The 57,671-nt window shown below is 37.7% G+C and carries 50 protein-coding genes and 1 riboswitch (2 of these 51 only partly in view); of the genes, 30 read left to right on the plus strand and 20 right to left on the minus strand.

Translation table 11 applies throughout. The annotated features are described in order from the left end of the window. Window positions 1-259: the final stretch of a glutathione S-transferase family protein gene (locus F1325_RS11000; RefSeq protein ID WP_109373652.1), read on the plus strand. The gene continues 353 nt to the left of window position 1, outside the view; the window shows 259 of its 612 coding nt (coding positions 354-612); its start codon lies beyond the left edge, outside the window; it ends in the stop codon at window positions 257-259. A 165-nt stretch (window positions 260-424) separates the two neighbouring features. Here the strand turns inward: F1325_RS11000 and purC are convergent, their stop codons facing one another. From purC to dapA, 4 genes are all read right to left on the minus strand, one after another. Further along, window positions 425-1,138: a phosphoribosylaminoimidazolesuccinocarboxamide synthase gene (purC, locus tag F1325_RS11005; protein ID WP_088495303.1), complete on the minus strand. Its 714-nt coding sequence runs from the start codon at window positions 1,136-1,138 to the stop codon at window positions 425-427. 524 nt (window positions 1,139-1,662) lie between these two features. Then, a complete protein-coding gene (locus F1325_RS11010; RefSeq protein ID WP_023581905.1) occupies window positions 1,663-2,253 on the minus strand; it encodes a phosphatase PAP2 family protein in 591 nt (196 codons plus the stop codon). Window positions 2,254-2,501: 248 nt separating this feature from the next. Further along, window positions 2,502-3,548 carry an outer membrane protein assembly factor BamC gene (bamC, locus tag F1325_RS11015; RefSeq protein ID WP_109373653.1) on the minus strand — a complete coding sequence of 349 codons (1,047 nt, stop codon included), beginning with the start codon at window positions 3,546-3,548 and terminating at the stop codon, window positions 2,502-2,504. A gap of 16 nt (window positions 3,549-3,564) precedes the next feature. Continuing rightward, on the minus strand, window positions 3,565-4,464 hold the full coding sequence (gene dapA / locus F1325_RS11020; protein ID WP_109373654.1) for a 4-hydroxy-tetrahydrodipicolinate synthase: 900 nt from the start codon (window positions 4,462-4,464) through the stop codon (window positions 3,565-3,567). A gap of 215 nt (window positions 4,465-4,679) precedes the next feature. On the opposite strand from dapA, the gene F1325_RS11025 reads away from it, so the two are divergent. Then, complete coding sequence (locus F1325_RS11025) at window positions 4,680-5,237, plus strand: glycine cleavage system transcriptional repressor (RefSeq protein WP_088495300.1); 558 nt, start codon at window positions 4,680-4,682, stop codon at window positions 5,235-5,237. Window positions 5,238-5,255: 18 nt separating this feature from the next. Then, window positions 5,256-5,726, plus strand: coding sequence for a thioredoxin-dependent thiol peroxidase (gene bcp, locus F1325_RS11030; RefSeq protein ID WP_088495299.1), 471 nt, complete (start codon window positions 5,256-5,258; stop codon window positions 5,724-5,726). A gap of 85 nt (window positions 5,727-5,811) precedes the next feature. Here bcp and F1325_RS11035 read toward each other — a convergent pair whose 3' ends face one another. Continuing rightward, complete coding sequence (locus F1325_RS11035; RefSeq protein WP_109373655.1) at window positions 5,812-6,888, minus strand: AI-2E family transporter; 1,077 nt, start codon at window positions 6,886-6,888, stop codon at window positions 5,812-5,814. A 154-nt stretch (window positions 6,889-7,042) separates the two neighbouring features. Between F1325_RS11035 and F1325_RS11040 the strand changes: the two genes are divergently transcribed. From F1325_RS11040 to F1325_RS11050, 3 genes are all read left to right on the plus strand, one after another. Next, complete coding sequence (locus F1325_RS11040) at window positions 7,043-8,515, plus strand: tetratricopeptide repeat protein (protein WP_109373656.1); 1,473 nt, start codon at window positions 7,043-7,045, stop codon at window positions 8,513-8,515. 9 nt (window positions 8,516-8,524) lie between these two features. After that, window positions 8,525-8,881: an arsenate reductase (glutaredoxin) gene (gene arsC, locus F1325_RS11045; RefSeq protein WP_109373657.1), complete on the plus strand. Its 357-nt coding sequence runs from the start codon at window positions 8,525-8,527 to the stop codon at window positions 8,879-8,881. A 694-nt stretch (window positions 8,882-9,575) separates the two neighbouring features. Continuing rightward, a complete protein-coding gene (locus tag F1325_RS11050) occupies window positions 9,576-10,826 on the plus strand; it encodes an MFS transporter (protein WP_109373658.1) in 1,251 nt (416 codons plus the stop codon). A 218-nt stretch (window positions 10,827-11,044) separates the two neighbouring features. Here the strand turns inward: F1325_RS11050 and hda are convergent, their stop codons facing one another. From hda to upp, 4 genes are all read right to left on the minus strand, one after another. Beyond that, complete coding sequence (gene hda / locus F1325_RS11055) at window positions 11,045-11,752, minus strand: DnaA inactivator Hda (RefSeq protein ID WP_006533048.1); 708 nt, start codon at window positions 11,750-11,752, stop codon at window positions 11,045-11,047. A 222-nt stretch (window positions 11,753-11,974) separates the two neighbouring features. Further along, complete coding sequence (locus F1325_RS11060; protein ID WP_109373659.1) at window positions 11,975-13,180, minus strand: mechanosensitive ion channel family protein; 1,206 nt, start codon at window positions 13,178-13,180, stop codon at window positions 11,975-11,977. A 285-nt stretch (window positions 13,181-13,465) separates the two neighbouring features. Then, on the minus strand, window positions 13,466-14,767 hold the full coding sequence (uraA, locus tag F1325_RS11065; protein ID WP_109373660.1) for a uracil permease: 1,302 nt from the start codon (window positions 14,765-14,767) through the stop codon (window positions 13,466-13,468). 109 nt (window positions 14,768-14,876) lie between these two features. Next, complete coding sequence (gene upp, locus F1325_RS11070; protein WP_023581896.1) at window positions 14,877-15,503, minus strand: uracil phosphoribosyltransferase; 627 nt, start codon at window positions 15,501-15,503, stop codon at window positions 14,877-14,879. A gap of 231 nt (window positions 15,504-15,734) precedes the next feature. Between upp and purM the strand changes: the two genes are divergently transcribed. From purM to mgtE, 6 genes are all read left to right on the plus strand, one after another. Further along, a complete protein-coding gene (gene purM / locus F1325_RS11075; RefSeq protein WP_160230439.1) occupies window positions 15,735-16,775 on the plus strand; it encodes a phosphoribosylformylglycinamidine cyclo-ligase in 1,041 nt (346 codons plus the stop codon). Between the two features lie 13 nt (window positions 16,776-16,788). After that, a complete protein-coding gene (purN, locus tag F1325_RS11080; protein WP_160230440.1) occupies window positions 16,789-17,418 on the plus strand; it encodes a phosphoribosylglycinamide formyltransferase in 630 nt (209 codons plus the stop codon). Window positions 17,419-17,524: 106 nt separating this feature from the next. Beyond that, window positions 17,525-18,115 (plus strand): spermidine N1-acetyltransferase, encoded by a 591-nt coding sequence (speG, locus tag F1325_RS11085; protein ID WP_088495291.1) that lies wholly within the window; start codon window positions 17,525-17,527, stop codon window positions 18,113-18,115. A gap of 46 nt (window positions 18,116-18,161) precedes the next feature. Continuing rightward, complete coding sequence (gene ppk1 / locus F1325_RS11090; RefSeq protein WP_109373663.1) at window positions 18,162-20,243, plus strand: polyphosphate kinase 1; 2,082 nt, start codon at window positions 18,162-18,164, stop codon at window positions 20,241-20,243. Window positions 20,244-20,247: 4 nt separating this feature from the next. After that, window positions 20,248-21,780, plus strand: coding sequence for an exopolyphosphatase (ppx, locus tag F1325_RS11095; RefSeq protein WP_160230441.1), 1,533 nt, complete (start codon window positions 20,248-20,250; stop codon window positions 21,778-21,780). 232 nt (window positions 21,781-22,012) lie between these two features. Next, complete coding sequence (gene mgtE, locus F1325_RS11100) at window positions 22,013-23,476, plus strand: magnesium transporter (protein WP_109373665.1); 1,464 nt, start codon at window positions 22,013-22,015, stop codon at window positions 23,474-23,476. A 73-nt stretch (window positions 23,477-23,549) separates the two neighbouring features. On the opposite strand, the gene F1325_RS11105 is transcribed toward mgtE, so the two are convergent. Next, entirely contained in the window at window positions 23,550-23,771 is a 222-nt protein-coding gene (locus F1325_RS11105; RefSeq protein ID WP_109373666.1) for a hypothetical protein, read from the minus strand. A gap of 773 nt (window positions 23,772-24,544) precedes the next feature. Here F1325_RS11105 and F1325_RS11110 point away from each other — a divergent pair. After that, a complete protein-coding gene (locus F1325_RS11110; protein WP_109373667.1) occupies window positions 24,545-25,918 on the plus strand; it encodes an MFS transporter in 1,374 nt (457 codons plus the stop codon). 145 nt (window positions 25,919-26,063) lie between these two features. After that, on the plus strand, window positions 26,064-26,354 hold the full coding sequence (locus F1325_RS19380) for a hypothetical protein (protein WP_244185070.1): 291 nt from the start codon (window positions 26,064-26,066) through the stop codon (window positions 26,352-26,354). A gap of 22 nt (window positions 26,355-26,376) precedes the next feature. Here F1325_RS19380 and F1325_RS19385 read toward each other — a convergent pair whose 3' ends face one another. From F1325_RS19385 to dtpA, 3 genes are all read right to left on the minus strand, one after another. Further along, window positions 26,377-26,697, minus strand: coding sequence for a hypothetical protein (locus tag F1325_RS19385; protein WP_244313516.1), 321 nt, complete (start codon window positions 26,695-26,697; stop codon window positions 26,377-26,379). 21 nt (window positions 26,698-26,718) lie between these two features. Further along, window positions 26,719-27,009, minus strand: coding sequence for a hypothetical protein (locus F1325_RS19390; protein ID WP_244313517.1), 291 nt, complete (start codon window positions 27,007-27,009; stop codon window positions 26,719-26,721). Window positions 27,010-27,181: 172 nt separating this feature from the next. Continuing rightward, window positions 27,182-28,648, minus strand: a complete 1,467-nt coding sequence (gene dtpA / locus F1325_RS11125; RefSeq protein ID WP_109374225.1) for a dipeptide/tripeptide permease DtpA — start codon at window positions 28,646-28,648, stop codon at window positions 27,182-27,184. Window positions 28,649-29,210: 562 nt separating this feature from the next. Between dtpA and F1325_RS11130 the strand changes: the two genes are divergently transcribed. The 8 genes from F1325_RS11130 (at window position 29,211) to fbaB (ending at window position 42,566) form a co-directional block, all read left to right on the plus strand. Then, complete coding sequence (locus tag F1325_RS11130) at window positions 29,211-30,446, plus strand: MdtA/MuxA family multidrug efflux RND transporter periplasmic adaptor subunit (RefSeq protein WP_160230442.1); 1,236 nt, start codon at window positions 29,211-29,213, stop codon at window positions 30,444-30,446. Next, window positions 30,446-33,577: an MdtB/MuxB family multidrug efflux RND transporter permease subunit gene (locus tag F1325_RS11135; protein WP_109374223.1), complete on the plus strand. Its 3,132-nt coding sequence runs from the start codon at window positions 30,446-30,448 to the stop codon at window positions 33,575-33,577. The genes F1325_RS11130 and F1325_RS11135 overlap by 1 nt, the downstream gene beginning before the upstream one ends. After that, the gene (gene mdtC, locus F1325_RS11140; protein WP_160230443.1) at window positions 33,574-36,657 is read left to right on the plus strand and encodes a multidrug efflux RND transporter permease subunit MdtC; all 3,084 of its coding nucleotides are present in this window, start codon (window positions 33,574-33,576) and stop codon (window positions 36,655-36,657) included. Before F1325_RS11135 ends, mdtC begins: the two co-directional genes overlap by 4 nt. Beyond that, window positions 36,654-38,030, plus strand: coding sequence for a two-component system sensor histidine kinase BaeS (gene baeS / locus F1325_RS11145; protein WP_160230444.1), 1,377 nt, complete (start codon window positions 36,654-36,656; stop codon window positions 38,028-38,030). Before mdtC ends, baeS begins: the two co-directional genes overlap by 4 nt. A 38-nt stretch (window positions 38,031-38,068) precedes the next feature. Continuing rightward, window positions 38,069-38,776: a two-component system response regulator BaeR gene (baeR, locus tag F1325_RS11150; protein WP_109374220.1), complete on the plus strand. Its 708-nt coding sequence runs from the start codon at window positions 38,069-38,071 to the stop codon at window positions 38,774-38,776. Window positions 38,777-38,895: 119 nt separating this feature from the next. Then, complete coding sequence (gene yegQ, locus F1325_RS11155; protein ID WP_109374219.1) at window positions 38,896-40,275, plus strand: tRNA 5-hydroxyuridine modification protein YegQ; 1,380 nt, start codon at window positions 38,896-38,898, stop codon at window positions 40,273-40,275. 298 nt (window positions 40,276-40,573) lie between these two features. After that, window positions 40,574-41,467 (plus strand): lipid kinase YegS, encoded by an 894-nt coding sequence (yegS, locus tag F1325_RS11160; RefSeq protein ID WP_109374218.1) that lies wholly within the window; start codon window positions 40,574-40,576, stop codon window positions 41,465-41,467. A 49-nt stretch (window positions 41,468-41,516) separates the two neighbouring features. Further along, window positions 41,517-42,566, plus strand: coding sequence for a class I fructose-bisphosphate aldolase (fbaB, locus tag F1325_RS11165; protein WP_160230445.1), 1,050 nt, complete (start codon window positions 41,517-41,519; stop codon window positions 42,564-42,566). Window positions 42,567-42,617: 51 nt separating this feature from the next. Here fbaB and thiD read toward each other — a convergent pair whose 3' ends face one another. Then, entirely contained in the window at window positions 42,618-43,415 is a 798-nt protein-coding gene (gene thiD / locus F1325_RS11170; RefSeq protein ID WP_109374217.1) for a bifunctional hydroxymethylpyrimidine kinase/phosphomethylpyrimidine kinase, read from the minus strand. A gap of 51 nt (window positions 43,416-43,466) precedes the next feature. Then, window positions 43,467-43,555, minus strand: a riboswitch (TPP riboswitch). 316 nt (window positions 43,556-43,871) lie between these two features. On the opposite strand from thiD, the gene F1325_RS11175 reads away from it, so the two are divergent. Continuing rightward, on the plus strand, window positions 43,872-44,516 hold the full coding sequence (locus tag F1325_RS11175; protein WP_109374216.1) for a hypothetical protein: 645 nt from the start codon (window positions 43,872-43,874) through the stop codon (window positions 44,514-44,516). A gap of 613 nt (window positions 44,517-45,129) precedes the next feature. Further along, window positions 45,130-45,765 (plus strand): lipid IV(A) palmitoyltransferase PagP, encoded by a 636-nt coding sequence (gene pagP, locus F1325_RS11180; RefSeq protein WP_160230446.1) that lies wholly within the window; start codon window positions 45,130-45,132, stop codon window positions 45,763-45,765. A 104-nt stretch (window positions 45,766-45,869) separates the two neighbouring features. Here the strand turns inward: pagP and F1325_RS11185 are convergent, their stop codons facing one another. Next, a complete protein-coding gene (locus tag F1325_RS11185; protein ID WP_109374214.1) occupies window positions 45,870-47,252 on the minus strand; it encodes an amino acid permease in 1,383 nt (460 codons plus the stop codon). Window positions 47,253-47,401: 149 nt separating this feature from the next. After that, window positions 47,402-47,578, minus strand: a complete 177-nt coding sequence (mgrB, locus tag F1325_RS19395; RefSeq protein ID WP_229096604.1) for a PhoP/PhoQ regulator MgrB — start codon at window positions 47,576-47,578, stop codon at window positions 47,402-47,404. 338 nt (window positions 47,579-47,916) lie between these two features. On the opposite strand from mgrB, the gene F1325_RS11195 reads away from it, so the two are divergent. From F1325_RS11195 to brnQ, 3 genes are all read left to right on the plus strand, one after another. Further along, window positions 47,917-48,303 carry a helix-turn-helix domain-containing protein gene (locus F1325_RS11195; RefSeq protein ID WP_006533085.1) on the plus strand — a complete coding sequence of 129 codons (387 nt, stop codon included), beginning with the start codon at window positions 47,917-47,919 and terminating at the stop codon, window positions 48,301-48,303. Between the two features lie 127 nt (window positions 48,304-48,430). After that, on the plus strand, window positions 48,431-49,237 hold the full coding sequence (gene yidA / locus F1325_RS11200) for a sugar-phosphatase (RefSeq protein ID WP_160230447.1): 807 nt from the start codon (window positions 48,431-48,433) through the stop codon (window positions 49,235-49,237). 302 nt (window positions 49,238-49,539) lie between these two features. Then, window positions 49,540-50,886: a branched-chain amino acid transport system II carrier protein gene (brnQ, locus tag F1325_RS11205; protein ID WP_109374212.1), complete on the plus strand. Its 1,347-nt coding sequence runs from the start codon at window positions 49,540-49,542 to the stop codon at window positions 50,884-50,886. A gap of 140 nt (window positions 50,887-51,026) precedes the next feature. Here brnQ and F1325_RS11210 read toward each other — a convergent pair whose 3' ends face one another. Then, on the minus strand, window positions 51,027-51,866 hold the full coding sequence (locus tag F1325_RS11210; RefSeq protein WP_109374211.1) for an N-acetylmuramoyl-L-alanine amidase: 840 nt from the start codon (window positions 51,864-51,866) through the stop codon (window positions 51,027-51,029). 99 nt (window positions 51,867-51,965) lie between these two features. Next, window positions 51,966-53,438 (minus strand): alanine/glycine:cation symporter family protein, encoded by a 1,473-nt coding sequence (locus F1325_RS11215; protein WP_160230448.1) that lies wholly within the window; start codon window positions 53,436-53,438, stop codon window positions 51,966-51,968. Window positions 53,439-54,771: 1,333 nt separating this feature from the next. Between F1325_RS11215 and F1325_RS11220 the strand changes: the two genes are divergently transcribed. Continuing rightward, window positions 54,772-55,005 carry a DNA polymerase III subunit theta gene (locus tag F1325_RS11220; protein WP_100160381.1) on the plus strand — a complete coding sequence of 78 codons (234 nt, stop codon included), beginning with the start codon at window positions 54,772-54,774 and terminating at the stop codon, window positions 55,003-55,005. Between the two features lie 106 nt (window positions 55,006-55,111). Here the strand turns inward: F1325_RS11220 and yebF are convergent, their stop codons facing one another. Beyond that, window positions 55,112-55,501, minus strand: coding sequence for a protein YebF (gene yebF / locus F1325_RS11225; RefSeq protein WP_109374209.1), 390 nt, complete (start codon window positions 55,499-55,501; stop codon window positions 55,112-55,114). A 96-nt stretch (window positions 55,502-55,597) separates the two neighbouring features. Further along, complete coding sequence (locus F1325_RS11230) at window positions 55,598-55,780, minus strand: YoaH family protein (protein WP_109374208.1); 183 nt, start codon at window positions 55,778-55,780, stop codon at window positions 55,598-55,600. 112 nt (window positions 55,781-55,892) lie between these two features. Here F1325_RS11230 and pabB point away from each other — a divergent pair, with 112 nt between their 5' ends. Together pabB and F1325_RS11240 are read left to right on the plus strand one after the other, a co-directional pair. Next, window positions 55,893-57,278 (plus strand): aminodeoxychorismate synthase component 1, encoded by a 1,386-nt coding sequence (gene pabB, locus F1325_RS11235; RefSeq protein ID WP_160230449.1) that lies wholly within the window; start codon window positions 55,893-55,895, stop codon window positions 57,276-57,278. Beyond that, window positions 57,265-57,671: the 5' portion of a CoA pyrophosphatase gene (locus F1325_RS11240; protein WP_160230450.1), read on the plus strand. 157 nt of this gene lie beyond the right edge of the window; 407 of the gene's 564 nt are visible here — the first part of the coding sequence; it begins with the start codon at window positions 57,265-57,267; its stop codon lies beyond the right edge, outside the window. Before pabB ends, F1325_RS11240 begins: the two co-directional genes overlap by 14 nt.

Here is a 57,671-nt window from a genome sequence, read left to right on the forward strand (position 1 = left end):
TAATGAAGAACAGCAAAAATCATCTGGTTTTGGTTCTTTTGAACGCGCTTTTCATTGCTTAGAAACGGGCTTAGCCAGCGCCAAACCTTATCTTTGTGGTAAAAATCTGACTGCCGCTGATATTTATGTGGGTTATTTCCTTATATTTTTGTGCAAATATGCACTTATCCAGCCTACACCTCTGATTAATCAATATATTGATAGCCTTGCGCTTAATAATGAGATTAAACAATTATTAGAAAGCTTAGGATTACGATAAATTTTCTTATTATTAAACATAATTCAATCAAGCTATCTGCATAGTTGCTTAATTATGTTCTTTAATACATTCCATTTAAAACGTGATATTTAAAACAAAAGGTCAGCTTTTAAGCTGACCTTTTCTAATTACATCTTGTTTAACTTGACGTAATCGTTTGCGTATTTAGTCTAAAGAAACACCGATTCGACGTGCAACTTCTTCGTATGCTTCAATTAATCCGCCTAAGCTTTGACGGAAACGGTCTTTATCCATTTTATCTAAGGTGTTTTTATCCCATAGACGGCTTCCATCAGGAGAGAATTCATCTCCTAATACAACCTTGCCATGAAATAGACCAAACTCAAGTTTAAAATCGACTAAAATAAGTCCTGCTTTATCAAAGAGTTCGCTAAGGACATCGTTTGCTTTATAACTCAAACGTTTCATTTCTGCGAGGTTTTCTTTAGATACCCAACCAAAGGTTTCACAGTAAGATTCATTGACCATAGGATCATGACGAGCATCATCTTTCAAGAATAAATCAAAGATTGGTGGATTTAAAAGTGTACCTTCTTCGATACCTAAACGTTTGACTAATGATCCCGCTGCACGATTACGGATAACGCATTCAACAGGTACCATATCGAGTTTTTTTACTAGCACTTCATTATCAGAAAGCAAACGTTCCATCTGCGTTGGGATACCCGCTTCTTCCAGTTTATTCATAATGAAATGGTTAAATTTGTTATTTACCATTCCTTTACGATCAAACTGTTCAATACGTTGGCCATCTAACGCTGATGTATCATTTCTGAATTCAAGGATAAGAAAATCAGAAGATTCAGTGGCGTAGACCGTTTTGGCTTTTCCACGATACAACTCAGCTTTTTTCTGCATCTGACACACTCCAAAGATGTGATAGGTTTAACAAGAAATTTGCTTCCCATACTCTACTCTAGATTAGATAAAAAAGCTTTTAAAACGTGAGTACTATCACTAAAAAATCTCAGCGACAACGCATTGCTCACAACGTTTTTTTGTTGAAAACCACACCATAATTAGAAATCATATTTCAATTAATTCTATTGAATAACTGCGCTAATAACTAAAGTTATCATAATCAATATAAAGAGTGGTTTAGTAAAATTAGGATATATAAAATATAAAAAGTCAGAATAAGAATAATTATAGATTATATCACCTTATTATTTCTATTTTCAGATGATATTCTTAATAAATCTTAGATCTGTTTCAGATTACATCTATTTTGAGTAATCAATAATAAAAAAACCAGATTAATTTCTTTTTATTGAAAATTAATCTGGTTATCAATATTAGCATCAACAAGTTTTAATGATTTATCTCTTATCTATTTTTATATTAAAAAAATTCATGTTATCTCGTAATAACATAATGCTTAATTAAATAATAAAACAGTAGATCTCATAAGCAAACCAACCTAATAAAGCGCCGGCAGGTAAATCAATTAAGTAATGTTGTTTTGTAAACATGCAAGATAATGCAATAAATAATGGGAATAAGAAAACCCATGGTCCTAAAGTTGCATAAGCAAGACACGCTGTGAGTGTTGCAACGGAAACGTGCATACTTGGGAAGCAGTTTGAGGAATCATCAAAATACTGAACAAACTTAAGAAATTTCTCTGACGCTGTTTTTCCTGGGTTTAAGGTACGCCAATGTGCTGGGGTTGCAACAGGGAACACAACAAAGAAAAACATTTGCATAACTAACAAAACAATATAACTAAAAACAATCATAATAAATTGTCTTGAGTCTTGAATGATCCAATTAAGATATAAAATTGCAGGATAATATAAAAAGCTATAGATCCATGACCACCATGGCCAGAAAGGGATCTTTTCATCAATCGGTGAATTAATAATTTTCACTTCTCTCAATGTATATCGTTGAGTAAAAAAATAAAATTGATAAACACCTACAATAAGTATCCCACTTAATATCAAGTGAATAATCATATCACCTGCACTCATAAATACTCCTTCATATAGTCAGAGAATGCTTTGTTATTTTTATTTAAGAATAAGAATTGACGCAATATTGCATAAAATTAAGCGTATTGCATTAAGATTAATATTATTAATAAATTTAAATTAAACCCTATCATTAAAAGAGCATTCAATTAATGATGTTTAATTTAGATTAATACAATTAAGTTAAGATCATAAAAAAGCCGCACAACATATATTGTGCGGCTTCTCATATTTTTAAAGAAGAATACTTATTTTACAGGCTTACTGAAAGCAGCTTTCAGTGCAGCAACCATTTGATCATTTTGTGATTGTGTTAATGGTTTACCCTTATCACTGATAAATTGTAAACTACTGCGGTTATTTAAATCGCCGACTTGTAATTTATAATCCGCTTCTTCAACAGTTGGTCTATCAACACCTAACGCACTCCAGTTTGCACTACTCATTCCTTTATAGGTTACTTCAATTGAACCTTTAGAACGTGTGCGATCGCCCATCTTCATACCAACACTTTCTAATGCAATAGGTAATCTATCCCAAACCACATCAAATGGTGCACGAACGATGATCACTGGAAGGCCAGCATTATCACTGCCGCTTTGGACATCGATAATACCTTGTATGTTGCTGCTTGCCGTATTTTCGCTTAAATTACGCATACGGTTTAAGCCATCAACCAATTCGTTAAGCATTAAAATATTATAACGCTTCACTTCAGCCGGATCAGTCATTTCAGTTTCGCCTTGGCGTAAACCTTCGTTAGTCACTGTTAACGAAATAACATTACCTGACTGAGCAATTACTAAACGCTGACGTGTTTGGAAAGGTACGTTTTCATCAGCACGTAACCATGTGATCCAATCAGTATGGAGCTCTTTTTGTCCAGCATCACTTTTAACAATCGCAATACCTTTCTCTTTTAAGATAGAACTAACTTGTTCATATAGTGTTGTGTTTTCAGGTGAGTTTGGTAATAGCAAACGGCTGTTGTCTGCATTATTTTCACTACGAGAACCACTTAATAGATTCAATGCTTGAGTTGGTGGACGAATATCAAGCGCTAAACCAACAGGTTCAGTTCTTTTAGGGGTTGGAATGTCATATTCCCCATTTTGCAAAGGCAACACCATACCCGCCGGAATCGCTAAATTCTTTAGCCCTGCTGTCTCTAAATAAGACTCATCACCACTGACCTGACGTTTATAGCGCTGATCACTTGAACAGGCTGCCAGTAAGACCACCAGCGACAGACCCGCGACTTTCATAATCTTTGATTTATGCAATAGTGTTGCCATTAAAATTCCCTAAGTTTTACAGTATTCCCGCTGTTAACAGCGCTTTCTCAACAATTTGCTGACCTGATGATGTCAACGGAGTCATAGGTAAGCGCAATGTGGCGTCTTCAATCAATCCAATACGTTGACACGCCCATTTAGCTGGGATTGGATTAGGTTCAACAAATAACTGATGATGTAAGTCCATCAGACGTCGGTTAAGTTCACGCGCTTTCGCAAACTCACCCGCATTTGCTAATCGACATAATTCTACCATCTCTGACGCAGCAACGTTAGCAGTAACCGAAATAACACCCTGACCGCCAAGTTGCATAAAGTCTAATGATGATGCGTCATCACCACTTAATAAGATAAAACTATCATCATTAACCAACTCTTGGATTTGACTAACACGACTTAAGTTCCCTGTCGCCTCTTTAATTGCCACAATATTATCCAACTTGGCTAAACGTGCAACAGTTACAGGCAATAAATCGCATCCAGTACGACCCGGTACATTATACAAGATTTGTGGTAACTCGGTGCTTTCAGAAATCGCTTTAAAGTGCTGATATAACCCTTCTTGTGAAGGTTTATTATAATATGGTGTTACACTTAAACAACCTGCAATACCTTTATTTTCAAACTGTTGTGTAAACCAGACTGCTTCAGATGTTGCATTAGCGCCCGTACCCGCAATTACAGGAATACGCCCATCAGCCATATCTAATGTCATTAAAACGACATCAACATGCTCGTCATGACCTAATGTTGCAGATTCTCCTGTTGTACCGACAGAAACAATTGCAGCACTGCCTGCATTAACATGATAGTCAACTAATTTACGTAAACTAACCCGGTCAACGTTGCCTTTTGCGTCCATTGGTGTCACCAATGCCACCATACTGCCTGTAAAATTAAATTCGTTATTCACCATAATCATTGCTCCGAGATAGACGTATACTCAATGGTACTCATTCATTGCTCTATTGAAAACTACTTAACTCTAGGTTTCTAATGAAATTTGCTAATATTCTTTGATATGAATTAAAGAGATATAATAATTGAAGATAGTGAGCAAGGGATCTTGGCAGAAATCGAAATTTGTGTTTACCTGTTAAGAATAAACTGAAAGTCAAAAGGAACCTTATTTTGCCCATACCTGATAAACATTTTCTCGTCATTACTGCATTAGGTGCTGACCGTCCTGGTATTGTTGATACCATTACACAATTAGTCAGCCAATGCGGATGTAATATCGAGGACAGCCGACTTGCGATGTTTGGTCAAGAGTTTACGTTTATCATGCTACTTTCAGGTGGCTGGAACGCTATTGCACAGTTAGAAGCGTTGTTGCCCATTAAAAGTGCGGAACTGGATTTATTGACCGTAATGAAAAGAACTACCAATGGTGCACCGATTACCTATCCTTCAACAATTGCAGCGAAAGTTGATATTGAAGATGCGCCCGGTATTGTAGAACGCTTTACTAATCTATTTAGCCAACATAATTTTAATCTTGCTGAATTAATATCTAAAACACATCCATCAGAAGATGGCTCACCTGCCCGTTTAGAAATACAGATTACGGCGCATAATCCATTAGATGATCATGGTATTGTTATTAATGAGAAATTTAATCAATTATGTACAGAGCTGAACGCTCAAGGCACAATAAGTATCGTAAATAGTCTGATGATGAAACAGTAAAAAATGGAGAATGACCTAATGAACCCATTAAAAGCCGGTGAAAAGGCGCCTCAATTCAGTCTGCCCGACCAAGATGGAGAAACGATTAATTTATCTGATTTCGCTGGCCAACGTGTGCTCGTTTATTTTTACCCTAAAGCAATGACACCTGGTTGCACAACCCAAGCTTGTGGCTTACGTGATGAAATGGATGCACTAAAAAAAGCCAAAGTTGAAGTATTAGGTATCAGTACAGATAAATCAGAAAAACTTTCCCGTTTCGCTGAAAAAGAGATGTTAAATTTCACGTTGCTTTCAGATGAAGATCATAAGATCGCAGAAGAATTTGGTATCTGGGGAGAAAAGCAATTTATGGGAAAAACTTACGATGGTATTCATCGTACAACATTCTTAATTGATAAAAATGGTGTTATCGAACACGTATTTGATAACTTTAAAACCAGTAACCACCATCAAGTCGTTCTCGAATATCTCGCTCAACATCCATAATTAATACTTCGAATTGATAAGATAACAGACAGCTTACACTGTCTGTTTTTTTATCTGTTTTTTATTAATATATTCAATGAGGTACTTAGCTTTTCTTTATATTTTGCTCATTCGCAATTTCATCAGGTAATGCATGCAATACTGCTTTTATCAGCGTTGCTAATGGAATAGCAAAGAAAACGCCCCAAAATCCCCACATTCCACCGAATATAATCACTGATAATATAATGACTAAAGGGTGCATATTTACGGCTTCAGAATACAGAATTGGTACTAATAAATTGCTATCTAATCCTTGAACAACAAGATAAGCGATAAATAACGCCCAGAAATCAGAGCCTAATCCCCACTGAGATAATGCAATCACAATAACTGGGATCGTTGCTAAAACAGCACCAACGTAAGGAACTAAAACAGAAACACCGACGATAACAGCAAGTAATACAGAGTAGCGTAAGTCAAAGAAAGCAAATACAAAATAAGTAAAAATACCCACAATTATCATTTCAGTGACTTTACCGCGAATATAATTGGTAATTTGCTGGTTAACTTCAATCCAAACTTGTGCTGCCAATATTCTGTTTTTCGGCAAAACACGACGAACCGCATTAAGCATCTGTTGCTTATCTTTAAGTAAGAAGAACGTCATCAAAGGAACAAGAATAAGATAAATCGACAGTGTAATAATTCCGATTAACGAAGCTAAAGATACTTTTAATACAGATTCAGCCACCGTTGAGAACTTGCTGCGTAAATTTTCTGCCATCATATCAACGATGCCGGCATCCATTAATGCAGGGAAGCGATCGGGTAATTCATGTGCAAATGCATTGAACTTATTGATCATATTTGGGATATCTGAAATCAGTGTCATCCCTTGTTGCCACACCGTTGGCGCTAAAATCAAAATAACAATGGCACTAATACCGATAAAGAGTGTCAGAATTATCGATACTGCCCATATACGGGCACATCCTAATTTCTCAAGTAAATGAGTTGGCCACTCTAAAAGATAAGCAAGCACAATTGCCACCAATAAAGGAGCAAGTATGCCACTGAAAAAATACAGAATTGAAAAGCCGGCAATCAAAATGACCACAAGGGCGATAACTTGTGGATCAGCAAATCGGCGTTTGTACCATTGAACAAGCAAGTCCAGCATGAAAATAAAGATCCTTTATAATAATCAGAACAATAGAGCTATATGTATTCATTTACATAAGCAATAATCTTTTGACAGATTTTACGTTAGGTTTTGCTATCATACATCATTAATTATTAATTATTCGTTAAGATAGCCATCAGGATACAGTTGTATGAAACTCAGACTTAAAAAACCCTTAGTCGCGCTTCTTGTTTCTGCGTTGCTATCAACATCAGTAGTGCCAGCGCATGCTGCGATTGATATTGAAGACTCTTTACCTGATATGGGAACGACCGCAGGTTCAACATTAAGCATCAATCAAGAAATTGCTATGGGTGATTACTATACTCGCCAACTTCGAAATAGTGCACCATTAGTTTTTGACCCATTACTCTCTAACTATATTAATAATTTGGGACAAAAACTGGTTTCTAACGCCAGCTCAGTCAAAACCCCTTTTCACTTCTACTTAGTTAACAACCCCAATATTAACGCCTTTGCTTATTTTGGGGGAAACATTGTTTTGCATTCTGCCCTCTTTCGATATAGCCAAACAGAAAGCGAATTAGCTTCTGTTATGGCTCACGAAATCACACACGTTACTCAACGACATCTAGCGAGAATGCTTGAAGATCAGGCAAAAACAACACCTCTTGCTCTTGCAGGTGTATTAGGTTCTATTTTGATATTTATGGCAAACCCAAATGCAGGTCTTGCAACCTTTACGGGAAGTATGGCGGGTATGCAGCAAAATATGATCACATTTACACAAATGAACGAGCAAGAAGCAGACCGTATCGGAATACAGACACTCTATCGAGCAGGATTTGATCCCAAAGGAATGCCTGACTTTATGCAAATTCTTGCTGACCAAGTACGATATAGCTCTAAACCGCCTGAAATGTTATTAACGCACCCCTTACCTGATAGCCGTTTATCCGATGCAAGAAGCCGAGCCAGTCAATTTCCTGCTCGGCAGGTTCCACAGTCAGCTGATTTTCTGTTTGCTAAAATGCGTGTATTAACCATGCTGACGAAAAACCCAACATCAGAGAATGCATTACAAACGATACTTGATCAGTTTAAGCAAGGTACTGCTCTTGAAAAGTCAGCCGCAAATTATGCGCTAATACTGATCTATTCTCGTGATCGCAAATTTGATGACGCAAGAAAATTGCTCACTCCGATGTTAGAAAAAGAACCTAACAATATTTGGCTTATTGATGCCATGACAGATATCGATTTAGAACAAAACCGTGCAGGTGATGCGGTTGCAAGATTACAACTCGCATTAAAGCAAAGGCCCAATAACAATGTCCTTATTGCCAACTTAGCGAACTCATATATGCATAATAAGCAATATAACGAAGCTAATCGCCTACTTTATCGTTATACCTTTGATAACCCAAGCGATCCTATTGGCTGGCAATTAATGGCAGAAAATTCAGCCAAACAAGGTGATAGAGCCCATGAATTAGCTGCTTATGCGGAAGATTTAGCACTCAGAGGTGACTTTGAAACAGCGATCCGTTACTTAGGTGATGCAAGCAGACAAGTTAAGCTGGGTAGCAATGATCAGGCTCGCTTTGATGCTCGCATAGACCAATTAAGAAAAATTCAGCAAAGAGACAGCCAATTTAAATAAGGGACAACAATGACTAAAAAAGTGACGATTTATCATAATCCACGCTGTTCAAAAAGCCGTGAAACATTACATTTACTCGAAGAAATGCAAATAACGCCTAATGTTATTCACTATCTAGATACAGCACCTTCAGTAACGGAGCTTAAAACACTGCTCAAAGCATTAGGTTTTAATGATGCAAGAGAGTTAATGCGCACAAAAGAAGAAATTTATAAAACGCTAAAACTGGCTGATGAAACATCACAAGATGCATTAATTCAAGCAATGCATGAAAACCCTAAACTTATTGAACGCCCTATTGTGGTTGTAGGTAATAAAGCCCGTTTAGGCCGTCCACCAGAGCAAGTAAAAGAACTGTTTATTTAATCTTCAAAATTTAAAGCCCATATTTATGTTCTTACATATATGGGCTTCTCTCTATTTACTTCACTATTAATCCCGCAACCGTTTACTCTCTTTTCTCAATTAATAAATAAATTATTAAATGTTATTAAATTGTAAACATTACAATTAGCAAAGTGTTTCTTATTTCCACAATAGAAAAAAACCAATCGCTTTATGCTTTCAAAATTTTTCATCTCAACCTCATATTTTTTATGAGTAAGAAATCGCCATTTTTGAAAACTTCTATCTAGATCACACAGCACCGTATAAACTCACAATTATAAGAAAAAAATAATCATGCGTTTCATTTATATTGTGACTCAAGTCTCTTTACACAAATGCATTCCTACATATCATGGATATCAGAAAATATGATAGCAGAATTGATAAACAATAAATTCTCGCCAAAATATTTTTTCATTATCATCCAAGAAAGAAATTAACAAAAAATACGTATTTAAAACAATACTGCAACACAGCAATAAACTTTCAATTTGTTATTTACTCTATCTCTTCTTTTATTGTTGTTTTTTTAACTTGATAACAATTAATCAGTGTGAAACGAAGTTGTAGATGTATATGAAATAAACAACGTTATAGCCAACATTATGGGCAATTAAAACTAACCAATCGCCATTATTGGTGTCGGGTGATTGCTAGGCTAATAGGAAAACAGATGAATATCGTACTTAGATTAAAACTTGTCTCATTCCTCCAGTTCTTTATATGGGGATCTTGGCTTGTAACATTTGCCTCGTATCTCTTTGGAGAACTGCATTTTAAAGGTAGTGATGTTGGGCTTATTTTCAGTGCTCTTGGACTTGCCTCACTTATCGCACCCGTCATCATGGGATTTATTGCAGATAAAATAAACAACCGCAAATTAGTGTTTATTACCCTGCATATTTTTTCTGCATTAGCATTAGTGTTAATGTCGCAAATGACGACAGTAACCACGCTATTTTTTGCAACTCTATTACATTTATTGTTCTTTATGCCAAGTATCTCAATGGCAAACAGCATCATTTTCGAACTGTTAGAACAAAAACATTTAGAGCCTAATAACTATTTCCCTAAAATTCGTGTTTACGGCACTGTTGGTTTTATTGCAGCCATGTGGGTTATTAGCTTCTTAGGTTTAGGTAATAGCTATCATCAGCTCTTTGTTGCAGCGATCGCTTCTATTGTTTTAGCTGTATTTGCAATGTTCTTACCTGCAACTAAAGCAGCTGACAAAAATGAAACTAAAGCCGAAGAAGTGGCATTTAGTATCACTAATATCTTGCAAGTATTTAAAAAGAAAAATGTCGTTGTTTTCTTATTCTTCGCAACACTGTTAGGATCTGTACTGCAAATTACCAATACCTTTGGTGTGCCATTCCTACAAGATATTGCACAATCTCCAAATGCAGATGATTCATTCTTTGCACGTTATCCTTCTGTGTTCTTATCTATTTCACAGATTTCAGAAGTCGTATTTATTCTGTTTCTGCCTCTGTTATTAAAACGCGTAAGAATTGAAACTATCGTTTTATTCAGTATGGTTGCTTGGATCTTACGTTTTGGCTTCTTTGCTTACGGTGACTACACATCATTAGGTCAAATCGTCTTATTGTTATCAATGATTGTGTATGGTTGTGCATTCGACTTCTTTAATATCTCTGGTTCACTGTTCTTAGAAAAAGAGATCCCTTTACAATATCGTTCAACAGCACAAGGTATGTTTATGACCTTAGTGAACGGTTTTGGTACTTATTTAGGTGCAATGTTAAGTGGCTGGGTCATTGATTTATATACTACCAATGGTGCGGTTGATTGGAAATCATTCTGGTTAATCTTCACTGGCTACACGGTTGCAATCACTGCACTTTATCTGATTTTCTTACTGGTTCCTCAGAAGAAAGCCAAAGTAGTAGAAGCAAACTAATTATTTAACCCTCCTCCTTTATTGTTTGTGTCTCTCGCCGCTTGCCTTGTATAAAGACAAGCGGTTTTTTTATCTTGTGTTTTTATTAGAAAAGACAAAAATAGAAAATTCCCCCTTAATAAATAACAAAAATTTGTTACCTTCAATGGGTATTGAATTTGAAAAAGAGAGGTAGGATTGAGATTATTCGCCTCACCTAACGAGATGAGTGAGGCTATTTAAAGTTTGAGTATATCTTTCACAAATGGGATGGTCAGTTTACGTTGAGCAACAATAGAAGCGTGATCAAGTTCATCGAGCATTTCAAATAAGGTGCGCATTTTTCTATCTAAACGTTTTAATACAAAACGACCCACATCTTCAGGTAATTCAAACCCACGAAGTTTTGCTCTTAATTGCAGCGCTTGAATTTTTTCTTCGTCACTTAAAGGTTGCAAACGGTAGATTTGCCCCCAATCAAGGCGAGATGCTAAATCAGGAAGTTGTAACTCTATTTGGCGAGGTGGTCTATCCCCTGTAATTAATAAACAGGTTCGCCCATGCTCTAAAACACGGTTATAAAGATTAAATAAGGCGAGTTCCCACTCTTCATCACCGGCAATACACTGAACATTATCAATACAAACTAAGGATAAATGTTCCATACCTTCAAGAACATCGGGAACAAAGTAGGCGCGTTTATCAAGGGGAACATACCCAACAGCATCACCTTTTAAGGAAAGTTCAGCACAAGCGGCATGTAATAGATGGCTCTTTCCACCTCCGTCACGGGACCAGAAATAGATATAACTGCCATGAGATTGATGAATGGCGGTTCGAATTGCCGCGACTAACGACGCGTTTTCCCCTGCATAAAAGCTATCGAATGTCTCATCATCGGGCAGAGATAGTGGTAATGATAGCTGTGACGGCGTATTCAGAAGCACCTCACCTGAATAGTTTAATAAACGTGGTGATTCTAACACAAATTCTCACAAGGTCAGAACCAATATTAAAAAAGCACATTGCACTGATTAAGATAACAGCAAGAACACTGGGATAAGCCTATTTTATATACTACTATCACCTCATTAAAGGATTACCTAACTGTACTTCAAGTTATTTAGAGCCAAATTAGAAAACATTCCGTATTAATTAGTTTCACTTTATTATCTGAATTTTAATTTCGCAACATCATTACCGGAAGGTTGCTGATAAATGTCGAGCTTAAAATATTTGGCTGATGCATTTATATACTCAAAAATTTCAGATTGAGTTTCTTCATATTCAACCCAAGTGGTTGCTCGAGTAAAACAATATAACTCTACAGGTAGTCCCATTGGTGTAGGTGGCATTGTTCTGATCACTAAATACATATCAGGTCGAACATCACCACGCATTTTTATCCAATTTAGCATGTACTTACGAAATAACTGTAAGTTAGTCACTCCTTTTGTTTCTAACCACTCATTAATATCGCCAATATCTTCTTCTTTTCCTTCAAGCATCGTTTCTATGCTTTTACGAAGCGGCGCTGTATTTTTTAATTCTAATACTAACTCTTGCGTTGCAAATGAAATCGAAGATTGGTCAATATAAAAACTACGTTTAATCCGACGCCCTCCCGATGAAAACATCGGTTGCCAGTTAGTATATTTTTCGGTCAAAAAGTCTTTGGTTGGAATACGGGAAATTGTATTATCCCAATTACGTACAGTGATCGTATGTAATGCGATATCAATAACCTCACCGCTGATATTACTACTGGGTAATTCAATCCAATCATAAAGCTTTAATACTTTTCCGTTAGAGATAAGAATATTGGCAACAAAAGAGATAAGTGTATGCTGAAAAACAAACATTAACACCGCAGCAATGGCACCAAAGCTTGAGATAATAATAAGTGGTGATTGCTCAGTAAATAACGCAATGATCAGGATAAAAGAGATAATCCAGACCACAATTTTGGCAATTTCAATATAGCCTTTGATGGAATTATTCCGATGCCACGCTTTTTTAGCGTGCCTAATATTGAAGATATCAAGAGCGTTATTAAGCAATGAGGCGATATTGATGATAATAAAGGCGCGAGCAACCGTCTCAAAAATAATATTCATTTCAGCTGAAAAAGACGGTAGTAGCTGATTAATATAGAGAACAAGTGTAACTGCAACAATAGATGCGCTCTTTTTAGCGATATCTTCTATGGTTTCTTCATCTGAAAGCTCTGTAAATAAAAAAAGTAAACGCTTTGCTATTCGGCGGAAAATCATTTTGGCGAGAAACCACACCACCAGCAACACAATAACTAAAAATATTGTGGTAAAAATCTGCTTTGATGTAATGAAATCATAAATTTCAATCAGCTTTTCCATAAATTACGTTATACCTTTTTTGAAACACCCCAACCTTAAAACGAATATCACTTAAATAGCAGATAAAATGTCTATTTCGCATAAGAACAGACACCCATTGTCTCATTTATTTTATTTAAATAAACATCATGATTGAATTAATCATGCTTTTCTAAGTTTTTAATACTTAAAACATCAAAAATCTTAGTTTTTAATATGACATAAAAATAAAACACAATAAAAAAGGTGGAGATCATCCACCTTTTTTATTAATTTCAGCATATTGCTTTAGATTTACTTAATCGATTACTTTTTGTTTGCTGTACCACTAACCGATTCAATGGTGTTATCCACTAATTCTGTTTCAGGGCGAACAACACTCACTAATTTAAAGATCAAGCTTAAAACAATACCCACGATGGTTGCTAATGCCATGCCTTTTAATTCAGCAGCACCAATTTGAATGGAAGCACCACTCACACCGACAATCAGAATAATGGCAGTTAATATCAAGTTTTGCGGTTTGTTGTAATCCACTTTTGAATCTAACAAGACACGAATACCTGATGCACCAATGACACCGTAAAGCAGTAATGAAACCCCACCCATAACAGGAACAGGTACAGCAGCAATAGCCGCAGCCAGTTTACCGACACAAGATAATAAGATAGCGAGAATTGCCGCACCACCAATAACCCATGAGCTGTAAACCTTAGTGATAGCCATAACACCAATGTTTTCACCATAAGTGGTATTAGGTGTTGAACCAAAGAAACCCGAGATAATGGTAGAGAAACCGTTTGCGAACATAGAACGATGTAAACCTGGGTTTTTCATTAAATCGCGTTGTACAATATTTGCTGTAACAACAAGGTGTCCAACGTGCTCAGCAATAACAACTAATGCGGCAGGCAGAATAATAAAGATAGCACTCCATTCAAAACGCGGTGAATAGAATGTCGGTAGTGCAAACCAGTTAGCTTCTTTAATTGGTGTAATATCAACAACGCCCAAGAAGAAAGAGAGTGCATAACCTGCTAATACCCCAATAAGAATAGGAATAATAGCAAGGAATCCTCTAAACATCACAGAGCCTAAGATAGTCACACCTAGAGTCACCATAGAAATAAGCAGTGTCTGACTATCAACTGGTGCATCTGCACTTGGTAATAATCCTGCCATTCCCGCAGCGGTTCCTGCTAATTCAAGTCCGATGACGGCAACGATTGCGCCCATTGCCGCAGGCGGAAACATCACATTAATCCAGCCTCGCCCTGCTATTTTGACAATACCTGCAACGATACAAAATAACACTCCACAGACGATGAATCCCCCAAGTGCTAATTCATACCCTAAAGGTAACAATAAAAGTACAGGTGAGATAAACGCAAAACTTGAACCTAAATAAGCAGGAATGCGTCCTTTACAAATAAAGAGATAAAGCAGGGTTCCGATCCCGTTAAATAACAATATTGTTGCCGGATTAACTTTAAATAAAATTGGCACAAGTACGGTGGCGCCAAACATTGCAAACAGATGTTGAAGACTCAACGGAATTGTTTGTAATAATGGTGGGCGCTCTTCTACCCCGATTGCACGACGAGTCATGCTTACGACCTCTCTTTGATATGAATGTGAAATTGGTTTGTATATTTCTAACTATAGAACAAGATATTTAGGTTCAAAAAAAAGCCGACTATCAAAGTCGGCTTAATTATTATTTTGTACCAAATATCTTATCACCAGCATCGCCAAGACCTGGAACGATGTACCCGTGCTCATTAAGATGGCTATCAATAGATGCAGTATATAATTCCACATCTGGATGAGCTTCTTCTAATGCCTTAATACCTTCTGGAGCAGCAACCAGTACTAATACTTTAATTGAAGTACAACCCGCATTTTTTAATAAATCAATTGTGGCAATCATAGAGCCGCCTGTTGCTAACATAGGGTCAACAACAAGAGCCATACGCTCTTCAATATTGGATGCTAATTTCTGGAAGTAAGGGACAGGTTTTAATGTTTCTTCATCGCGGTAAACGCCAACTACACTGATTCGGGCACTAGGAATATTTTCTAATACTCCGTCCATCATCCCGATACCTGCACGGAGGATAGGAACTACTGTGATTTTTTTTCCTTTAATCTGTTCTATCTCTACCGAACCACACCAACCTTCTATTGTTACCGTCTCTGTTTCTAAATCGGCGGTAGCTTCATACGTCAGTAGACTGGAAACTTCTGAAGCCAGTTCACGAAAGCGTTTAGTGCTTATATCATGATCTCGCATCAGCCCCAATTTATGTTGAATGAGTGGGTGTTTTACCTCAACGATCTTCATAATTTCTCCTAATGTACGACGCAGCCTGACAAAAAAATCGCGAGATTATACCGCTTTTTTGCCAATATTCCATCGTTTTTCTATTGATATTGATCAAGCGCACAGCTTTTAACCACACCAACATGAATAATTGTGACCTACAAAGAAGATCCTCGCAAACGTTTGCTTTGCCTGTTAGAATAGCGCTCGCACACATTTTTTCTTAACAGCAACTTGCCGTGAGGGCTCTACGTGACTAACAAATCCTCTCTCAGCTATAAAGATGCCGGTGTCGATATTGATGCAGGTAATGCTTTAGTCGATCGTATCAAAGGTGTAGTAAAAGAAACCCGCCGTCCTGAAGTTATGGGGGGTTTAGGTGGCTTTGGCGCACTTTGTGCAATTCCATCTAAATACCGTGAACCTATTTTAGTTTCAGGCACAGATGGCGTAGGAACTAAACTTCGCCTTGCGATGGATTTAAATCGCCATGATGACATCGGGATTGATTTAGTCGCAATGTGTGTCAACGATTTAATTGTTCAAGGTGCAGAACCCCTTTTCTTCCTTGACTACTATGCCACAGGAAAATTAGATGTCGATACCGCAGCACGCGTAGTAACAGGTATTGCAGAAGGTTGTAAGCAATCTGGTTGTGCATTAGTCGGTGGTGAAACTGCTGAAATGCCAGGAATGTATCACGGTAATGATTATGATATCGCAGGCTTTTGTGTCGGCGTGGTTGAAAAATCAGAAATTATCGATGGTAGCAAAGTTAAAACTGGCGATGCTCTAATCGCTTTAGCATCAAGTGGTCCTCATTCTAATGGTTATTCATTAGTCAGAAAAATTCTTGAAGTCAGCAATACACAAGCTGAAAGCACATCCTTAGGTAATAAATCATTAGCTGATCACCTATTAGCCCCTACTCGTATTTATGTAAAGTCACTACTTTCATTAATTGAAAATGTGGATATCCATGCTGTGGCACATATTACAGGTGGCGGATTCTGGGAAAATATTCCTCGTGTATTACCTGAAAATACGCAAGCGCGTATTGATAGTAAAAGCTGGGAATGGCCACTGGTTTTTAAATGGTTACAAGATGCGGGACAAGTCAGCACACATGAAATGTATCGTACCTTTAACTGTGGTGTTGGATTGTTAATTGCCGTTAACCCAAATGACGTTGAAAAAACATTAGCACATCTTGCTGAGTGTGGTGAAAACGCATGGTTAATTGGTGAAATTGCGCCACAAGCTGCGGGTGAAGCACAAGTTATTATTAACTAATGAAAACATGTGTATGAAAAATATTGTCGTCCTCATCTCAGGAAACGGCAGCAACCTACAGGCGATTATTGACGCCTGTAGGGCAAATAAAATCACGGGTAATGTGGTTGCTGTCTTAAGTAATAAAGCTAATGCGTATGGTCTTGAACGGGCAAAACTTGCTGATATTCCAGCATATTTTGTTGATCCAACTCTATATAATGACAGAACTGATTACGATAAAGCATTAATTGAAAAAATCGATGCTTATCAGCCCGACATTGTGGTTTTAGCCGGTTTTATGCGTATTTTATCGCCTGATTTTGTGACTCATTATCAGCATAAATTATTAAATATTCATCCTTCTTTACTTCCTAAATATCCCGGATTACACACTCATCGCCAAGTTTTAGCGAATAAAGACTCTTTTCATGGCGTTACCGTCCATTTTGTTACAGAAGAACTTGATGGTGGTCCCATGATTATTCAAGCTCGCATTCCTGTTTTACCAGATGATACTGAACAATCATTACAAACAAGAATACAAGCAGAAGAGTATCGTATTTATCCACTAGCGATCGGTTGGTTAGCTGACGAGCGATTAAAAATGCAGAATAATCAAGCCGTTCTCGATGATATTGCGCTTTTCGACAACCTTGGTTGACTATTTCGTTTAAGATAAAAAGTCACATTGTGCTACACTGTAGCCCACGTGACTTTTTTTGTGTCACCCTTTTCTCTTTTTATTCAATGCATTCACCGAGGTGCTTATGTCCGGTGGTAAGAAAGTTCCACCTATAAAATTACGTCCTCTCGAACGAGAAGATCTCTCTTTTGTCCATCAACTTGATAATAACGCCAGCGTTATGCGCTATTGGTTTGAAGAGCCTTATGAGGCTTTTATCGAGTTAAGCGACCTTTATGAAAAACATATTCACGACCAAAGTGAACGCCGTTTTATTGCTGAAAGTGACGGCACTAAAGTTGGACTTGTCGAGTTGGTTGAAATTGATTATGTTCACCGTCGTGCTGAATTCCAAATTATCATTGCTCCTGCGCATCAAGGCCATGGATATGCTGCACGCGCGGCGAAACTTGCGATGGATTATGCATTTTCTGTACTTAATTTATACAAACTCTATTTAATCGTCGATAAAGAGAATGCTAAAGCGATTCATATTTATGAAAAGCTTGGCTTTAAAAAAGAAGGTGATTTAATAGATGAGTTTTTTGTTAACGGTGCCTACCGTTCTGCGATTAGAATGTGTACTTTCCAAGCACCTTATTTTGAACAAAAAGCCAAAGAGGCGAAACCCGAGAATTTTGTTAAACCGGGTGCGACTATTAAGCAACACGTCTGATTTATTCAGATATTAAGTTTTAACTTTAACCCTTGTTGGAGTTCAGATGTCCCAGGAACGACTCTATATTGATAAAGAGATCAGTTGGCTTGCATTTAATGAACGTGTATTACAAGAAGCGGCTGATAAAAGAAACCCGTTAATTGAAAGAGTCAGGTTTCTGGGGATCTATTCAAATAATCTTGATGAGTTTTACAAGGTTCGTTTTGCCGATGTAAAACGCCGTATTTTGATTAATGAAGAACGTGGCTCACGCTCCGCGTCAAGCCATGCTCGCCATCTTATAAAGAAAATTCAATCAAAAGTAGCTAAAGCCGACCAAGAGTTTGATGCTTTATATAATGATTTGTTACTTGAAATGGCGCGAAACCAAATCTTTTTAATTAATGAACGCCAAATCTCACCTAATCAACAAATCTGGTTACGCCAATATTTCCGTCAAAATTTAAGAAAACACATCACGCCTATTTTAATTAATCCTGAAACAGACTTGGTTGAGTTTCTTAAAGATGACTACACCTATTTAGCGGTTGAAATTGTACAAGGGCAAATTATTCATTATGCCCTGTTAGAAATTCCGTCAGATAAAGTACCTCGTTTTGTTATTCTGCCGACAGAACAAGGACGTAGTAAGAAAAAATCCATGATTTTATTGGATAATATTTTACGCTACTGTCTTGATGAGGTGTTTAAAGGCTTCTTTGATTATGACTCATTAAGTGCTTATTCCATGAAAATGACGCGAGATGCAGAATACGATCTTGCAACAGAAATGGAATCAAGTTTACTTGAAATGATGTCATCAACATTAAAACAACGTCTTACCGCAGAGCCTGTCCGTTTTGTTTATCAACGCGATATGCCTGATGAAATGGTGGCGTTGCTGCGCAGTAAATTAGGTTTATCGAATAATGACTCCGTCATTGCTGGTGGTCGTTATCATAATTTTAAAGATTTTATTAACTTCCCAAATGAGGGTAGTAAATTTCTGTTAAATAAACCTATTCCACGTTTACGCCATATTTGGTTTGATAACTTCCGTAATGGCTTTGATGCGATACGTGAGCGTGATGTTTTGCTCTATTATCCTTATCATACCTTTGAGCATGTGTTGGAATTGTTGCGCCAAGCCTCTTTTGACCCAAGTGTTATCTCAATCAAAATCAATATTTACCGTGTTGCTAAAGACTCTCGAATTATTGATTCGATGATCCACGCTGCGCATAATGGCAAACGTGTCACAGTAGTTGTTGAGTTACAAGCACGTTTTGATGAAGCAGCGAATATCCACTGGGCAAAACGCCTGACTGAAGCGGGCGTTCACGTTATTTTCTCTGCACCGGGTTTAAAAATTCACGCGAAGTTATTTATCATTTCACGTTTAGAAAATGGTGAAATCATTCGCTATGCTCATATCGGTACGGGGAACTTTAACGAAAAAACAGCGCGTCTTTATACTGACTATTCACTATTAACGACTAACACTGAAATTACCAATGAAGTACGTCGCGTTTTTAGCTTTATTGAAAACCCTTATCGCCCTGTCACCTTTGAGCATTTAATGGTTTCGCCACAAAACTCGCGCACCCTTTTAAATCAATTAATCACCAATGAAATTCATAGTGCACAAGCAGGGCATCCTGCGGGTATTACATTAAAAGTGAATAATTTAGTTGATGAAGAATTAGTTAATCGCCTTTATGACGCTTCAGAAGCAGGCGTAAAAGTACGGCTGTTAGTCCGAGGAATGTGTTCTTTAGTGCCTAATCAGCCAGGATTTAGTGAAAACATTCAAGTAACCAGTATTGTTGACCGCTTTTTAGAGCATGATCGTGTTTATGTTTTCACCAATAAAGGGGATGAAAAAATCTTTCTCTCCTCTGCCGATTGGATGACGCGAAATCTTGATTATCGCATTGAAGTTGCAGTGGCTTTGCTTGATCCTCAACTTAAACAGCGCGTTCTTGATATACTGGATATTCAATTTAATGACACCGTAAAAGCACGTTATATCGATAAAGATTTAACAAATAGCTATGTTCCTCGTGGAAATAAACGTAAGATCCGTTCCCAGCTTGCTGTCTATGAGTATATTAAATTGTTAGAACAACCCGGTTCACGAGCGTAATTTTATGCCTTTATCACAAGATGACTCTTCACCACGTCCTTTAGAAATTGCGGCTATTGACCTCGGTTCTAATAGTTTTCATATGATAATTGCGCGTGTTGTTAATGGCGCATTACAAGTCTTAAGTCGTTTAAAACAGCGAGTTTATCTTGCTGATGGACTTGATGATGATAACGAATTAAGCGAAGAGGCTATGTTACGTGGGCTCTCCGCCCTTTCCCTTTTTGCTGAAAGGTTACAGGGTTTTCCCGCAGAAAATGTCACCGTCGTGGGAACACACACTTTGCGTGTCGCCACTAATGCGAAAGTCTTTCTTCAACGAGCCAAAGAAGTTATTCCTTATCCTATTGAAATTATTTCAGGGCATGAAGAAGCCCGACTTATTTTTATGGGAGTGGAGCACACTCAATCTGAAAAAGGTCGAAAGCTCGTTATCGATATCGGTGGTGGCTCAACAGAATTGGTTATTGGTGAAAATTTTGAGCCAATTTTAATCGAAAGCCAACGCATGGGTTGTGTCAGTTTTAGCCGTCAATTTTTCCCAGAACAAAAAATTAGCGAATCTGCTTTTCGTAAAGCACGAGAAAAAGCAGCGCGTAAAATGGAAAAAATTGCATGGCAATACAAAATGACTGGCTGGGATGTGGCTTTAGGGGCATCAGGAACAATTAAAGCGGCTCATGAGATCTTAGTTGAGTTTGGTGAAAAAGACGGTGTTATTACTCCAGAACGCCTACTAATGCTCACTAAACAAGTTTTACGATTTAAGAAATTTAGAGATATCGCCCTTCCAGGTTTATCCGATGAACGTAAACATGTTTTTGTACCAGGTTTGGCGATTTTATGCGGTATTTTTGATTCATTAGGATTAAAAGCCCTACACCTATCTGACGGTGCATTACGTGAAGGTGTGCTTTATGAAATGGAAGGTAGATTTCGCCATCAAGATATTCGCCAGCGCACAGCTAAAAGCCTTGCAGAACACTATAATATCGATAGAGAACAAGCAAAACGTGTTCTTGAAACTATGCAATCTCTTTACGCTCAATGGGCACAGCAAAATCCTAAGCTAGTTCGCCCTGATTTAGAGGCTATTTTAGTTTGGGCTGTTATGTTACATGAAGTGGGATTAAGTATTAATTTAAGTGGGTTACATCGCCATTCTGCTTATATTCTTTCAAATACTGATTTACCTGGCTTTAATCAAGAGCAACAACTGTTATTAACAACTCTCGTTCGCTATCACCGGAAAGGGATCAAGTTAGATGAGTTGCCTAAATTTAATCTTTATAAAAAGAAACAGTATTTTCCACTCGTACAAATACTAAGATTAGCAACTTTACTTAATAATCAGCGACAATCGACGACAAAACCTGCATCTTTGCGTTTAGTTACAGATGAAAATCATTGGACACTTTATTTTCCTGCAAATTATCTTTCTGATAACACATTGATGGAATTGGATTTAGAAAAAGAACAAGAACATTGGCAGTCAGTTCCGGGGTGGAAACTGGATATAAAAGAGGAATCTGCTTAACAATATGATATTATACAGAAAAAGACGCTAGTCAATGCGTCTTTTGTTGCATCTATCATACAACAACTATCACATAACAACATAGGTTTGATTTGTGACGATAATATGAACATCACCAACGCAATATTGTTCAAGATTCATATTTTTTATACGGAGAAGACCGATAATCATCCTAAAATGGAATAATTAGTGTCAATGGTTATCTCCCTCGTAAGAATTAAAAAGGAATAACATGTCTCAACCAGCTATCAACAATGATACTGCGGCTGCCATCAATCCGTATTCACAAAAAGTGGCACACCTGCGTCAGCAAATTTTGAGCATCTTTCTCGAAGATGATCATTTTGTTGAAACCGTTTTAGGTGAAGCAAGTGAAAATGATAGGCTGAGCCACCATGAACTTCATGAAAAAATCACCACTGTTAGAGAATTACTACAAGATCTACACGCGGCAGATATTGCAGATATTCTTGAAGCCCTTCCCTATGACGAACGTCTCGCATTGTGGCATTTGGTTGATAATAATGAACGTGGTGCTGTTTTAGTCGAAGCTTCTGTCGCCGTTTGGGACAGCTTAATTAAAGATATGACTGACCGTGAATTATTACGATCGGTCGCCACATTACATGTGGATGAGCAAGCGTACATCGCAGAGCACTTACCTCGCGATACGATGCGTCGACTTCTTACCTATTTAGAACCAAGTCTGCGTAATAGAATAAGAGAAGTTCTTCAATATCCAAAAGACAGCGTCGGCCAGATGATGGATTTTGAGTTCGTCACTGTGCGAGGTAATGTTACGTTAAAAACGGTACAGCGCTATCTACGCCAACGGGGCTCTATTCCTGAAGCAACGGATAAAATCTTCGTTATTGATAATAAAAATCATCTGTTGGGCGAGCTTCCATTAACCACTGTTTTAACGCAATCTCCTGATAAGCTTGTCTCTGATGTAATGAAAACAGACACCGTGAGCTTTATGCCTGAGGAAAAAGGCGAAGACGCGGCGGGTGCGTTCGAACGTTACGACTTAATTTCTGCGGCTGTTGTTGATAGTAATGGTCTTCTAATGGGGCGATTAACTGTTGAAGATATCGTTGATAACATGCATGAAGAGAGCGATACCAATCTTCGTCGTATGGGTGGTTTGAGCCCAGAAGAAGACGTCTTTGCACCAGTCGGACAAGCGGTTAAAACACGTTGGACTTGGCTTGCTATCAACTTATGTACTGCTTTCGTTGCCTCTCGTGTTATTGGCGTGTTTGAACACACCATTTCCCAATTAGTCGCTTTAGCAACACTGATGCCAATTGTTGCTGGTATTGGGGGAAATACAGGTAATCAGACCATCACAATGATTGTCCGTGCATTAGCTCTACACCAGATTCAAACCGGAAGCTTTTCTTTCTTAATTTTAAGAGAACTTGGTGTTGCCTTTATCAATGGTATTGTGTGGGGAGGGATCATGGGAATTGTCACCTTCCTTCTCTATGGTGACCTTGCAATGGGTGCCGTGATGACAATGGCAATGGTGCTCAACCTGTTAATGGCTGCCATTATGGGCGTATTAATACCAATGACGATGATAAAATTTGGTAAAGATCCTGCCATTGGTTCAAGCGTTATGATAACCGCGATTACGGATACAGGTGGTTTCTTTATCTTCTTAGGTTTAGCAACTATCTTCTTAGTTTAAGACATCTTCTCATTACACTAACGCCACTGATAATAAAATGCAGTGGCGTTTTTTTATATCAATCAAACAAATATTAAGCCGTTGTTGATAGGTAATAATAGACAAGCAACAATGCAATAACCAATGAAGTAATAAAAGTCTTTTTAACAGAGGCACTTAATAGATAACTGTCATTTTGATTGGAGTCATTAAGCATGGCTTTTAGTACTAAACCACCACCTAATGCAACGATAGAAAGTGATGCGAACAAAATAATTGCAGCTAAGAGAACAGCACTCATTGAAATAGAGACCATAAATCCTCCGACAGTTCAATTTGACTTACTGATGTAATTATAACCAAGAATAATTTTTTTGATGCCTCTTTTTGTTTTTATTTTTAACTTAACGGAAAAGCGCACCAAAGCCACGATTTGCATAAAAACACAAAAATAAAATTATCATTATAAATTTCATTGGATTTTAATTCCAAAAAATTAAATATTATTGAAATTTAATTCCAATGCATCGACATTTAACATACAGTAGAATATTCTAATATTTCATTTTCTATCAGATCATATCTTTCATTATTAATACTATTAGCTTTCTTAATTATCTAATAATAAGTTAATTTATAGAATAATAATAAATTAACTCATACCTTAATTTATTATTCACTTGTTTATTTAGACTTGAATAAATATATTCAACACAAAACCTTTTTTATTTAAAAACACTAAAATATTATTCATTTTAAATTTATATAATAATTTTATTATATATTGTTGAAATTTAATTAAACGGAATTTAACAATGATCTTTATCTATTAAATGAAACTAAAAACCTAAAATGCATTGATTTTAAGCCAGTAATGTTGTTTTGATTTCATCTATTTACATTATTAAGAGCTTCCTGTTATAACTTAAACCATCATCACAACATTATTCTTTCTCGCATAAATAGCCTATAAATAACCATTCGATGTTATTTATTTTCACCCTATTTTATTCGTTAATTTTCAAAGAATTTACTTGTGATCTTATTACGCATTATTTTTTATCACGATGATTATTATAGGTTGTAATTATGACATCACAATCACACTCCACTCAGCCGTTGAGTCAACCTACGGCAAGACCATTGAACCGCAACGACTATAAAACGTTGGGTTTATCCTCGCTAGGGGGAACGTTGGAGTTCTATGATTTCGTGATCTTCGTGTTCTTTACGAAAACATTGAGCCACTTGTTCTTTCCCGGTGATAACGCCTTTATTGCACAAATGCAGACATTAGGTATTTTTGCTGCTGGTTACCTTGCTCGCCCTTTGGGTGGCATTATTATGGCACACTACGGAGATATTATTGGACGTAAACGCATGTTTACCTTAAGTATCTTCTTAATGGCTGTACCAACATTAGTTATTGGTTTATTACCAACTTATGCCAGTATTGGTGTTGCTGCACCATTATTGTTGTTATTAATGCGCATTATGCAAGGTGCGGCCATTGGTGGTGAAATGCCAGGTGCTTGGGTGTTTATCGCAGAGCACACGCCAAAACAACGTTATGGCTTAGGTGTAGGAACATTAACCTCAGGCATTACAGGCGGTATTTTATTAGGTTCAATCGTGGCAATTATCGTTCAACGTAGCTATACCAGCCAAGAAGTAAATGACTTTGCATGGCGTATACCGTTTATTTTAGGTGGCGTATTCGGTTTGATTTCTGTCTACTTACGTCGCTTCTTACAAGAAACACCTATCTTTAAAGAGATGGCTGCAAAAAAAGCCTTAGCACAAGAAATGCCTGTGGTTTCAGTTATTAAAAATCACAAGCAAGCGTGCTTAATTACTGCTGCATTAACATGGTCTTTATCAACAGCTATTGTTGTCACCATTTTGATGACCCCCGGTGTCATTGTTGAAGGGATCTACAAAATTGATAGAACGACATCATTAGAAGCGAACTGCGTTGCAACATTAACCTTAACCTTAGGTTGCATATTCTGGGGTTGGATTAGTGACAAATTAGGAACACGCGCGTCAATGACATTATCATGGGGTGGTTTGATTGTGACTGCATTCCATTTCTATGGCAGTTTAGATGCAGCAATGTCAGGTTTTCAGTTAGCTTTTAACTATGGTTTGATGGGCTTTTTTGTTGGGGCGATTGCAACTACACCTATTGTTAGCACAAGAGCATTTCCACCATCAATTCGTTTTTCTGGTTTGTCTTTTGCTTACAATATGGCTTATGCCTTATTCGGTGGATTAACGCCAATGTTAACAGGAATATGGTTAGAAAAAACTGCAATGGCAGGTGCATATTATGTTGCAGGCGTATCATTATTAGCTATTGCAGTCGCTTTCTTACCTTTAGCTTATAAAGGTTGGACGGCTGTAAAACCCACCACAAGAGAAAAAGATGTTGCATTGCAGATTGATAAAGTGATCAGTTAGGCCTTTATCAAAATAACAAAACTTTTATTCTTGGATTGAGCGACTTAAAAAAGCACAAATATATACACTCAGTACCACACGAAAAACAAAACTCATTGATATGTCAAAATTACAGGGCATACTTCATATCACTGCGGATAAAACTATGGGTAAATGCTATAATTTTACTCAAACTATTGTTGATTGGGCTGCCAATACACCTGAACTTGATTATGATGGTATAACCTATCCTTCAAGACACTATTTGGGAATGTGTACTGCGTTTTGGGCTAGAAAAGAGCGTATTAATCCTTTAGCAGAAATATCACACTGCTCTCTCGATATTTATCATGATGATAAAAAAGAAAATTTTCCTCAGAATTGGCAATATGATGATATTTCAGGTATTGAGATCATTACAGAAACATTACGATTTGATATTAATGCGGATGAGTAAACAGCTCGACTTGAGCTGTTTATCAAAAAGAAGTATGTTTGCCAAAAAGTTTAGTCTGATGAATTATTTCCTGCATTTGTTCACTCATACGACCGTATTTTTTTAATATTTCAGTAATATTCAGATTCTTATCATCATCATCAAAAAAATACATGTTTGTTAAAAATGACACTTTTGTTGTTGAACTCAGATCACCCAATAACACCAAAATTTCTTCTAACCCATCAATTAATTGATTACCATCAAACTGAAATAGTGGTAATCGGTATTCTCCGCCTACTTTAACCGCTAATAATTTATTGGTTTTCAGACGATTATTAATCGTTTGACGTTTAACACCCAAAATTTCAGCCGCTTGGCTTGTTCAGCAAGTTCCACCTAATGCTGTTAGTTGTTCTGAAAATTTAATCGCGCCTTCATTTAAGCGAGCAATTTTTTGTTGTTCTCTCGGTGATATTTCACAGGCTCGTTCAAGTTGAGTTTCAAAAATAAGCTTAGCTAACTCATTATCAGTCATCTCCAAAGCATGAGTTAATTTTTTTTTCTCTGCTAAGGCTTCAACTAACTCTTTTGTCAAATTAACCATTCTTTTAAGAACAGCGGCTCTCTCTACTGAGAGTTGTTGTGTTGATCTTTTTTGCATTGTGCTGTTCATAACGCCTCCTTTACACTTTATTTATTATATGATGAGTAAAGTGTAAAGAATAAGTGCAAATAATAGTCATTTATTTGTTTAAAATAGAAGGTACACGATAAAAATTGAACTTGCTTTCATTCGGATACAAAAAAGGATGCCTTATGGCATCCTTTATTTTTAAGAGCACAAATTACTGTGTCATTTTACTTAGCATCGGTGCGGTGATCAGCATTAGAACTGCGATAACACCTGTTACAATACCAATTTGTAAGAAGACACTGCTATAAATTTCTAATGAAGCATGAGCACTTTGTACGTCTTCTGGTACTGCCATTAAACTCGCAACTTTACCTGCAATAATTGCAGCGGCTGCCGAAGTTAAGAACCAAGCGCCCATAATAAAGCCCATTAAACGCTGTGGTACAAGTTGAGCAACCATCGCAAGACCTAGGCCAGAAATCATCAGCTCACCAATACTTTGGAAACCATAACTTGCGACTAACCACCATGAAGATACAATACCTGCTTCATTTGCCATACTAGCACCTAATGGCAGTACTAAGAATGCGGTCGCACTCAAGAACATACCCACAGTGAATTTATATGGCATAGGTAGTTTATCACCCATAAAGTTATATACAGCCGCTAGTAGCGGGCTTGCTAACATGATCCAGAATGGATTAAGTGATTGGAATTGTTCAGGTTCAACGCTGAAACCTAAGATTGAGTGCTCAACGTTATGGATCGCGAAGAAATTTAAAGAAGTTGGCATTTGATCGTAAAGAACGAAGAATACAACCGCTTCAACCATCAGCAAGAATGCAACAATCATCTTACGGCGAGCCGCACCCTTCATCATGAACGTTTCACGCGCAAAAATCAGGATGATACCTAATGAGATGATTGCTAAAGACCAACTTGCCACTTCATTATTATGTAGCAACCAAGTGGATACAGCGACCAGTGCAACAATACCCACCAGCGTTAATAATAATTTTGAATAGTTAAGCGGTTCAAAATCAGGTCTAGAGCCTTTATCTTTTATCCAACCACGACAAACAACAAAGTTTGCTAGTGTGATCAGCATACCCACAACACTCAGTGCAAATGCAACATCCCAGCCATAATTAGCCGCCAACCATGGTGTCGCTAACATAGAGAAGAAAGAACCCACATTGATAGACATGTAGTACATGGTAAATGCACCGTCTAATTGCGGATCATCTTTCTCATAACAGGTTGCTAATAATGAAGATGGGTTAGCTTTAAATAAACCATTACCTACTGCAATCGTTGCAAGTCCCCAATAAATCACGTCTTTATCGTGATCAGAGAATGCCACCATTGCATAACCAATTGCCAGTACGATTGCACCAAGAATAATAACCCTTTTAGTACCAAGGACTTTATCCCCAAGCCATCCACCGATAGCAACAAAACCATAGACCAACGCGGTAAATGCAGCAAAAACAGTGATAGCTTCCGCTTCACCCATGCCCAGCATTTTAACCAAGTAAACGGCCATGATCCCTTGAAGACCGTAATAGCCGAAACGTTCCCATAACTCGATTGAGAAGATAAGATAAAACGCGCGAGGCTGTTTAAATGCATTCAGGCTCGGTTTTTGTCCATCGTCAGGTGTGTTTGCAGTTGACACTAAAAACCTCTAATTATTCTATTACGCCTTTATATTTAGGCTAATTTTTTACAAAAATTTCGTTATTTAAGACAGAGTTAAAGCTCGGTGAATTTCATACTGGATTGTTATTCTTTGAAAAGAGTTCAACGCAGAGAAAAACAAGGTTGGCATTCTATCACTGGAAAGCATAATTATCTAAGAATTATAACTAACTATTGCGTTTTATCATAGTTACAGGCATTTGTACAAAATAGTTATGCGATTAAAAAAACATCAAACAGAATAACTCACTGATAATCAATAATTTATTTTTCACTTAATTATCCCTATATAAACAATTAAGCTACGCTACTGTTTACCTATATTTTGCTAAATTAGTTCTTATAGAATAACAACGGTAAAATAATGCCAGTAGCAATTTGTTTTAACTGATTAAAATAACGCCAACAAAACACATTCCTTGGCTTAATTTCCATATTTCCTCCATTTTTAACTGTGAATAAACAGGTAGAATGTCACCATTCCAGATTTTCATTTCAGTATTTCTGATTAGCTAGTTGCCAGTGAGATCACAAAAGTAATGAATAAAAACAAAAATGCTAAAAAAAGAGTTTCTCTCATTATCGCTTTAATCGTCGTAATCGCAGGTGGTTACGCCTATTGGCAATTTAATGCAGCAAAAACAGCGTCGCCCGAAAATAAAGGGACTCAAGCAACAAACACCCAGAGTCGAGGTACATCAGGATCTCGTCGTCCTCCTTTGCCGCCTGTTCAAGTTGCAACATCAACACAAGAAGATGTCCCTCAATTTTTATCTGCTTTAGGTACAGTAAAAGCCACTAACAGCGTGACCGTCACTAGCCGTGTTGAAGGTCAATTAATGGCGCTACATTTCACCGAAGGCCAACAAGTTCAAAAAGGCGATCTCTTAGCTGAAATTGACTCGCGCCCTTTTGAAGTACAATTAGCCCAAGCCAAAGGACAGCTAGCAAAAGATCAAGCCACATTAGCAAATGCACGCCTTGATTTAGTGCGTTATCAGAAATTAGCGAAAACTAACTTAGTCTCACAACAAGAGTTAGATAATCAGCAAGCTTTAGTAAAACAATCTGAAGCCAGTATTCGTATTGATGAAGCCACTATCAGCAATGCACAACTGCAATTAACCTACAGCAAAATCACGGCACCTATTTCAGGCCGAGTGGGTTTAAAGCAAGTTGATGTAGGAAACTATATTTCTGGTGGTTCATCCACGCCTATCGTTGTTATCAATCAAATGGACCCTGTTGATGTGCTTTTTACTTTGCCAGAACAAGATTTAGCGAATGTTATTCAAGCACGTAAAAACAATGCAGATTTGCCTGTTACGGCGTTAGATAGAAATAATCAATTTGAATTAGCACAAGGCACACTATTTAGTGTTGATAATCAAATTGATGCAGCGACAGGCACCATAAAGTTAAAAGCCCGTTTCCCTCAACAAGAAAATACTCTATTCCCTAATCAATTTGTAAATGTACGCCTTTACGTCACCACATTAGAAAAGGCGGTGGTTATTCCTAATGCAGCATTGCAAATGGGGAATGAAGGTCACTTTGTCTGGGTTGTTGATAGCGAAGATAAAGTGAGCAAATTACGTGTTGATGTTGCATTACAGAATGCAGAAAAAGTGGTTATCGCTTCGGGTTTATCAGCAAATCAACGTGTTGTAACCGATGGTGTGGATAGATTAACACAAGGTGCAAAAGTCGATATCGTGACACCAACAGCACCAAAAAATAAAGAAAATGACCGTGTTGTCGCGGAGAAAGCGTAATGACAGAAAAAACACACGGTACAGGTGGCGGTCCTTCTCGCTTATTTATTCTGCGCCCTGTTGCAACAACTTTATTTATGGTTGCCATACTGTTAGCGGGTATTGTTGGCTATCGCATGTTGCCAGTGTCTGCCTTGCCAGAAGTCGATTACCCAACAATTCAAGTTGTTACACTCTACCCCGGTGCAAGCCCTGATGTAATGACATCCGCGGTTACCGCGCCATTAGAGCGTCAATTTGGGCAGATGTCTGGGTTAAAACAGATGTCGTCACAAAGCTCTGGTGGTGCATCAGTGATCACACTGATGTTTCAACTTACATTACCATTAGATGTTGCAGAGCAAGAGGTACAAGCTGCGATAAATGCAGCGACTAATCTGCTACCATCCGATTTACCTTATCCGCCGATTTACAGCAAAGTCAATCCGGCTGATCCGCCTATTTTAACCTTGGCGGTTACTAGCTCAACATTACCAATGACACAGTTGCAAGATATGGTTGAAACCCGTATTTCGCAAAAAATCTCACAAGTTAATGGCGTGGGTTTGGTGGCACTAGCGGGTGGTCAACGCCCTGCTGTTAGAGTCAAACTCAATGCACAAGCCGCAGCATCTTACGGTTTAGATAGCGAAAAAATTCGTGTAGCAATCAATAATGCGAACGTTAACTCAGCGAAAGGGAGCCTTGATGGGCCAACTCGCTCTGTGACGTTATCTGCTAATGATCAGATGAAATCATTAGAAGATTACCGTCAATTAATCGTTACCTATAAAAATGACGCACCAATCCGTTTATCTGATATTGCCACTATTGAACAAGCACCTGAAAACAATCAATTAGGGGCATGGGCGAATAATGAGCAAGCGATTATTATTAATGTTCAACGACAACCTGGTGTTAACGTTATTGATACCACTGATAATATTCGTAATTTATTGCCTGATTTAGTCTCTAATTTACCAAAGTCCGTTAATGTTGAGATCTTAACAGACAGAACTACAACGATCCGCGCTTCAGTTAAAGATGTGCAGTTTGAACTTGGTTTAGCTATCGCCCTTGTGGTAATGGTCATTTATCTCTTTTTACGTAATGGTGTCGCAACCTTAATCCCAAGTATTGCCGTACCGCTTTCATTAGTAGGTACGTTTGCGGTGATGTATTTTTGTGGATTCTCTGTCAACAACCTCACTTTAATGGCATTAACCATTGCCACAGGCTTTGTTGTCGATGATGCCATTGTTGTGATTGAAAATATTTCCCGTTATCTCGAACGTGGTGATAAACCGTTAACAGCCGCTTTAAAAGGAGCTGGCGAGATTGGCTTTACCATTATTTCACTAACTTTCTCGCTGATTGCCGTACTGATCCCCCTATTATTTATGGGAGATATTGTTGGTCGTCTATTTAGAGAGTTTGCAATCACCCTTGCTGTTGCCATTCTAATCTCTGCGGTGGTTTCGCTCACATTAACGCCAATGATGTGTGCTCGATTGCTAAAGCCTGAAAATGAAATCAAACACAACCGTTTTGAAATGGCGTGCGAGCGTTTCTTTGAAAAAATGATTGCAGTGTATGCAGTTTGGCTCAAACGTGTTTTAAACCATCAATGGATAACGCTTGGCGTAGCACTTAGCACATTAGTACTAACCGTATTGCTATATATGTTTATTCCTAAAGGCTTCTTCCCATTACAAGATAACGGGCTATTGCAAGGCACCATTGAAACCTCACAATCTATTTCTTACCAAGCAATGGTAGAAAAACAGCAACAGGTCGTTGATAAATTAATTGATGATCCTGCTATTGATAATATTGCTAGTTTCGTGGGTATTGATGGAAGCAACGCAACCTTAAACACCGGTCGTTTACAAATTACGTTGAAGCCTCTTGATCAGCGTGAAGACCGAATAGATGTGATTATTCCTCGTTTACAAGCGCGTATTGCTTCTATTTCAGGAATGACTCTCTATCTACAACCAACTCAAGATTTAACGATTGATACGCAAGTTTCTCGTACTCAGTATCAATTTACGCTACAAGCAACATCATTAGATGAATTGGCCTCTTGGGTACCAAAACTCTCTCAAGCATTAAAAGATAGCCCTGAATTGACTGATATTAGCAGTGATTGGCAAGATAACGGCATGATGGCGTATATCAAAGTGGATAGAGACTCAGCAAGCCGTTTAGGTATTTCAATGAGTGATATTGATAATGCACTTTATAATGCGTTTGGTCAGCGTTTAATTTCCACTATCTACACTCAAGCAAATCAGTATCGCGTGGTATTAGAACAAGATATTCGCAGCGGAGATGGATTACAGGCACTTTCAGCCGTGCATTTAACGGGTAAAGATGGTGCGATGGTACCTTTATTATCTATTGCATCCGTAGAGCAACGCTTGGCACCGCTCTCTATTAATCATCAAGAACAATTTCCTTCAGCCACATTCTCATTTAATGTCGCTGAACAATCCTCTCTTGAAGAAGCGGTGAATGCAGTGAAATTGGCTGAAGAGCAGATTTCTATGCCAAAAGATATTACCACCCAATTCCAAGGGGCGACACTGGCATTTGAAAGCGCGCTTTCGAGTACTTTGTGGCTGATTATCGCGGCAATTGTAGCAATGTATATTGTATTAGGCGTGCTATATGAGAGTTTTATTCACCCTATTACTATTTTATCTACGCTGCCAACAGCGGGTGTTGGGGCATTACTTGCTTTAATGGCAGCAGGCAATGAGCTTGATATTATTGCGATTATTGGGATCATCTTGCTTATCGGGATCGTAAAGAAAAATGCGATCATGATGATAGACTTTGCCCTTGCCGCTGAACGAGAACAAGGTTTAACGCCTTACGAAGCTATTTATCAAGCGTGTTTATTACGTTTCCGCCCAATCTTAATGACCACAATGGCGGCGCTTTTAGGTGCTTTACCTTTAATGTTGAGTACGGGTGTAGGGGCAGAATTACGTCAGCCATTAGGGGTTTGTATGGTTGGTGGCTTAATTATGAGCCAGATCTTAACCCTATTTACGACACCTGTAATTTATCTGTTATTTGATAAATTATCGCTCTATATCAACCGCAATAAACACGTTGAAAATAATAACGAGGCTGTATCATGAAGTTCTTCGCCCTCTTTATTCAACGACCTGTAGCAACCACGTTGCTCAGTTTAGCGATTTCACTTTGCGGTGTATTGGGCTTTATGTTACTTCCTGTGGCGCCTTTGCCACAGGTGGATTACCCCGTTATTAATATCAATGCCTCATTGCCTGGGGCATCTCCTGAAACGATGGCATCCTCGGTTGCTACGCCGCTTGAGCGCTCTTTAGGGCGTATCGCGGGGATTGATGAGATGACATCAAGCAGTTCGCTAGGGAGTACCAATATCACACTGGTTTTCGATTTAAATAAAGATATCAATACGGCAGCACGAGATGTACAGGCGGCATTAAATGCATCACAAAGCTTGCTACCTTCAGGGATGCCAAGCCGCCCACGTTATTATAAATCGAATCCTTCTGATGCACCGATTATGATTTTAACGCTCACCTCTGACACACAAAACACGGGTGAGCTTTACGATTTAGCATCAACACGATTGGCACAAAAAATCTCACAAATTGAAGGCGTCAGTGAAGTCTCTGTCGGTGGCGGTTCACTACCTGCGGTTCGTGTCGCACTTAATCCTGATGCATTGTTCAATCAAAACGTAAGCCTTGATGATGTCAGAAAAGCCATAAACCAAGCTAATGTCCGACGACCTCAAGGCTTTGTGAATAATGATGACAATCGTTGGCAAATTCAAACCAATGATGAGCTAAGCAAAGCCGCTGAATATCGCCCAATTATTGTGCATTACAATCAAGATGCAGTTGTGCGTCTAAGTGATGTGGCACAAGTGACTGATTCTGTACAAAACGCACGCGCTGCGGGTATGAGTGGCGGTGAGCCTGCTATCTTGTTGGTTATTCGCCGTGAAGCAGGTGCAAATATCATTGAAACCGTTAATCGTATTCGTGATGAACTTCCTGAATTGCGTGAGCTTATTCCTGCCAGTGTTGATTTAAAAGTTGCACAAGATAGAACACCGACTATTCGCGCATCCCTAGCTGAAGTTGAACGTGCGTTAGCCATTGCGGTGGCGTTAGTCATTTTAGTGGTGTTCTTATTTTTACGCTCAGGTCGCGCCACTCTGATCCCTGCTGTTGCTGTACCCGTTTCATTAATTGGTACTTTTTCAGCAATGTATCTCTGTGGCTTTAGCTTAAACAACCTTTCATTAATGGCATTAACGGTTGCTACAGGCTTTGTAGTTGATGATGCGATTGTCGTACTTGAAAACATCTCTCGTCATATCGAAAATGGTTTAAAGCCTAAACAAGCCGCACTAAAAGGTGTCAGTGAAGTGGGTTTTACCGTACTTTCGATGAGCATTTCTCTTGTTGCCGTTTTTATTCCATTACTGTTAATGGATGGTCTTGTTGGGCGATTATTTAAAGAATTTGCCATTACGTTAACGACAGCAATCGCTATCTCTTTGTTTGTTTCGTTAACGCTAACCCCCATGATGTGCGCACATTTATTAAAAGGGATGAAACCGAAAGCACAGTCGCATTTACGAGGTTTTGGTAAGTTACTTTTCCGCGCTCAACAAGGTTACAGCGTCACATTACAAGCTGCATTGCGCCATAAGCGCTGGGTTATGACAATTTTTCTCGCAACCTTGGGTTTAAATGTTTATTTATATATTAGCGCGCCCAAAACCTTTTTCCCCGATCAAGATACAGGTCGATTAATGGGATTTGTGCGAGCGGATCAGAGTATTTCATTCCAGTCGATGAAAGAAAAAATGGCTCGCTTTATGCAGGAAATTAATGCAGATAAAGACGTGGATAGCGTGACCGGTTTTACTGGTGGCGGTCGCATTAACAGTGGGTTTATGTTTATCTCCCTCAATCCGTTGTCAGAAAGAACTGACAGCGCGAATCAAGTCATTAATCGTTTACGCACAAAATTAGCTAATGAACCCGGTGCCAACCTCTTTTTAATGCCCGTACAGGATGTAAGAGCGGGTGGGCGTCAAGCCAATGCCAGTTATCAATTTACATTATTAGCAGATGATTTAAGCGAGTTGCGTAAATGGGAGCCTATTGTACGTAAAGCCTTAGGCGAATTACCTGAGCTTGTGGATGTTAACTCAGATAAAGAAGACAAAGGCGCTGAAATGGCTCTGACTTACGATCGCGATACTATGTCGCAATTAGGTATTAATGTCAGTGATGCGAATAATCTGCTTAACAATGCCTTTGGTCAACGCCAGATCACCACCATTTATGCGCCATTAAATCAGTATAAAGTGGTGATGGAAGTCTCTGAACAATATACCCAAGATGTCTCTGCATTAGATAAAATGTATGTGGTCAATTCACAAGGTGAACGTATTCCATTATCCGCATTCGCCAGTTGGTATCCTGCTAACGCACCATTAAGTGTGAATCACCAAGGATTATCCGCAGCGTCAACTATTGCTTTTAATATACCTGAAGGCTATACGTTAGCTGATGCCATTAATTCTATTGAACGCACAATGACTGAATTGGGAGTACCCAATACGGTAAGAGGCACATTTGCGGGCACTGCACAGGTTTTCCAAGAAACCATAAAGTCACAGCTTATTCTTATCTTGGCAGCAATAGTCACAGTGTATTTAGTGTTAGGTGTGCTGTATGAAAGCTATATTCATCCGCTAACCATTTTATCTACCCTTCCTTCTGCGGGCGTAGGTGCATTATTGGCGTTACAGCTTTTCGATACCCCCTTTAGCCTAATTGCACTTATCGGCATTATGTTGCTTATTGGTATTGTGAAGAAAAACGCCATTATCATGGTAGATTTTGCAATTACCGCACAGCGTGAAGGTAAATTGTCTGCCAAAGAGGCGATTATTCAAGCCAGCTTATTGCGTTTTCGTCCTATTATTATGACGACACTTGCGGCGTTATTTGGTGCTTTGCCGTTAATGTTAGGCAGTGGTGATGGTGCAGAATTAAGACAACCTTTGGGTATTACCATCGTCGGTGGCTTATTAATGAGCCAGCTATTAACGCTCTATACCACCCCTGTTATTTATCTATTTTTTGATGGATTGCGTGAACGTTGGCAACAACGACGTATCAGCAAAAAAGAGGCAAATGCATGAAATTGAGAAGCAAGCTGTTTCTGGTGATTTTCGCAACGTGCATGGTGGTTGTCTTTGCTATGCATATTGGTATTCGTAGTAGCTTTCAACAAGGCTTTATTGGCTATATCAAGAAAAACAGTGAACAGCGAGCAACTCATCTAGCAGAAGCCTTAACTGAACAATATGAATTAGCTGGTGATTGGCATTTTTTATACAAAGATGAACATTCTGTCTATCAAATATTAAGAACCATTGATCAGATAAGCCAAAGTGGTGATGGCCCTCCGCCTCGCGGTTGGCGTACACAGTTTTGGATTGTAGATAAAGACATGAAGCGCTTATTTGGACATGACAATCAATTTCCCGCAGAGACATTTAAAAAGCCTATTACCTTTCACGATGAAATTGTTGGATGGGTGATTGTCAGTGCCGCAGATAAAATCAGCAGTGAAGCCGATATCAGTTTTGATAAGCAACAACTGCGTACCAGTTGGATCATTGCAGGTGCAACTGTTCTGTTTGCACTGCTAATCACATTGGTTCTTTCTCGCAGTATGATACGCCCTGTTAAGCGTTTGGTTGAAGCAACCCATAAACTGGCTGCTGGCGATTTCTCTGTTCGGGTTCATCCTACTAGTAAAGATGAAATCAGCCAACTCGCCACTGACTTTAACCAACTTGCCAGTACATTAGAAAAAAATGAGCAAATTCGCCGTGATTATATGGCCGACATCTCTCATGAATTGCGAACACCACTGGCTATCTTAAAAGGTGAGCTTGAAGCATTACAAGATGGTGTGAGAAAACCCACAGCCGAAACCTTAAATTCTCTGTTATTTGAAGTGACGAATCTGACTAAACTCGTCAATGATCTCCACCAGCTTTCATTATCAGACAGAGGCTCTTTAACCTATCGCAAAGACTTTGTTGATATTAATGAAGTAATTTTATTAGCGGTAGCCTCTTATCGTCACACTTACCAAACCAAAGATATTGCCTTATTCACCGAGTTAGATGATTTATCGTCGCTGATTGTACAAGCCGATCCAGATAGGCTTATCCAGCTTTTTCACAATCTGCTAGAAAATAGCGTGCGTTATACCTATTCTGGAGGTCAATTGCATATCAGCACCAAGAAAGGCCATAATAGTGTGCTAATTTCATTAGAAGATAGCGCACCAGGGCTTGATGAATCGCAATATAAAGCGGTTTTTCAGCGTTTTTATCGTGCTGAAAGTTCACGAAATCGAGCAAGTGGTGGATCTGGATTAGGGCTTGCGATTTGCGAAAATATTATTGAAGCTCATAATGGTAAGATAAGTGTCATGCCTTCCTCTTTAGGTGGCATGAAAATCCTTATAGAATTACCTGCATATTCTGATGATAATTAAGCCTTATCATTTTGCGCTAATAATTATTGAGCTGATAAATGACAACGACTGAATCACCCTATTCAATCCTAATTGTTGAAGATGAACCCAAACTTGCACAATTGCTCATTGATTATCTGCAAGCATCAGGTTATCAAACACATTGGTTAGCCGATGGCGCGGAAGTCAGCCATTGTGTAAAACAGCAGCACTATGATTTAGTTTTGTTAGACCTTATGTTACCTGTAAAAGATGGCATCACAATTTGTAAAGAGTTGCGCCAATTCTCCGACATTCCCATTATTATGGTCACTGCCAAAACAGAAGAAGTCGATAGATTATTAGGTCTTGAAATTGGTGCTGATGATTATATTTGCAAACCATATAGCCCAAGAGAAGTGGTCGCCAGAGTCAAAACCTTATTGCGTCGTTATTATCGTCCTCAAGATATTGTTCAGAGCGATAAGTTAGTTGTGATTGATGAACAGGCTTATCAAATTCAATACAATAATAAAATTCTCGATTTAACCACCGCTGAATTTCGCCTATTAAAGGCCTTAGCCACACAACCAGGCAAGATATTAACGCGAGATCAGCTTATGGATCATCTTTATGATGATTACCGCATTGTGACGGATAGAACCATTGATAGTCATATTAAAAACTTGCGACGTAAACTTGAGCAACTTAACGATCAAATTGAATTTATTCGCTCAATTTATGGTCAAGGTTATCGTTGGGAAACCCAAGCTTACCGTTTTCGATGATATTTTTTCAGGAATACATTGAACCTCGCTACACTTAAGCGCTAGAATCCCCCCCTTTATGATATACCCCTACCCAATGTGTGGGGGACTGACTTGAAATCAGAACCAGGAAATTAACCATGTTTACACCCGAATTGCTCTCTCCTGCTGGCTCATTAAAAAATATGCGCTATGCATTTGCTTATGGCGCAGACGCCGTTTATGCAGGTCAGCCACGTTATAGCTTACGTGTGCGTAATAATGAGTTTAACCACGAAAACCTTGCTAAAGGTATTCAAGAAGCCCACGAATTAGGTAAGCGCTTCTATGTTGTGGTTAATATCGCACCTCATAATGCTAAATTAAAAACCTTTATCCGTGACTTAAAACCCGTCATTGATATGGGTCCTGATGCGCTGATTATGTCTGATCCGGGTTTGATCATGATGGTACGAGAAGCCTTCCCTGAAATGGATATCCACCTTTCAGTGCAAGCCAATGCCGTTAACTGGGCAACCGTAAAATTTTGGCGTCAAATGGGATTAACTCGCGTGATCCTTTCTCGTGAACTCTCTATTGATGAAATTGCTGAAATTCGTAAGCAAGTTCCTGATATGGAATTAGAAGTTTTCGTTCACGGTGCATTATGTATGGCTTACTCAGGCCGTTGCCTGTTATCTGGTTACATCAATAAGCGTGACCCGAACCAAGGTACATGTACTAATGCTTGCCGTTGGGAATATAAAGTCGAAGAAGGCAAAGAAGACGAGGTTGGTAATATCGTTGAAAAATACACGCCAATCCCAGTTAAAAACGTTGAGCCTACTTTAGGTGTTGGCGCGCCAACAGACAAAGTTTACTTAATCGAAGAAGCAAAACGCCCTGGTGAATATATGACTGCGTTTGAAGATGAACACGGTACTTATATCATGAACTCTAAAGACTTACGCGCGATTGAACACGTTGAGCAATTAACTCAAATGGGCGTACATTCGCTGAAAATTGAAGGTCGTACTAAATCCTTCTATTACTGTGCCCGTACTGCACAAATGTATCGTCGTGCAATTGATGATGCTGTTGCAGGTAAACCTTTTGATCCAACGTTGCTAACGACATTAGAAGGCTTAGCACACCGCGGTTATACAGAAGGTTTCTTACGTCGTCATACCCATGATGCGTACCAAACTTATGAATATGGTTATTCTGTCTCTGACACTCAACAATTTGTCGGTGAATTTACAGGTAAACGCGTAAACGGTTTAGCTGAAGTTGATGTTAAAAATAAATTTGTTTTAGGGGATAGCCTAGAATTAATGACACCAACTGGAAATATTCAATTTACGCTAGAAGCGCTGTTTAACAAAAAACAGCAACCAACGGATGTTGCACCAGGTAATGGTCACATGGTTTATTTATCTGTTCCTGAAGATGTTGATTTAGATTTTGCACTGCTGATCCGCAACCTACAAGGTACAACAACACGTCAACCACATAAAATTGATGCGGTAGAAGTGAAGTAAAGCGTCATAATCTGATTTAAAGTGGTCAATTTCAAATACAGATCACATCAATAATGATTTGTTTACCGTATCATCAGTTCCGAAAAATAAAGAACTAGAATGAATACAGTAAGACTAGGAACCACCTCCTTGGCAAATCCAATCTCCCTTGGATTTGCCTTTTCTTTTTGTCCCCTTCTTATCAATCCCCCTTTTGTATAAAACACACTCCTTTTTTCGTTATCATTTGTAAAAAACATAGTAATTTTCTCGATATCAATTACCTTTAAAAGAGTGATTCAATTAAAGGAACTCATCAATGAGTAAAATTAGTTTGCTAATCATTAATGGAAAAAGCGCGAATAATAGCGCATTAAGAAAAGCCGTTTACCAATTACGTGATGAAGGTTTTGATCTCCAAGTGAGAGTGACTTGGGAATCGAGTGATGTGCGACGTTTTGTACAAGAAGCTATTGATATAAATGCTGAAAACGTTATTGCAGCTGGTGGTGACGGTACAATTAATCGTGTTGCATCTGAATTAATTCATCTTTCAGCTTCATCTCCTCCCACTCTAGGTATTATTCCATTAGGCACAGCAAATGATTTTGCGACCAGCGCACAAATCCCTCGTGATATGGAAAATGCACTTAATTTAGCCGTTAAAGGTCGCGCTGTACCAATTGATGTTATCGCTGTGAATAAGACTCACTATTTTATCAATATGGCATCTGGCGGCTTTGGAACAAAAATCACAACAGAAACCCCTGAAGCCTTAAAATCAGCATTAGGTGGGGCCGCCTATTTTATTAATGGCCTTTTAAGTATTGACTCTTTAAAAGCGGATCATTGCACAATTGAAGCTGAAAATTTTCACTGGGAAGGTGAATCACTGATTTTAGGTATTGGTAATGGGCGTCAAGCAGGAGGAGGACAACAACTCTGCCCCGAAGCATTAATTAACGACAATAAACTCAATATCACCATTGTTGAAGCACACGAATTACTCCCTTCTCTTTTAAATAGTCTGTTTGATCGTAAAAAAAACGACAAGATTATCGAGCGCGACAGTCGCTGGGTAAACATTAGTGCTTCTCATGAAATGGTATTTAATTTAGATGGAGAACCACTTTTAGGGAATAAATTTGAATTTATTGTGTTACCTGAAGCGATCCACTGCCGGTTACCGCCTCAATGTGACTTGTTATCTTAGTGTAGATAAATGACAATCACTCTCATCTCATCATGAACTGGAGTATGTAATGACTGATATAGTAAGTTTGTTAGGTGCTGATGCAAAATCATTATTAGAACATCGTTGCCAAACCATCCCAAGCGAAAATCTCTACCTGCCAGGTTCTGACTTTGTTGATCGTGTTATGATTGATAACAATCGCCCTAATAGCGTGTTACGTTCAATGCAAACCCTGTTTAATCACGGACGTTTAGCGGGAACGGGCTATCTGTCTATTCTACCTGTTGACCAAGGTGTTGAGCACTCTGCCGCGGCCTCTTTTGCCGCAAACTCACTCTATTTTGATCCCAAAAATATTGTTGAGTTGGCTATTGAAGCGGGTTGTAACTGTGTTGCCTCTACTTATGGTGTTCTTGCTTCTGTTTCTCGTCGTTATGCACACAAAATTCCTTTCCTTGTGAAGTTAAACCACAATGAAACCTTAAGCTACCCAGCGCAATATGACCAAACACTGTATGCCAGTGTAGAACAAGCATTTGAAATGGGTGCTGTTGCAGTGGGTGCGACCATTTACTTTGGTTCACAAGAAAGCCGTCGCCAAATTGAAGAGATTTCAATGGCCTTTGAACGTGCTCATGAATTAGGTATGGTCACCGTATTGTGGGCCTATTTACGTAACCCTGCATTTAAAAAAGACGGTGTTGATTACCATGCAAGTGCAGACTTAACAGGCCAAGCGAACCATTTAGCCGCTACAATTGGTGCTGATATCGTTAAACAAAAAATGGCTGAAAATAACGGTGGCTTTAAAGCGATTGGTTTTGGTCATACTGATGAGCGTGTTTACACCAAACTCACCACTGAAAACCCAATTGATTTAGTTCGTTATCAATTAGCAAACTGCTATATGGGTCGTGCAGGGTTAATTAACTCTGGTGGCGCTTCAGGTAATAATGACCTTGAAGATGCTGTACGCACTGCGGTTATCAATAAACGTGCGGGTGGTATGGGTTTAATTTTAGGTCGTAAAGCCTTCAAAAAATCAATGAAAGATGGCGTTGCGCTAATTAATGCAGTACAAGATGTTTATCTAAATAAATCTGTCACTATTGCTTAAAAAAACAATTCTGCGACACGCTAAAGCCCCTTTTGTAGGGGCTTTTTTACATCACCACCAGCGATGAAAATGGTGTACAGGACCAAAACCTTGTCCAACCTCTAAACTGTCGGCATGTTCTAATGCTTGTTGTAAATAGGCTTTTGCTTGTTCAACACAAATTTGCCAGTTAGAAACTTGAGGACGAATAGCGGCCAAAGCGGCTGAAAGTGTGCATCCTGTCCCATGCGTATTTTTTGTATTAACGCGTTTTGAGGTAAATCGCCACTCACCTTCTTGAGTAAACAACCAATCAGGGCTTTCATTTTCGGTTAAATGCCCGCCTTTCATCAACACGGCTTTGCATCCTTGTTTTAGCAATGCATAGCCTTGTTGCTTCATCATTATTTCATCTTGAGCAACTTCACAACCTAGCAGCGCTGCCGCTTCAGGTAAATTAGGCGTGATCAAATCAACCAGAGGCAAAAGCTGAGTAACCATTTTATTAACCGCATCAGGCTGTAATAGAGGATCACCACTTTTTGCAATCATCACGGTATCAAGTACAACAAAAGGGATCGCATATTGCTGAAGCTTGTCGCAAACCACATCAATAATTGAGGCATTAGAGAGCATGCCAATTTTGGCACTATCAATTCGAACATCAGACAAGACAGCATCTAATTGAGCTGCAACAAAATCAGGGGATAAATCATAGACACTACGGACACCACAGGTATTTTGGGCAACCAGTGCCGTCATTACGGTTGTGCCATATACACCCAGTGCGGAAAATGTTTTCAGATCGGCCTGAATACCTGCACCACCACTAGGATCGGTGCCTGCGATAGACAATGCATTGAATCTCACTGATTAACTCCTCCTTTCACCAGTTACAGAAAAGTCGGGCTCTGTTAATCAGCAGAGTTACCTTGACTTCCCTACGCTGGCATTATCCAGATCAGGTTATACGGGTTCATCTCAGCCATAAGGCGCCCCGAGCCAAAGCCTGTAAATTCAGGCGATAAGGAGTATCGCATGCTCAAGATAAAGAAGCTAGTTTGATAGCTCATCTCGAGCTATAGATTCTCTATTGTTGAGATTTGTGATTCAGTAAGATAAATCAGCTAAGGTTGTATATAATAAATACTAAGCCGATGGCTTCTATTGCATGACACATCAATTTAAGGAATATATTTCAGATATATTTAAATAATAAGAATAAAATAAATTATTTTGTTCATTTTAACGACAATCGATATATTATCTGCTAGATGAGGTATTTATAATGCATTTCTGGACAATCACACAATGCGGAGGGGCTAAATGAAAAATGAACCATCGCAACAGAATAATGGACAATCAATGCTTTATCTTATTCCTGATGCAGATTTTAATGTAAAGTTGAAAATTCACTCTAGAAATATTGATCATACAAAAGAATTCCTTGAAAAAGGTGTGGAAGACTTTGTATTACCAGAATATAGCATCCCTAATGGGTATCGTTTTGTTAAATCTTTAAAACGCAATCAATATCGTTTAATTTCAACTACCAATGCACCTGAAACAGTTTATCTTGTAGAACTTATTTTTCGCAAAGACATTATATTTAGTAAAACAACATGTACCCAAGTTAAAGTATGGCGAACTGTTTCTGAAGAACATGATATTGCGACAAGATATCTCCCTAGACACTTCTTTAGTTATTTACTTAAAACATACAACATTGTTGTTTCTGATGAAGAGCAAACCGGTGCAGGTAAGCGTTTTTGGGAAACAATGATTGATTGGGCTTTTACTGCTCACCTTAATGTTTATATTTCAGATGGAACAGAAGAAAACCGCCCTCTAACAGTAGTGAAAGATACTGATGATCTTTATGAAAACTGGGACGCTTTCTGCTGGGGTAAGGATCGTGATACTCATACTCACCGGCTCCTTGTTATTAGCCAAGAAAAATTATCTCAATAAATGCTTTCTTCACGTTGAGAGTGTGTAAGCAACAATTCTTTAATTTGCACTCTCTCAACATAGGATTATCTGTATAAAAAACAAACTGCACTCCTGTTGTTAACGCTTAAAACTAAACGTTTTATAAACCAACCTCTGTTTTTTTCTTTTTTTTATTTAACTCTTCTTATTCGTTACTCTATTATCCGCTGGAAATTAATCTCTTTTTATAACCTAATGTTATTGATATTAAATTTATCTCAATATTTTCATTAAGTCATAAAAATAGCTATTTTATGGAATTTTGCTGTTGAAAATGATCAACCTAAAATTATTTCTCTTTAACCTTATTTATCAGCTATTTATTAGCAATCTAATAAAAACTTAATTTTTCATTAAAAACAATACATTATTATAAAAATAAACAGCATTTAATATCAGAAAAAATTACATCCATAAATATAATAAATCTATTTATTTTCTTTATAACCGATTCTTATCCCTTAAGATTTTATTTAAGAAGTAAAGTTTCAGATACCTCTTATCTTAAATACTTGTCGATTAAATAACACTATTAGTAATGTTTATTTGTCATCACCAGAATCACTGTTTATGCCGTACTCGGAGTTATATTATGTCATCATCCTATTTTCACCCTAGCGTATTAGCCACAACGCTGTTGTCTCTTGCATTAACAACGTCTGCTTTCGCTTCTGAAAATAATTCCAATACCCATCAGATTATTACGACAGAAAACCAACAAATCACCAGTAATCCATCTCAATCTAATAATGAAGAAAGCTACTGGGGAAAATTCAAACGTAATGTCAATCAAACTTGGGACAATGACCAATATAACTACTATTTGCCTGTATGGACTTGGCATAATCGTTTTACTTACGATAAAGAAAAAACGGATCGCTATAACGAAACACCTTGGGGCTTTGGTATGGGTAAATATCGTTATGACAACGATGGTGATTGGCACTCTCTTTATGCGATGGCATTTATGGACTCTAATAACCGTGTACAGCCTATTATGGGCTATGGTTTTGAGAAAATGTGGTATCCTGGTGATAAAGATGGGTTTCGTATGGGCGCAGGTTTTACACTAAGTATTACAGCGCGCCATGAATACAACTATATTCCTATGCCACTCCCGTTACCGTTAGTGTCTGTCGGTTACGGACATCTTTCATTACAAGCCACTTATGTGCCTGGTACTTATAACAATGGTAACGTGTTATTTGCTTGGTTACGTTGGCAGTAATTTTTTATTTTTTCCGTTCAAAATAATTGCAAATAATAAAAATAGAACATAAAAAAACGCATCTTAATGATGCGTTTTTTATTATCCAAATAAGTCAGTAACATTTAAATATCTTGGCTTACTTGAGTACTATTAGGTGTTTTCTTCATACGGGAAATCTTAAATCCAACCCATAAGAACGCAATCCAGAATGGCATTAAAATTACCGAAATATTCACTTGTGGCATAAATAAGATAATCACTAAAATCATGCATAAGAAAGCCAGGCAGATATAGTTACCATATGGATACCAAAGTGCTTTAAAGAAAGGCTCTACACCCTCTTTTGTTTTTGCCGCTCTGAATTTTAAATTCGCTAAACAGATCATTATCCAGTTAAGTACTAGCGTGGTTACAACCAACGCCATTAATAGTTCTAGTGCCTGATCAGGTAATAAGTAGTTAACTAAAATACCTAATGAAGTCGCAATTGCTGACAATAGTAACGACACTACCGGTACACCACGTTTATTAATGCGAGAAAGCGCATGTGGCGCATTACCTTGTTTTGCCAAGCCATAAAGCATACGACTATTAGAATAAACACCACTGTTATAAACAGACAGTGCAGCAGTTAATACCACGGCATTTAAAATATTCGCGATTAAGAAATTATCCAAGTTATGGAAAATCAGTACGAACGGGCTTTCACCTTTCACAACTTGAGTCCAAGGATAAAGTGAAAGTAACACTAACAACGAACCGATATAGAAAATTAAAATACGATAAACAACTTGGTTAGTCGCTTTTGGGATGCTCACTTTTGGGTTTTCCGCCTCAGCCGCGGTGATCCCCACCAGCTCAAGTCCACCAAAAGAGAACATAACAATGGCTAATGCAGACATAAAGCCCGTAAAGCCATGAGGGAAAAAGCCTAGCTCCCATAAATTGCTAACCGAAGCTTGAGGGCCACCATTACCACTTGCCAGTAAGTAGCTCCCAAATAAAATCATACCAACAATCGCCAACACTTTAATAATGGCAAACCAGAACTCTGTTTCACCATACATCTTAACGTTGATCAAATTGATTAAGTTGATTGCTACAAAGAAGATAGCAACGGAAACCCAAACAGGAATATCAGGTAACCAATAGTTAATGTATTTACCTGCTGCTGTTAATTCTGCCATACCGACAAGAATAAACATCACCCAATAGTTCCAGCCAGATAAGAAGCCAGCAAACGGGCTCCAATATTTATTAGCAAAGTGACTAAACGAACCCGCAACAGGCTCTTCGGCAACCATTTCGCCTAATTGGCGCATGATCATAAACGCAATAAAACCACCAATAGCATATCCTAATATTACTGATGGGCCTGTCATATTAATAGTTTGCGCTATACCAAGAAACAGACCAGCGCCGACAGCACCACCCAGCGCAATTAGCTGGATATGTCGATTTTTCAGACCGCGCTTAAGTTCTGTCTGTTGCGACTCTCTCGCCATACATCCTCTTCTCTTTATTATTTTATCAACTTAACGTGTAAACTAATATTTACGATTTTGTTTATTTCAAGCCACCATTAAAACACTATTCTGACTTGAATAACAAATACATTTTATGCTAGGCGAAAAATAATAAGAAAAGCTATCTTTTAGTGATGTTTAGAGGGGAATAATGTGGTAAAGCGACAGAGACCTTGTTGGAAATCCTCTCCTCGATCGCAAAAATTATCTAAAGCCACAAGATAGAGGCCAAAGGTAATGACTAATGCAATAATTAAGCTAATAATTATTTTCTTTGCGTTCAATTTAAAATCCTTTAAATACATTTTGTTAGTATGACTTATCACATTATAAGCATTCGCTTAAATACGATAACAAGACAGGGGGTTGTTGTTATAAAATTCGCAATCAATTATCTCTATGAGTAAATTTAGCATAACTTTCATTATGAAAGGTAAACGCTTCCTCGACAGACTTCAGATAATTTGCATTATTTCGCTCTAAACTGTATGTAAAATGACCTTATATTATTTAAGTACACATTTTGCCAACGATTAGAGATAGCTATCCATTAATATGGATTTCTCTGTCTGCTATTTTTTGTATAAGATTAGGGAGTTAATTTTGATTTTTACCTTAACTTCATTGATAGAATGGAACTGTAATGCCACAAGATAATCATCTCGCATTGGTTTGCGCCCTAAGTAAATGGATTGAGGAACATTTAGGCCGTGTTATCCATCTTGAAGAGTTGGCGGCTTATTCTGGGTATTCTCTTTGGCACATGCAGAAAATCTTTAAAGAAGTCACGGGCACCTCTTTAGGAAAGTATATCCGTCAGCGTAGATTAGCTGGTGCTATTCACTTATTACGTACCAGTGAGCGCTCTATCTTCGATATCGCCCTTGATTTTGGCTTTGGTTCACAATCTCACTTTACTTATATGTTCCGTAAAGAGTATGGCATCACGCCTTTCGACTTCCGGCAAAATCAAGAGATCGTTTTAGAAACCAAACAGCCTTTACATTTACAGTCACCTTGTTGTGATTAACCCTTCCATTTATGTGGCATTATACAGATAGCCTTTAATGTCACATAAATAATACTCAAGCTATGTGATGATAGACCGCTTCGCCCTTCCTTTATCATAATTGCTTTTATTTAATATGGGGATGCTAATGAGTATTAAGCTTATCGCGATTGATTTAGATGGAACCTTGCTTAACAAACAACACGAAATTACGCCAGAAGTAAAACAAGCAGTTCAGCGAGCAAAAGAGGCGGGAGTTAAGATTGTATTAGCTTCAGGACGCTCCTTCAATGGCATCTCTCCCTATTTAAAAATACTCGGTCTTGATACCTCTGATTGTTACTGCATCAGCAATAATGGTAGCCAAATCCATCAAGCAGATAATGGTGAAGTGATTATTCAAGATCTGCTCAATTTTGAAGATTATCTCTATTTTGAAAACCTTGCTCGTGAGATTGGCGTCCATTTTCACGTTATCAGCGATAATAAGATTTATACTACCAACAGTCATATTAGCCATTTCACCTGCCAAGAAGCCTTTTTATCTTGGACTCCGCTTTATTATCGTCCACTGAATGAAATGCAAACTGATATGTATTTTAGTAAGTTTATGATTGTTGATGCACCTGCCGTTTTGGATAATGCTATTCAATATCTTCCTACTAATATTTATGAACAATACAGCATATTACGTAGTGCCCCTTATTTTATTGAAGTATTAAATACCAATGTCAATAAAGGGAGTGCGGTTAAAAAAGTTGCTGAACATTTGAAAATTACACCAGAAAAAATCATGTGTATTGGTGATCAAGGTAATGATTTGGCAATGCTAAAATATGCAGGTTTAGGTGTTGCGATGGGAAATGCGCCTGAAGAAGTGAAGAAAGTCGCTAAATTCGTCACACTTTCTAATGAAGAGCACGGTGTTGCAGTCGCTATCGATAAATTTATTTAAACACGATCTTTTTTGTGTTTTATCGCGAATGTCTACAAAATTATATAGCAATTGTGATCCTTAGCAGAGGATCACACTGCTTTTCGACCAAAAATATAGCCTTTTATTATTCTATAATTACTGTTAAATGAGCGTTAAATCTGCCTTTCTTCTTACATATCCTTCAGAATTTGTTACTATCAATTCACTTTTCGTTATTCAAACTGCATTTTCACAACATATTAAGCTGTTAATTAGGCTAGATATAGAATAACAAATATAAATCATTAATATATTTTCTTCACAGACAGGTAGTTTTAGTTATGCTTTCTACAAAAGACATGCTCGTTCTTGGGATGATGGTTTTCGCACTCTTCCTTGGCGCTGGCAATATTATTTTCCCTCCTATGGCGGGTTTCCAATCAGGAAGCCTCTGGTTTAGTACATCTTTAGGTTTCCTTGTTACAGGTGTCTTACTCCCTTTTCTTACCTTGGTTATCGTCGCAATTCGTGGACGTGGAGAGCGCCTTTCTGTTGATTTGCCTTCATGGGTGGCTGTGATTTTCTGGGTAGCACTGTATCTTATCGTAGGTTCTACTTTTGCGATGCCTCGTGTCACCAATACTGCTTATGAAATGGGTTTCTTACCTTTAGGGCTTATTGAGAAAAATACGGCAACACACCTTACTTTCGCACTTGTTTTCAATATCACAAGTATGTTTTTCATGCTCAAACAAGGCACAATGATAAGCGCCATTGGTAAGTTTATGACACCAGCACTGTTAATTCTGCTAGTGGTTGTGGGCATTGCTGTTGTGGCTAAACCGATTTCCCCAATTGGTGAACCAACAGGCCTTTATGCGGTAAATGGCTTCTTCTCTGGCTTTATTGATGGTTACCAAACCATGGATGTCCTCTCTGCTATGGCATTTGGTGGTATCGTTGCTCGTGCTTTATATACCAAAGGCATTACTGAACCACACCAGATCGGTTTTATTACCATAAAAGCAGGCATGATTTCAGTCTTACTATTAGCAGCACTTTATCTGTGCCTTTTCTACTTAGGTGCAACAAGCCACTCTGTTTCTGTTTTTGCTGATCCAGCACTCAATGCTACTAACGGTGGCCAGATTTTCTCACGTTATGTTGATGCGTTATTTGGCTCTGTGGGTACTTGGTTGATGGGAGGTATTGTTTTATTAGCCAGTATGACAACACTTGTCGGTGTAACAAGTGCTGCGGCAGACTACTTTGCGACATTCCATCATCGTTTAGGCTATCGCTTTTGGGTTGTGGTATTTACATTAATGACCACAGTTGTATCAACGTTTGGTCTTGATACACTATTACGAGTGACTATTCCTGCATTATTAATGATTTATCCAACATCAGTCACATTGGTATTACTGCAATTTATTCGTAATAAATTAAAAGCGCCTCGCTTTACCTATCGCTTTACAATTGCAATCATTGTTTTGATGAGCCTTTTCGATACGTTGAAACAATTGAAATGGTTAAATGCTGATTTACTGCAATTATTTAGCTATATCCCACTGTCTGATTATGGCTTAGGTTGGGTATTACCAGGTGCGATTGCATTTGTAATCTCGCTGGTTGTTAGCTTAAATTTTAAAGAAGAAAGTCTTCCAATAGAAAATACAGCGAAATAACCAGCATATATCACCTAATTTGTAATGCTGATTATAAGTTGATAAAAAAGCGTCTTCCAAATTTTATATTGGAGACGCTTTTTGCTTTTCTATTACCTGCATTTTTACTATCTATTCAGTACAGCTCATCACAGGAAACTTTAAGTTCGGTATTTCTCAATCAATGCCTTTAAAATCGCCTCTGATTGAGCATCAGGAATACCATCTGCTTTGCTCGACCTAAAATGCATTTGAAAAGCCTTCACTACTTTTTGTGCATTATTATCTAACACACCATTCGTTGGTGTTTGATAACCATATTGCTGTAATAACTTTTGGAAGTTCGCAACATCAACAGGCTCTGAAGGATCTCTACCTGCTAAATAAGTTTTCACTAATTGCTTATCAGGCCAAGCACCTATACCTTGACTGGCTAATCTTTCCCAAGGAAATAAAGGACCCGGATCAACTTTTCTGAGAGGTGCAATATCACTGTGACCCAAAACGTTTTGAGGTTCGATATCATAACGTTCAATAATATCTTTCATTACCGCTGAAATCGTCACGATTTGATCCGCTGTATAAGAATACCAATACCTAAACTTGCCATTATCACGGTAACCCAGATTGACTATCTCGATCCCAATAGAGCAATTATTTAGGCTAGTTGCGTCTCCCCACTGACTAATACCCGCATGCCATGCAATTTGCCTTTCATCCACTAAAGAAGTAATCACTGGCTTTCCATCAATAGATGAAGGATGTGTAGGGATTAAATAGTGACTACTGACTCGCCCCCCAGTAAGAACCTTAAGCGAGCGTTCATCATCTAGCGCGGTATAGTGCATCACCAGATATTTTACACAGTCATTTGCTTCCTGCTTATTAGGAATAACTTTAACTATATATTCACCTCTATCAATAAATACTGGTTGTTTGGCACAACTGGTTAAGAGGCTTATTGCAATAAGTAATCCTATATAATACCGACTAGACCTCATTTCTGATCCTTGATTGATTATTCCCAAAGTTAAATTGTAATAAAAAAACCCATATTAAAGAATATGGGTTCTGAGTTTTGACGCTTTTTTATTAGTGCTTTAGTTATTGCTCACTTTTTCACATCGAACTAAAGGTTCATCAGGAACAATATTTTCATCCCAAATTCCTTCCTCAATGTCATCTTGTAACTCTGGATATTGGCGAATATCAAATGTAGGCAGTAAACCTGCTTGTCGTTGCTGGTTATAATCTTTAACTAATTTTAAGGCGACACCAGAAAGCAAGATGATTGCAATTAAATTAGTCATTGCCATTAATCCCATTGAGAGATCGGCCATTTTCCAAACAAGAGGCATATCCGCTAAAGCGCCAAACATCACCATAGCTAAAGCCGCTGAACGTAAAAGAAATAGCCCTGTTGTGTGATTACGTCCAAGGAAAATCATATTACTCTCAGCATAAGCATAATTGGCAATAATGGAGGTAAAAGCAAAGAAGAAAATTGCAATTGCAATAAAAGTACTTCCCCAACCACCCACACTAGATGACAAGGCCAATTGTGTTAATTGAATACCGTTAATACCTTCTGGATAACTGTCTAGTACACCTGATGATAAAATGATCACCGCAGTGGCACTACAAATAACCAAGGTATCCATGAAAACACCTAGCATTTGAATATAGCCTTGAGATGCAGGATGCGGTGGATAAGGTGTTGCTGAAGCAGCAGCATTCGGTGCAGAACCCATACCTGCTTCATTAGAAAAGAGACCGCGTTGAATACCTTGTGTCATCGCTTGGCTAATACCGTAAGCAATGGCACCAGCAGCCGCTTCTTGTAATCCAAAGGCACTTTTAAAAATTAAAATAAAAACTTCGGGTAAGCGTTCAATATGATCTGCAACAACCCAAAATGCTAATAATAAATAAGCTGTTGCCATGACAGGAACAACTAATTCAGCAACACGAGCAATCCAACGCAGGCCACCAAAAATAATAAATCCGCTGGTTAGTACTAAAAAGATCCCCACGTAAAGTGGATCAAAATTAAAGGCAGAAGCTGTAGCTTGAGCAATCGAATTCGCTTGAACAGCATTAAAAACTAAGCCAAAAGCGATAATTAAGAAAATGGCGAAGAGAACACCCATCCAGCGCATTTTCAGTCCTTTTGTCATATAATAAGCAGGACCACCACGGTAGTTACCATCATCATCTTTTGTTTTATAAAGTTGTGCGAGTGTACTTTCTATTAATGATGTCGCCATACCAATTAAAGCGACTACCCACATCCAAAAAATAGCGCCAGGGCCACCCGCAGTTAAAGCAATCGCGACTCCCGTCAAATTTCCAGTACCTACCCGCGCAGCTAGACTAGTGCATAATGCCTGAAAGGAAGAAATTCCTGATTTATCTGACTTATGGCTATTTTTTAAAATAGAGAACATATGACTAAAATGTCGGATTTGTATAAATCCAGTACGGATAGTAAAGTAAATACCTACTCCAAGAAGTAAGTAGATAAGAACATATCCCCATAAAATGTTATTCGCAAAGTTTATTAGCCCTGTCAAATCAATCCCCTTATGTAATAACGTATATAACCTATCCTTACATCGCTATTGAAATAAAAAAGTAAGCAGATATCGTGTAATTGAGACAATTACTGATACGAATCCGTCTTAAAGTAATATCAAAAATTACTGTGTGAAAAGCGAACTAAATGTAACACAATATTGCGTGATATGTATATTTTTTGTTTATTTTTTTACATATTATTATTTTAATTTAATTATATCGTTAACTAAAATGAACAATATTGAAAAATAAAAAAACCATACATATCATTAGGATAAATAATTATTTCTTTATTTTATTAACTCGGAAAAGTAAAGCAAATACTTTAGTCATTAAGTTAATCAGTCATTTTAGAAAAAAGAACAAACAGATTAAAAAAACATCAGTTAATAATCTTTTCTATTTATCTAAAATAAGATTTAAATGAACTATTAAAGTGTTTAATTAAGATTTTTTTAATGTAAGATTTAACATCTCAGTAATTAACATTTAAGAAATAAAGATTTTTATAACAATTAACAATAAATATTTTATATTGCCATGTCAATAAAATGCTTTAATATTAATAAGATATTAAAATAAGATAAAAAATAAACTTTACATCTTTATTTTATCATACTTTCCTAATGCATTAATTATAGCATGGTTAGTTATCTTTCATTTTTAATGAATACTGTTGATTGCTTTCTCTTCTCTTTTTTTATTCACTAGCTATTCATTAATAACCTTATTCTTTTTTGAACATTAATTAAAGTTTATTTTATATTAATAAAAAAATGTAGAATCACGTAAGTTTACCTATTAACCATTTGGTTAATTTTATTTATACTATGTTTTTCCCTGGTGTTGTATTAATTTTCGCCCTGTTTCCCCAACAGGGCATTTTTTTATCTCAATATTTCAGTGCCTTATCATAACTCATTGTCAAACAATACAAAATAAAAAAACATGAAATATCTCATTAATAAATTAACATTATTTACCTATTTTTAATGCAAAATCCATCACTCTTTTCATTGATCTAAATCAAATTAAACATTCATATTATTTACTCTTTTCAGAGATAAACTGCTTTTTCTCTATTTTAAAATCTATTTAATAAGGATTAAAAATACTCATTTTATCATTAGCCTTATTTGAATTACTCATAAAGTGGTATAACAATTAAAGAAGAATAGATTTTTATTGTTATATTTAATGACCTTGATTAAAAATCGACCCAAATAAAGCACATCATTTTTACTACACATTAATGACTAATATCTTTATTTACTTGCATTAATAAGCGCGCTCTTTTACCTTACTTATATTGTTATAGAGGGAAAGATAATGAGTTATAACCTTTCAGAATTAACACAAGAAGAAAAAGATAAGCTAAATATAAGTTTAGCCGCTTCAGGCGTTGCTTTTAAAGAGCGCTATAACATGCCTGTTGTAGCAGATGCTGTTTTAAGAGAACAACCTCAAGCTTTTCAAGCCTTCTTTCAAGAAAGGCTGGTATTTTATCGTGCAAGAAGCCAGCACTATTCTCGTTTACCTTATGACCCACCAGTAAAAAAATAGTCAAACACTCTCCGTTATTTTGATAATGGTAAAAAAAAAAGAGATAAACCTTGGTTTATCTCTTTTTCTTTCAATCGATTAACTACAACTCACTATCACCTATCTATTACTTAGGGGAAACATAAGTAATAGTATTGTCATCACAATTGACTTGAACATTGTAACGAAGGTCTGTTCTCGCCCCTCTTACATTCAATACCATCTGATAGTTATTATCCATCTTGATAACTTCATTAGCATTAATACTTGCAACAGGTTTTGATCCTAATGCATTTTTATCATCTTGCCAGCGAGGTAAACGATTTTGTAAATAATCATTTTTTACTCTTGTAACAAGTTGATTGTTATCTAAATTAACACAACTCGAAAATGGTGCAGAGCGCACAATATCTTTATTCACATTTTCGATACTTTCTGCAGATGCTCCAAAAGAAACGGCAAGTAAAAGACCTGCTCCAAGTATCCCTGTTTGACTCACAAGCTTGCTTAATGTCATATAACCTCCCGAAAATATCCCTTAAAACAGGATGTGTTTTCATTAAGCATAGCATATGGTTAATAACACAATTGTGACATTTGTTAAAAAATTGTTTTATTCATTTTCATCATCAAATACAATAGAAACAGATTCACGGGTCGCGTGTTTCTCTCTTAACTCTTGAGCTACTAATTGGATAGCCTCTCCACTGCTCATTCCCTCAGCCATAAGAGATTGGATTTTTTCTACCGCTTTTTGTTGCTCTTCATGTGTTAATGTAGGCATTCCTAGAAACATAATGTTACTCTTATCTTTATTAACGTCTATTTTGTATTTACATGAATGTAATCTTTTTGATTACAATTTATTGTGCAAATAATACAACACACTTTGTTTACATGGTCATAAGATGGATATGCAATTACAACAACGCGAACTAACTTATACCCCTGATCTAGCATTGCGGGTATTTTCTCCTATTGCGTCATTGCCTTGGTCTAGTTTACTTCATTCTGGCTTTGCCGAACATCCTCATAATCGTTTTGATATTGTTGTCTCCGATCCTGCTGTGACTTTAGAAACTCGCAAACAAACGACAACGATTAAAGAAAAAAACGGCACAGTCAAACGTTCTAAAAAAGATCCCTTCACTCTCATTCAATCTGCGTTGGAACAATTCGATTTTCACCCAGAACAAAGTGAGTCATTGCCTTTTTTGGGTGGCGCTTTAGGTATCTGGAGTTATGACTTAGGTCGTCGTTTTGAAAATTTACCTGAAATAGCGAAAAATGAACTTAGTTTCGCAGATATGGCAATTGGTATTTATGATTGGGCACTTATTGTTGATCACGATTTAAAAAAAGCCACTTTAATTAGCTATCACAATATTGATGAGCGCTTACAGTGGTTAGAAAGCCAAACTTCCACAGCTCTTGATTCACGATTCACCTTAACAACAGATTGGCAATCAAACATCAGTAGTGATGAATATAACGAGAAAATTGCTAAAATTCATCAATACTTACTTTCGGGTGACTGCTATCAAGTTAATTTAGCTCAACGTTTTTGTGCAAGCTATACAGGCAGTGAGTGGAACGCATTCTTAACATTGAATCAAGCTAATAAAGCACCTTTTTCTTCTTTTATGTGTTTGCCAAATAACTTTGTGATTAGTGTTTCACCTGAACGTTTTATTCATTTAGTTGATAATAAAATTGAAACACGTCCTATAAAAGGCACACTACCTCGTAAAGCATCGCCAAAAGAAGATGATGAACAAGCTCAATTATTAGCAAATTCACGTAAAGATCGCGCTGAAAACTTAATGATTGTAGATTTGATGCGTAATGATATTGGCAAAGTTGCAGTAACAGGTTCTGTTAAGGTTCCTGAATTGTTTGTTGTCGAGCGTTTCCCAGCAGTACACCATTTAGTCAGTACTATCACCGCAGCGCTTCCTGAGCATTTAAAAGCAACGGATCTATTAAGAGCGGCTTTCCCTGGTGGTTCAATTACCGGAGCGCCGAAGATCAGAGCTATGGAGATCATTGAAGAATTAGAGCCTCATCGTCGCCATGGATATTGTGGTGCAATTGGTTATATCAGTTTTTGTGGCACAATGGACACCAATATCAGCATTCGCACTTTATTAACTGAAAAAAATAAAATTTACTGTTGGGCAGGTGGTGGTATTGTTGCTGATAGCGTTGCTGAAAAAGAGTACCAAGAAACATTCGATAAACTTGGGCAAATATTAACTGTTTTAAGTGAGTCTACTATCGATGACACCCATTGATACTTTTATCAATCGTTTTCAACTCACATTACCTGATGACAAGGTAAATCAGCCTCTTCATGCCCAAAAATCGGCAGCTGTCCTGCTGCCGATTATCAATAAACCTAACCCAACATTATTATTAACTGAGCGTGCATCAACGTTACGCTCTCATGCAGGGCAAGTCGCTTTACCCGGCGGTAAACGCGATCCTGAAGATAACAACCTTATTGCAACAGCACTAAGGGAGGCGCATGAAGAAGTGGCTATTCCACCCCATGCCGTATCCGTTATTGGTCAATTAGCCCCTTTGCAAAGTTCTAGCGGATATTTAGTTACCCCTATTGTGGGTGTTATTCCTGCGGGTTTACCTTTACGCCATAACCCTGCTGAAGTCGCCTCTATCTTTGAAAT

It is taken from the genome of Proteus columbae (genome assembly GCF_009914335.1).
Classification (GTDB): domain Bacteria; phylum Pseudomonadota; class Gammaproteobacteria; order Enterobacterales; family Enterobacteriaceae; genus Proteus.

What these genes read in the sequence shown, in the direction of transcription:
- F1325_RS11110 (WP_109373667.1), top strand. Translation starts at nt 24,545, where the DNA reads ATGACATCACAATCACACTCCACTCAGCCGTTGAGTCAACCTACGGCA.
- F1325_RS19380 (WP_244185070.1), top strand. Translation starts at nt 26,064, where the DNA reads ATGGGTAAATGCTATAATTTTACTCAAACTATTGTTGATTGGGCTGCC.
- yegS (WP_109374218.1), top strand. Translation starts at nt 40,574, where the DNA reads ATGAGTAAAATTAGTTTGCTAATCATTAATGGAAAAAGCGCGAATAAT.
- mgrB (WP_229096604.1), bottom strand. Translation starts at nt 47,578, where the DNA reads ATGTATTTAAAGGATTTTAAATTGAACGCAAAGAAAATAATTATTAGC.
- ppk1 (WP_109373663.1), top strand. Translation starts at nt 18,162, where the DNA reads ATGTCCCAGGAACGACTCTATATTGATAAAGAGATCAGTTGGCTTGCA.
- bcp (WP_088495299.1), top strand. Translation starts at nt 5,256, where the DNA reads ATGAACCCATTAAAAGCCGGTGAAAAGGCGCCTCAATTCAGTCTGCCC.
- F1325_RS11105 (WP_109373666.1), bottom strand. Translation starts at nt 23,771, where the DNA reads ATGGTCTCTATTTCAATGAGTGCTGTTCTCTTAGCTGCAATTATTTTG.
- F1325_RS11175 (WP_109374216.1), top strand. Translation starts at nt 43,872, where the DNA reads ATGAAAAATGAACCATCGCAACAGAATAATGGACAATCAATGCTTTAT.
- mdtC (WP_160230443.1), top strand. Translation starts at nt 33,574, where the DNA reads ATGAAGTTCTTCGCCCTCTTTATTCAACGACCTGTAGCAACCACGTTG.
- bamC (WP_109373653.1), bottom strand. Translation starts at nt 3,548, where the DNA reads ATGGCAACACTATTGCATAAATCAAAGATTATGAAAGTCGCGGGTCTG.
- brnQ (WP_109374212.1), top strand. Translation starts at nt 49,540, where the DNA reads ATGCTTTCTACAAAAGACATGCTCGTTCTTGGGATGATGGTTTTCGCA.
- purN (WP_160230440.1), top strand. Translation starts at nt 16,789, where the DNA reads ATGAAAAATATTGTCGTCCTCATCTCAGGAAACGGCAGCAACCTACAG.
- pabB (WP_160230449.1), top strand. Translation starts at nt 55,893, where the DNA reads ATGGATATGCAATTACAACAACGCGAACTAACTTATACCCCTGATCTA.
- yegQ (WP_109374219.1), top strand. Translation starts at nt 38,896, where the DNA reads ATGTTTACACCCGAATTGCTCTCTCCTGCTGGCTCATTAAAAAATATG.
- mgtE (WP_109373665.1), top strand. Translation starts at nt 22,013, where the DNA reads ATGTCTCAACCAGCTATCAACAATGATACTGCGGCTGCCATCAATCCG.
- F1325_RS19390 (WP_244313517.1), bottom strand. Translation starts at nt 27,009, where the DNA reads ATGAACAGCACAATGCAAAAAAGATCAACACAACAACTCTCAGTAGAG.
- F1325_RS11130 (WP_160230442.1), top strand. Translation starts at nt 29,211, where the DNA reads ATGAATAAAAACAAAAATGCTAAAAAAAGAGTTTCTCTCATTATCGCT.
- F1325_RS11040 (WP_109373656.1), top strand. Translation starts at nt 7,043, where the DNA reads ATGAAACTCAGACTTAAAAAACCCTTAGTCGCGCTTCTTGTTTCTGCG.
- F1325_RS11060 (WP_109373659.1), bottom strand. Translation starts at nt 13,180, where the DNA reads ATGGAAAAGCTGATTGAAATTTATGATTTCATTACATCAAAGCAGATT.
- upp (WP_023581896.1), bottom strand. Translation starts at nt 15,503, where the DNA reads ATGAAGATCGTTGAGGTAAAACACCCACTCATTCAACATAAATTGGGG.
- F1325_RS11220 (WP_100160381.1), top strand. Translation starts at nt 54,772, where the DNA reads ATGAGTTATAACCTTTCAGAATTAACACAAGAAGAAAAAGATAAGCTA.
- baeR (WP_109374220.1), top strand. Translation starts at nt 38,069, where the DNA reads ATGACAACGACTGAATCACCCTATTCAATCCTAATTGTTGAAGATGAA.
- uraA (WP_109373660.1), bottom strand. Translation starts at nt 14,767, where the DNA reads ATGACTCGTCGTGCAATCGGGGTAGAAGAGCGCCCACCATTATTACAA.
- pagP (WP_160230446.1), top strand. Translation starts at nt 45,130, where the DNA reads ATGTCATCATCCTATTTTCACCCTAGCGTATTAGCCACAACGCTGTTG.
- yidA (WP_160230447.1), top strand. Translation starts at nt 48,431, where the DNA reads ATGAGTATTAAGCTTATCGCGATTGATTTAGATGGAACCTTGCTTAAC.
- F1325_RS11135 (WP_109374223.1), top strand. Translation starts at nt 30,446, where the DNA reads ATGACAGAAAAAACACACGGTACAGGTGGCGGTCCTTCTCGCTTATTT.
- baeS (WP_160230444.1), top strand. Translation starts at nt 36,654, where the DNA reads ATGAAATTGAGAAGCAAGCTGTTTCTGGTGATTTTCGCAACGTGCATG.
- F1325_RS11210 (WP_109374211.1), bottom strand. Translation starts at nt 51,866, where the DNA reads ATGAGGTCTAGTCGGTATTATATAGGATTACTTATTGCAATAAGCCTC.
- F1325_RS11035 (WP_109373655.1), bottom strand. Translation starts at nt 6,888, where the DNA reads ATGCTGGACTTGCTTGTTCAATGGTACAAACGCCGATTTGCTGATCCA.
- ppx (WP_160230441.1), top strand. Translation starts at nt 20,248, where the DNA reads ATGCCTTTATCACAAGATGACTCTTCACCACGTCCTTTAGAAATTGCG.
- dapA (WP_109373654.1), bottom strand. Translation starts at nt 4,464, where the DNA reads ATGGTGAATAACGAATTTAATTTTACAGGCAGTATGGTGGCATTGGTG.
- yebF (WP_109374209.1), bottom strand. Translation starts at nt 55,501, where the DNA reads ATGACATTAAGCAAGCTTGTGAGTCAAACAGGGATACTTGGAGCAGGT.
- purC (WP_088495303.1), bottom strand. Translation starts at nt 1,138, where the DNA reads ATGCAGAAAAAAGCTGAGTTGTATCGTGGAAAAGCCAAAACGGTCTAC.
- F1325_RS11010 (WP_023581905.1), bottom strand. Translation starts at nt 2,253, where the DNA reads ATGAGTGCAGGTGATATGATTATTCACTTGATATTAAGTGGGATACTT.
- F1325_RS11195 (WP_006533085.1), top strand. Translation starts at nt 47,917, where the DNA reads ATGCCACAAGATAATCATCTCGCATTGGTTTGCGCCCTAAGTAAATGG.
- F1325_RS11185 (WP_109374214.1), bottom strand. Translation starts at nt 47,252, where the DNA reads ATGGCGAGAGAGTCGCAACAGACAGAACTTAAGCGCGGTCTGAAAAAT.
- F1325_RS11050 (WP_109373658.1), top strand. Translation starts at nt 9,576, where the DNA reads ATGAATATCGTACTTAGATTAAAACTTGTCTCATTCCTCCAGTTCTTT.
- F1325_RS11230 (WP_109374208.1), bottom strand. Translation starts at nt 55,780, where the DNA reads ATGTTTCTAGGAATGCCTACATTAACACATGAAGAGCAACAAAAAGCG.
- fbaB (WP_160230445.1), top strand. Translation starts at nt 41,517, where the DNA reads ATGACTGATATAGTAAGTTTGTTAGGTGCTGATGCAAAATCATTATTA.
- speG (WP_088495291.1), top strand. Translation starts at nt 17,525, where the DNA reads ATGTCCGGTGGTAAGAAAGTTCCACCTATAAAATTACGTCCTCTCGAA.
- arsC (WP_109373657.1), top strand. Translation starts at nt 8,525, where the DNA reads ATGACTAAAAAAGTGACGATTTATCATAATCCACGCTGTTCAAAAAGC.